Below are 44,244 nucleotides of genomic sequence, written 5' to 3'. Positions count from 1 at the left end.
CTGACGGCGATCCGGCTATCCCTGCCCTGCTCCGCAGGAGTCCGATTCCTCCCCGGCCTGAAGGCCGGGGCATCCTCGGAGGAACCCGGTGAACCACCCCCCCCGACGCGATTGCAGCTCGCAGAGGTGTCACAGGACTTCCTCATTACGGCCTACGCGGCCACGAATGCGTGAGATAAGTCTTTTCGCCCTGCTTAACGAAGGTGAAACGGCGGCCGCCGCATTCCGTAAAGAGGGTTCGCGACGATCGGGCACCTACACCGCCCAGCGCAACATCCGGAGCCAGATCGCGTGACTGCTACAGAATCCGCCCACACGCCCCTCGGCGGTCCCGGCACGGGCGCCACCCCCGAGCCCAAGCGCCTGCGCACCGGGTCACTGGGCATGTGGGGCGTCGTCTTCACCGTGCTGGCCACGGCCGCTCCCATCACCGCCATGACAGGCAACGTGCCCATCGCGATAGGCTCCGGAGCCGGCACGGGGACCCCGGCCACCTTCATCTTCTGCACAGCCGTTCTGGTGATCTTCACCATCGGCTACTCCGCGATGGCCCGGCACATCACCGCCACCGGCGCCTTCTACGGTTTCATCACCCGTGGCCTGGGCCGGGTCGCCGGGCTAGCGAGCGGCCTCATTGCGACTTTTGCCTACGTGGTCTTCGAGGGTTCACTGATCGGGATCTTCGCGTCCTTCTTCAAGACGGACGTGGAGACCTTCGGCGGGCCGAAACTGAGCTGGATCGTCTACGCGCTCGTCGGCATCCTCGCCATCGCGGTACTCGGCTACTTCGACATCGAGCTCTCCGGGAAGGTGCTGGGAGTCTTCCTGGTCGCCGAGGTGCTGATCCTGCTGCTGATGGGCGGCTCGGTGCTCTTCCACGGCGGCGGCCCCGACGGGCTGATGACCGGCTCCCTCGACCCGGCAGGCGGTTTCACCGCGGTGGCCGGCGGCAGCGTGGCGATCGGCCTGTTCTTCGGTTTCTGGTCGTGGGTGGGCTTCGAGACCACGGCGGTCTACGGTGAGGAGTCCCGCAACCCGACCCGGATCATCCCGCGCGCCACCCTGCTCGTCGTCATCGCGCTCGGCGCGCTGTACACCTTCGTCTCATGGATGACCATCGCGGGCAACGGCGCGCACAACGCCGTCACCATCGCCCAGGGCGGTACCGGCAACCCCTTTGACCTCTTCTTCGGCATCACCCAGAAGTTCGTGGGTGTCTGGGCCAAGGACCTCTACCAGGTCCTGACCGTCACCGGCTCCTTCGCCTGTGCGCTGGCCTTCCACAACTCGGCCTCCCGCTACCTCTACGCGATCGGCCGCGAGGGCCTGCACAAGGCCGTCACCCCGCTCGGCGCCACCCACGACAAGCACAAGTCCCCGTGGGTCGCCTCGATCGTGCAGTCCGTGATCACCCTGCTCATCACCTTGTACTTCTTCCTTTTCCAGGCCCCCAGCAAAGCCGCGCCGGACGTGGCGTACTACTACGAGTTCGGCCTGCTGGCCATCATGGGCACGATGGGGATCCTCATCGTCCAGGCGATCTGCTCCGTCTCGGTGATCTGGTACTTCCACGGCGGCAAGCGCCATCCGGAGACCCGTAGCTGGTGGCGGACTCTGCTCTGTCCGGCGGTGGGCGCAGCGGGCATGGCCTACGTCGTCTACCTGCTGTTCAGCAACCTCTCCTTCGCGGCAGGCGCCGCCTCCAACAGCCCCGTCTACACCCTCACCCCCTACGTGGTGATCGGTGTGGGCGTGCTGGGCGCGGTGACAGCGCTCGTGCTCCGGTCCACTGACCGGGCGCGCTACGAGCAGATCGGCAGCACGGTTCTGGCCGAGTCCCACGAGCGCTGAAAGCCCCTCATGCGTACCGCAGAGAGAGTTCGGAGAGGTTGACAGTATGGTCTACCGCAGCACTCTGCGTGGCGAGCGGTTCACGTTCGCCACGCTGCCCGAGCTGCTGGCCAAGGCGAACGAGGTGAAGTCGGGTGACCAGCTCGCCGGACTCGCCGCACGCAGCGAACGGGAGCGAGTCGCGGCCAAGCTCGCCCTGGCCGACGTGCGGCTGGCCGAGATCGCCGAGGCCGCCGTCGTGGAGGACGCGGTGACGGAGGCGGTCTCCGTGCCGGCCGACCCGGCGCGCTTCGCGGAGATCGCCTCGCTCACCGTGGGTGAACTGCGCGAGTCGGTCCTGGAGCCCGACTTCCGGCAGCGCTGGTCGGGCGGGCTGCACGCGGCGATCACCCCGGAGATCGCCGCCGCCTGCGCCAAGCTGATGAGCAATCTGGACCTGGTGGTGGCGGCCGCCCCGCTGCGCCGTACCACCCGCTGCCGTAACACCATGGGCGGTGCGGGCGTCTTCGGCTCTCGCATCCAGCCCAACCACCCCACCGACAGCGTGCGCGGCATCATGCTGTCCGCGCTGGACGGCCTGGCGTTCGGCTGTGGCGACGCGATGATCGGCGTCAACCCGGCCACCGAGTCCGTGCCGGTGATCGGCGAGGTGCTGCGCGGCGTGCACGAGCTGATCGCCCGGCTGGGCATACCCACCCAGTCCTGCGTGCTGGCGCACGTCACCACCCAGCTGGCCGCGCTGGAGGCGGGCGCACCCGTGGATCTGCTCTTCCAGTCGGTCGCCGGGACGGAGGCGGCCAACGCGAGTTTCGGCATCGACCTCGGCCTGCTCGCCCGCGGCCGGGAGGCTGTGCTCGCCCACCATGCCGAACGGGCGGGCGAGTTCGCCGGCGATCAGGTGATGTACTTCGAGACCGGCCAGGGCAGTGCGCTCTCCGCCGAGGCCCACCACGGCGTCGACCAGCTCACCCTGGAGGCGCGGGCGCAGGCAGTGGCCCGGCTCTACGACCCGTTCCTGGTCAACTCGGTGGTCGGCTTCATCGGGCCGGAGTACCTGGCCGACTCGGTGCAGATCACCCGCGCGGGCCTGGAGGACCATTTCGTCGGCAAGCTGATGGGTGTGCCGACCGGCGTGGACGTCTGCTACACCAACCACGCGGATGCCGACCAGAACTCCAACGACAACCTGCTGGTGCTGCTCGCCTCCGCCGGGTGCGCCTTCGTGATGGCCATCCCGGCCGGGGACGACGTGATGCTCAACTACCAGACCACCAGCTACCACGACGTGGTGAGTGTCCGCCGGACGCTGGGGCTGCGCACCGCTCCGGAGTTCGAGTTCTGGCTGGCCGAGATGGGCATCCGCTCCGACGGCCGCCCGGGCGGCGGAGCGCACGCCCTGCCGACCAGCCCGGCCGAGCTCGCCTCCGCGCTGGAGAGCAGTGGAGCCCTGCGCGAACTCCTCCCCGGAGGTGTGGCGTGACGGAGCACATGGAGCTCTGCGCCCCTTTTGCCGACCCGACGCCCGCGGAGCGAACCGCTGCCTGGCTGCGCGCGGCGACCCCCGCTCGTATCTTCACGGGCCGGGCGGGCAGTTCCTACCGCACCGCCACCCTGCTGGCCCTGCGCGGCGACCACGCGGCCGCGCGGGACGCGGTCTCGACGCCGCTGGACCTCGACGCCCCAGGGATGGCCGCGCTGGCCGACCGCTTCCCCTGGACAGTGGTGGCCACCATGGCCGACTCCCGGCACCGCTACCTGCGCCGCCCGGACCTGGGCCGGCGCCTCACCCCGCAAGCGCGGCAGACGATCCGCGCCGAGCACGGACCGGGCCCGGACGTGCAGCTCGTGATCGGCGACGGGCTGTCCTCCACCGCCGTACACGCCCAGGTGCCGGCTCTGCTGCCACTGGTGCACGAGGGCTGCGCGGTGCGCGGCTGGTCCGTGGGCCGTCCGATCGTGGTGCGGCAGTGCCGGGTCGGAGTGCTCAACGAGATCGGCGAGCTGCTGGACCCGGCGGTGGTCGTGCTGCTGATCGGTGAACGCCCGGGCCTGGCGACGGCGGAAAGCCTTTCCGCGTACCTGGCGTACCGGCCGCGTCCCGGGCACACCGACGCGGACCGCAACCTCCTCTCCAACATCCACCGCGCGGGGATTCCGGTGCGGGAGGCCGCGAGCCGGATCGTCGGGCTGGTGGAGGCGCTGATGGCCGACGGGCGGAGCGGAGTGGCCGTCAAGGAGCCTGCCGCACTGGAGAGCTGACTCACGCGCCATGCACCGAGCGACCTCGCTGCAACCACTGACCGGTCGTCCGGGGGGCCGGGAGCGGCTCCCGGCCCCCGCCGCGTTCAGGCGACCCGCGTGAACTCCACGGTCACCTCCGGTGGCCCGCCCGCCACCCCCCGGTACACGCCCTTATGCGGGGGCACGTCGTCGTAGTCGCGGCCGCGGCCGACCACCACGTGGGACTCGTCGGCGCGGGTGCGGTTGGTCGGGTCGTAGCCGCACCAGTCGCCCGCCCAGTACTCGATCCAGGCGTGGCTCTGCCCGGCGACCGGGCGGTGCAGCTCGGCCTCCTGCTCCGGGTGCAGGTAGCCGGACACGTAGCGGGACGGCAGCCCCAGGCCCCGCAGCAGGGCGATGGTGACGTGGGCGATGTCCTGGCAGACGCCCGTGCCCTGCTCCCAGGCCTCGGCGGCGGAGGTGTTGACGCCGGTGGTGCCGGGCAGGTACGACACCCGGTCGGCGACCAGCGAGGAGACGGCGACGGCCGTCTCGTGCGGGTCGAGGCCCGCCGTGGCCTCCCGCGCGTGGGCGATCAGCTCCGCCGGGACCGTCGTACGCACCGTCGGAATCGCGAACTCCAGCAGGCGGGAGCGCGCGGTGCGTTCGGCCACCTCCGCCCAGCCGGGCGGCCCGGGAAGCGGACCGGGCGGGGCCGTCTCTACCAGGCTGGAGGCGGTGATGGTGAGGTCGGAGTGCGGGTCCATCAGGTCGAAGCCGGTCACCTGAGTGCCCCAGTAGTCCCAGTACGACCAGGTCGCGGCCGCCGGGCCGACGGTCACCCGGCCGTCCAGGGTGGTCTGGCCGGGCAGCGTCAGCGGGGTCATGCGGACCTCGTTGTGCGAGGAGACGGCGGCCTGCGCGTAGGAGACGCGGGTTTCGTGCCGGATGCGGAGGCGGCGGATTCCCTTGCTGGTCACCATCACGCTCCTTCCTGGGCCCACTCGACGGCCCCCTGGTACGGGAAGAACTGCTCCGCCACCGCGTCGGCGGACGTCATGCAGGCCTGCTGCAAGTCACCCAGCAGTACCGGTAGTTGCTCCTCAAGAGCGTGCGAGTCCAGGTACTCCAGGCGGGTACGCAGGCGGCCGATCGGGCGGCGTGCCGGGTCCTGGCGGGGGCGGCCCAGCGCGGTCAGGCACTCCTCGGCCGTCGTCAGCGCATGCAGCGCCGAGCGCGGGAAGTCCCGGTCCAGAAGCAGGAATTCGGCCACGCGCGGGGTGTCGCCGAAACCGCCGTACACGCGTGCGTACGCCTCGTCGGCGCCGCTCGCGCTCAGCAGCGTCGGCCAATCCGGCGCGTGCGCCGCGTCCAGCACGCGCACGCTCAGCAGCCGTACGGTCATGTCGACCCGCTCCAGACTCCGGCCCAGGATGACGAACCGCCAGCTGTCGTCCCGGCTCATGGTGGAGTCGGCGAGCCCGAAGAAGAGGGCCGCGCGGCGCCGGACAAGCTCCAGGTAGGCGTACGGGCCCGTACGGCGGGCCGCGAGCCGCTGGTCGGCGAGGGCGTGCCAGGTGGAGTTGAGGCACTCCCACATCTCCGAGGAGATGGCCTCACGGGCGCTGCGGGCATTGAGCCGGGCGGCGCCCAGCGCACCCTCGATGGAACCGGTCGAGCGGGCGTCGAACGCGAGCTGGTCCAGCACCTGCTGCATGTCCACCGGTTCCGCCCCCGCGTCCACGCCGAGGATCGCGTACAGCGACCGGCAGGCCGCGTCCTCGTCGCGCCAGGGGTCCTCCAGCATGCGGTGCAGATAGGCGTCGAGTATCCGGCCGGTAGCGTCCGCCCGCTCGACGTACCGCCCGGTCCAGGTCAGCGCCTCCGCTATCCGGGAGAGGATCACGTCGTTCACTGCTGCGCCCCTTCCTGTACGACCGTGGTGGTGCCGTCGGGACCCAGCTGGCGGGGAGCGACGTCGGGCAGATCGCCGGAGCCGGCAGGGGCCGGCCGCTCGGCGGGGCCCTCGGCGAGTACCCAGGTGTCCTTGGAGCCGCCGCCCTGGCTGGAGTTGACGATCAGGTTGCCCTCCTGGAGGGCGACGCGGGTGAGGCCTCCGGGCAGTACCCAGACATCGTTGCCGTCGTGCACGGCGAACGGGCGCAGGTCGATGTGGCGCGGGGCCATGCGCTCGCCCGCGAGGGTTGGGGAGGTGGAGAGGGCGACGGGCCGCTGCGCGATGAAGCCGCGCGGGTTGGCGATGACGGCTTTGCGGGTGCGTTCGAGGGTGTCGGGGTCGGCCTTCGGTCCGATGACGATGCCCTGACCGCCCGCTCCGTCCACCGGCTTGACGACGAGCTGCTCGATCAGGTCGAGGACTGCCTCCAACTGCTCTGGTTCGTCGGGCCGGTAGGACTCCACATTGGGCAGGACCGGTTCCTCGGACAGGTAGTACCGAATCAGATCCGGGACGTAGGTGTAGAGCAGCTTGTCGTCCGCGATCCCGTTTCCGACGGCGTTCGCGAGCGTGACATTGCCCGCCATCGCCGCGCTCATGATCCCCGGGCAGCCGATCACCGAGTCGGGCCGGAAGTGCAGCGGATCGAGGAAGTCGTCGTCCAGACGCCGGTACACGACGTGGACGGGCACCTCGCCGCGCGTGGTCCGCATCCACACGCGGTTGTTCCGGCACAGCAGGTCGTGCCCCTCCACCAGCTGCACACCCATCAGCCGGGCGAGCAGGGCGTGTTCGAAGTAGGCCGCGTTGTTGGGCCCGGGGGTCAGTACGACGACCCGGGGGTCGGCGGTCCCGTCGGGCGCGGCGGCGCGCAGGGCGGCCAGCAGGCGGTGTCCGTAACCGTCGACGGGCAGCACGTGCTGCTCGGCGAAGAGGGAGGGGAAGATGCGGGTCATCGCGCGCCGGTTCTCGATCACGTACGAGACCCCGCTGGGCACTCGCACGTTGTCCTCCAGCACCCGGAAGTCCCCGGCCTCGTCACGCACGAGGTCGATGCCGGCGACGTGGATGCGCACACCACCGGGAGGCTCGATCCCGTGCGTGACCCGGTGGAAATGGGGGGAGTTGAGGAGCAGCCGCCAGGGCACGACGCCGTCCTCGAAGGCACGGCAGGGACCGTAGGCATCGGCGAGATAGGCCTCCAGGGCCCTGACTCTCTGGCCGACGCCGCGTTGTATGAGATCCCATTCGAGGGCGTCGAGGATGCGCGGCACGAGGTCCAGCGGCCACGGCCGCTCCTCGCCCGCGAAGGCGTAGGTCACACCACGGTCGGTGAACGACCGGGCCATCTGGTCGGCTCTGAAACGCAGTTCACTCGGTGCGATCGGCTGCAGCGCGGCCAGTACCGGCTCATAGGCGGTCCTGACCTCACCCGGCCGCACAAACATCTCATCCCACGCGTCGGCCAACGCGTATGCGTCGAATATATCCGCCATGAGGGGACGTTAAGTGCGGCTCGTAACGCGACGATCTCTACGTGATTTCCGGCAGCGCACTCGCGGCCGAGCAGCCTGTGGGGTGCCAAAAGTCTCGGGTGCACCCTGAGTGCGGATTGTCGGATGTTAGGCCTGACTCCCCTCGGCGCTTCACCGACTGGTCGGCAGCCAGGGTATGGGCCAAGCTGCACCGCGTGGTGCTGGACCGTCTTGGCGCGAGTGGCGAGCTGGACTGGTCACGGTGTGCGATCGACTCGGTCAGTGTCCGGGCGGTCAAAGGGGGCCCTTGACCGACCGAATCCGACCGACGTGGGAAGCTCGGGTCGAAAATCCACGTCATCTGCGACCGGAACGGGCTGCCGATCTCGCCAGCACGGGTCGCCTCGCGGGGCTCAAGGAACAGCCGGCAAGGTTCGGTCCACCGACTGGACGGCTTCGGCAGCCATGACGCCCCGGCCGGAACTCCCGGGATCATGGTTTCGCGACGTCGCCGGGAAGTCCCGTCCGAGGCGCGGCCTACCACGCGACGAGGGGGGACATCGAGTCTGCCGCGGAGCTCGTCGACGGTCGTGCCGTACGTCTCCCGCACCATGGTTCCGAAGGGGCCGAGGTCGAAGACGGCGAGGTCCGTGTAGACGCGGCTGCAGCCGACTCCGGTGAGCTGGTCGGTGCACAGCGGCACCAGCTTGGGCTCGCCCTTCTTCGTGAAGGTATTGGAAAGGCTCCCGTCGTTCTTCGCCAAGCTGGAGATGGAGTCGGGGCACGGCCGGGCCGTCTTCGCGGATGTGGAGGAGTCGGAGGCCGACCTGGACCGGTTCCGATCGTAGGTGGCGAAGATCGAGGCCCGGGACTACTTCGGCGCTCCGCTGCCGAGCCTCACGGAACCCTTATCACAGCAAGTCTCCAGGCTCAGCAGCACCGCTGAGTCCGTGACGCCTTCCGGGTCCTCGCGTTCAGGTGACAGAGCTCCGCCGCTAGCTTTGGGACGTGGCACACGAGGAGGCAAGGCGGGTGGACGTGGTCCACCGTCCAGGGGATCCGCCAGCATCGCCGCTGCATGTACAGGTGGGTGACGAGGTCGCCATCACCTTGCACGGAACCGCCGCCTACGGTTGGACTCCGGTCGAGGTGGTCACGGGTCCCTTGACGGTGATCGAGTCGGAAGTGACCGACGGCACCGTACGGGCCACAGTCAGGGCGACCGGTGCTGGTAAGGCGGAGCTGCGATCGACGTCGTCGTTCCGCGGGGATCCGTTCGGGCCGCGGACGCGGCTTTGGCGGCTGCTGGTGGACGTCGAGCCGTCGTAGGCGAACGACCGTTGCGGGACAACGGTGAGAGTCAGTCGCCAGTCCCGCGAGGGTGGGCCGTGTCGGTCGGGAGTGTAGGTGTCGGCCGAGTTGAGTGTGGCGCTTCCCGCGCAGGCGGCGCGCGCAGTGGCGGAGCAGGTGCCGCCAGGCATGGTGTGGTCGTCGAGCACCGTGACGGTGTTCGGGTTCGAGCTCCGGACCGTCGCCCAGTTGTAGTCGGCCGACGACTTGAGGGTCATTCGGATCGTTGTGCCGACGTGGAGGCAGGCGGTGCGCAGGGGGTCGTCGGCTGGCGGGTAGAGCACTGTGACGGTACCGCTGAGGCACGGTCGGGCGGAACTGGAGGCGGGCGACCCGGCGGGGGTCGGGCTCCCGAGGAACGTCCGGGTCGAGGCGGGGGCCGAGGGGCTCTTCTTGGCGGGCGCGGTGACCCCGGTGCCCGATGTGCAGGCGGCGGCTGAAACGATGAGGGCGAGCACCACGAGTGAACGGGCGCCAGTGCGGCGGTGCCTCACGATGCCCCCAGGTGGAGTCGAGACAGTCCGAAGGTGGGACGCGGCTGTCGCTCGATCCGTTCCGTGGTCCGGTGGCTCTCGCTCTCCGGTTACGGGCGATACAGGGAAATCCCTTGCGCCGATACAGAGGAAACCCTGTGTTTTTACTGTGAGTTGACTGCCCCGCGTAAATTCTCGGTTGCTTCGCGCCACACCGGCTGCATCTCTCTTGTTGCATGACATGTCCGGTGCAACCATCCCGGATTGCGAACACGCGCTCCATCGGCGTGAACGTCCTTCTTCTCCCCACATGCCGGGCGATCTCCGGCTGGCCGAAAGGATGTTCCGTGCCCCGATCCAGACGCATGCGCGGCCGCATAGCCGCCCTCACCGCGATCCTGACCGCAGTTCCCGCCCTCTGGCTCGCCGCTCCCGCGGCCCAGGCCGACCCCACACCCCACACCGCGGCGGCCCACCACTCGGCCGACACCGGCCCCGCCGTCCGCCACGACACCTCCCCCACCCTGCGCTCCATGGCCGCACACGCCCACCACGGCCACCACGGCAAGAAGGAGCAGGACGACGATCCCGGCGAGGAACGGCTGCCCCACCCGCCCGCCTCCCCCATCCCCGACCCGGTCGTCCAGTCCAGCCCCGGTGGACCCTCCGCACCCTCGACGGGTACGAACTTCGAGGGCATCGGTGCCGGCAACTACTCGATCACCGGTGTCCCGCCGGACCCGAACGCCGCCGTCGGCTCCAGCCAGATCGTCGAGACCGTGAACACCGCCTACGCGGTGTACTCCAAGTCCGGGACAACGGTCCTGGCGCCGACCGACACCAGCACCCTCTGGTCCGGTTTCGGCGGCTCCTGCCAGTCCACCAACGACGGTGACGCGGTGGTCCGCTGGGACACCCTGGCCGGCCGCTGGGTGGTGACGCAGTTCGCCAACGTGTCCTCGGCCTCCGGCCCGTACTACGAGTGCGTGGCCGTGTCCACCAGCGCGGACGCGACGGGCAGCTACTACCGCTACTCGTTCCAGTACTCGAACTTCCCGGACTACCCGAAGCTTTCGGTGTGGCCGGACGCGTACTACGTCACGTACAACATGTTCACCGCCTCCGGCAGCTTCCTGAACGCCGAGGCGTGCGCGCTGAACCGGTCGGCCATGCTCACCGGCGCGAGTGCCACCCAGCAGTGCTTCACCACCTCGTCCTCCTACGGCGGCCTTCTCGGCGCCGACCTGGACGGCTCGACCGCGCCGCCGTCCGGGGAGCCGGAGCTGATGGTGGGCCTGGGTACCACGAGTACGACGCTGGCGTACTGGAAGTTCCACGTGGACTGGGCGACGACGTCCAACTCGACGTTCTCCGGCCCGTCCACGCTGACCGTCGCGTCGTACACCACCGCCTGCGGCAGCTCCGGCACCTGCGTCCCGCAGAGCGGGACCAGTCAGCAGCTCGACTCGCTGTCCGACCGGTTGATGTTCCGCCTGGCCTACCGCAACTTCGGCGACCACGAGTCCGTGGTCGTCAACCACGCGGTCACAGCGGGCAGTTCGGTGGGCGTGCGGTGGTACGAGCTGCGCATGTCCGGCGGCAACCCGACCGTGTACCAGCAGGGGACCTACGCACCCGACTCCACCTACCGGTGGATGGGCTCCATCACCGAGGACAAGGTCGGCAACATCGCCCTCGGCTACTCGCAGTCCTCCTCCTCGGTGCATCCGTCGATCCGCTACACCGGACGCCTGGCCGGGGACACGCTCGGCACGATGACGCAGGGCGAGGTCACCGCGATCACCGGCGGCGGCTCGCAGACCAGCTACAGCCGCTGGGGCGACTACACCTCGATGTCCGTGGACCCGACGGACGACTGCACATTCTGGTACACGAACGAGTACATCCCGGCCAACGGCAACTTCAACTGGCACACCAGGCTGGCCTCGTTCACCCTGCCCAACTGCGGCTCCACCGCGAGCAACGACTTCTCGATCGGCGTCAGCCCGGCCGCTTCCACTGTCGCAGCAGGCTCGTCGGCGACCACCACGGTCTCCACCACCGTCACCTCCGGCTCGGCACAGTCGGTGAGCCTGTCCGCGTCCGGGCTGCCCAGCGGGGCGAGCGCGAGCTTCAACCCGGCCTCGGTGACCGCGGGCGCCTCGTCCACGCTGACGGTGGCCACCTCCTCGTCGACCCCGGCGGGGACGTACAACATCACCGTCACCGGAACGGGCGCTTCCGCCACCCACACCGCGACCTACACGCTCACCGTGACCTCCGGCAGCGGCGGCGGGATCACCAACGGCGGCTTCGAGACAGGCAGCCTGTCCGGCTGGACCTCGACCGGGACCACCTCGGTGGTCAGCTCCGGCGCGCACAGCGGCACCTATGCCGCCCGGGCCGGCAGCACGTCGCCGACCAACGGTAACTCCTCGATCTCCCAGACGTTCACGGCCCCGTCCGGGACCAGCACGCTCGGCTTCTACTACAACGTGACCTGCCCGGACACGCTCACCTACGACTGGGCCACCGCCACGCTCAAGGACAACACCACCGGCACCACGACCACCGTGCTGGCCAAGACCTGCGTGTCATCCTCCGGCTGGATCCAGAAGACCGCCTCGGTCACGGCCGGGCACAGCTACACGCTCACGCTCATCAGCCATGACGACAACTACACGGGTGACGCCACGTACACCCGCTACGACGACGTGACCCTGTCCTGACCGGCGTCGGGCCAGAGATTCGGTTTCTGAAGCGTCGTGCCCGGGGCGGACCAGCGGACCTGCGCCGGTGGTCCGCCCCACCTCGAACGTCCTCGTCTGAGGGCATACACCCCCCATCGACGACAAGGGGTCTCCTCATGTCGCGCACTGCTGTCCGTAGATCCGTGGCGACCGCCACCACCGCCCTGCTGTCGTTAGGCGGTCTCCTTCTCGCGTCTCACCCGGCACTGGCCGATGTCTCCAACGGCGGCCTCGAATCCGGCAGTCTGACCGGCTGGACCTCCACCGGAACCACCTCCGTGGTCGGCTCCGGTGCCCACACGGGTGCGTACGCCGCCCGGGTCGGCGGCACCTCACCCACTAACGGCGACTCCTCGATCGCCCAGACCTTCGCGGCGCCCACCGGCGCCACCCAGCTTTCGTTCTGGTACAGCGTGACCTGTCCCGACACGCTCACCTACGACTGGGCCACGGCCACCCTGACCGACACCACGACCGGCACCACGACGACCGCACTGGCCAAGACCTGCACCAACGGCCGGGGCTGGAAGCAGGTCACGTCCTCTGTGACCGCCGGGCACAACTACACGCTCAAACTCGTCAGCCACGACGACGACTACACCGGCGACGCAACCTACACGCTCTACGACGACGTGGCCTTCACCACCGCCGCCCCGCCGCCGGGCCTGACCCAGGTCAGCACCGACCCGTTCACCAACACCTCCAGCCAGCACGCCACCGAACTGGAACCCGACACCTTCGCATACGGCAACACGATCGTCGCCTCCTCCCAGGTCGGCCGGTTCACCGACGGCGGCTCCTCCGACATCGGCTGGAACACCTCCACCGACGGCGGCACCACCTGGCAGCACGGCATGCTCCCCGGCATCACCTCCTACCAGGGCGGCACCTGGGCCCGCGTCTCCGACCCGGCCGTCGCCTACGACGCCAAGCACGGCACCTGGATGGTCGCCGGACTGGTCATCGACTCCAACGTCAACGGCGCCGGCGTCACCGTCAGCCGCTCCACGAACGGCACCAGCTGGCAGAACCCCGTCATGGCGGTCGGCAACGACAGCCAGGGCTACGACAAGGAATGGATCGTCTGCGACAACTCCGCCACCAGCCCCTACTACGGCACCTGCTACGTCGAGGTCGACGTCACCTCGTCCGGCAACGCGGTAGTGATGAGCCGCTCCACCGACGGCGGTGCCGCCTGGTCGACGCCGGTGGCACCGTCCGGAGGCCCGAGCGGCCTGGGCGGCCAGCCTCTCGTCCAGCCCAACGGCACTGTCGTGGTCCCCTACTCCGCCAACGGCAGCTCCGTCCGGGCATTCAACTCCACCAACGGCGGCTCCAGCTGGTCCTCCAGCACGCTGATCGCCAACGTCTCCAGCCACGGCGTGGCCGGCAACCTGCGCGACGGTGAGGGCCTGCCGTCCGCCGAGATCGACGGCTCCGGCAAGATCTACGTCGCCTGGCAGGACTGCCGCTTCCGCTCCGGCTGCCCGGCCAACGACATCGTCTACGCCACCTCCACCAACGGCACCAGCTGGTCCGCCGTGACCCGCGTCCCGATCGACACAACCACCAGCGGCGTCGACCACTTCATACCCGGCATCGGCATCGACCCAGCCACCTCCGGTGCGACGGCGAAGATCGGCCTCTACTACTACTTCTACCCCAACGCCAACTGCACTGCGCCCACATGTCAGTTGGAGGTCGGCTACATCTCCTCCGCCAACGGCGGCAGCACCTGGAGCAGCCCGACCACGGTCGCCGGCCCCATGTCCCTGTCCCAGATCGCCGACTCCACGCAGGGCAGAATGGTCGGCGACTACATCTCCACCTCCGTCATCAGCGGCAAGGCGGTCTCCACCTTCGCCGTCGGCAAGCCCCCGTCCAACGGGCAAGCCTTCGACGAGGCCCTCTACACCGCCGGCCCGCTCACCGTCACCGGCGGCAGCGCACGCTCCACCACCCACGGCGCGGCGACCGTAGCCGCACCGCATCGGTCCGCTGGGTCGGTGCCGTTGCCCGTCCGGCGCTGATCTCTCCCCTGTCCGCTCCGAGGTGCGTTCCGGTGTCCGCCGGAGCGCACCTCGGCCACGTGCTGGGGTGAGAACTTGGCTGTGATGCGCTGTTGCCACCCCACAGGCACCGTGACTACCGCCGTCGTGCGGGCCTGGTGATGCTCCAGTTTCCTTTCAAGGGAAGGGAATTCGGACCTATTTCGGTTCTTTTCCCATGGCTCTTGGTGGGCCCGTCACGGGTCGCTAGGTTCGCTGGCGTGCGACGGCAGTGCTCTGCCCAGCACGTGTGGGGGGAGTGGCGATCGATGCCGTCGTGCGTCCGATTCGTCCACCATCAAGGGGAGATTCCGCATGTCCGGTTCCATTCGCATACCCCTGGCCGGGGCCAGACGGCGAAGACTGTCCTTCTGGGCGGTCGTGCTCCTGATCCTGTCGTTCGGACTGGCGGGCATCGCGTCCACGCCGGCGTCCGCCGCCCCGCACGGTCAGGGCAACGCCGCCCAGGCGGCGACCAGCAGCGGTGCTCGGGTGACGGCTGCCGTCTCCGACAAGCCGCGTCAGTACACGGCCGAGGAGCTCGCCCAGCTCAACGCCCGGCTGTATGACGAGGACACCATGAGCAAGGGCAAGGCGGGGCCCAAGCCCCGGCACGCCCCGCTCGGTGCCGCACTCGCCAAGCCGTCCTCGGTACGGTCCTTCGCCACCACAGTCCGTGACAGCGCCATCCCGACGTCCGGGATATCGGGCGGCGCCTCGTACCTGTCGTCGACGCAAGAACCGAGCACCGACGCCAACGGCTCGAACATCTTCCAGACCGGCAACTGGTACGCCACCCGCTCCACCGACAACGGGGCGACCTGGTCCTACCTCGACCCGTACTCGCTGTTCGGGTCAGGGTTCTGCTGCGACCAGGTCACCCAGTACGATCCGGCGACCGGCCGGCAGTTCTGGCTGCTGCAGTTCAGCGACCACCTCGTGATCGCCAACGCCTCGGCCTCCGGCTCGGGCGCGTACACCGGCTGGTGCTACTGGAACATCACCCCCAGCTGGATGGGTCTGGCGAACACCACGGCGCTGGACTTCAACGACATGTCCATCAGCAACAGCAACGTCAACATCTCCACCAACTTCTTCCCGAGCGGCGGAGGAAGCGGTGCCGGGCTGCTACGACTACCGAAGAGTCCGATGAGCACCTGCAGCGGGTTCAGCTACAGCTACCTGACCCGCACGGACAACCTCACCTTCAAGCTGGTGCCCGGCTCCACCGACACCCTCTACTGGGGCAGCAACTGGGGCCAGACCAACGGCAGCTCCTTCCGCGTGTTCGCGTGGCCGGAGAACTCCGGGAACTACTCCTGGTGGGACCGCACCGTCCCGTCGTACGGCTTCTACACCCGCAACAGCGGACAGAACTGCGCCAGCACCGACGGCGTGGTGACCAACTGGTGTCAGTACGCCGACTCCCGCGTCCTCGGCGCCTACCGGACCGCCGGACTCATCGGCTTCTCCTTCAACTCCAAGCAGGACGGCAGCCACCCGTTCCCCTACACCCGGTTCGTCTGGTTCAACGAGTCCGACAAGAACCTCAACGGCTCCGGTGACCTGTGGGGCAGCTGGGGCGCAATCCAGTTCGCCTCGCTCGCACCCAACTCGCTCGGCCGGGTGGGCCTGGAATTCGCCTGGGGCGGCGGCTCCGCCGGCGCCCACTACTACCCCGGCAGCGGCATCAACTCCCAGCCCGCCAACGCCATCGACACCAGCCCGAACTACTACCTGTGGGGTGCCGGCAATACCTGCACCTACGCGGGCCTGCCCCGCTGGGGCGACTACCTCACCGTCCGCACCTACCAGGCCGACCCGACCCGCTGGGTCGCCGCCGGCTATGCGATGAAGGGCGGAAACTGCGGCGCCACCGGGGCCTACCCAGAGCCGCACAACGTTCTGTTCTCCTAGCATCACCCGCAGCAAGCGATCCGGGGGCCGGACGAAGAACCGTCTCCGCCCGGCCTTCCGGGCCTACCCGCAGAGGAACCGACCAGCACCGTGGGCAGTCCAACCCTTATGAAGAGCCACCTTCGGACCGCGCTCGCCGCCCTGACGCTCGCCGCCGCGGTCTTGGCCGCCGGGTGCAGGATCTCTCACGGTGCCGGTTCGCCAGGCGCGTCCCACTCCGGGATCAAGGGCCGCACCATGGTCGACGGCGGCTGCCCGGTGGTCCGCGAGGAGAGCCCCTGTCCAGACCGGCCTCTGAGCGCCCGGCTGACCATCACCAGCGGCGACCCAGAACGGACGGTCGCCGAGACCACCAGCGACACCGACGGCCATTTCCGTGTCGCGCTGCCGCCAGGCACCTACACCGTCCGCCCCGCCAACCTCACCGGGGCCGTCGCCCCGATCGCCCAACCGGTGTCCGTCACCGTCACGAGCGGGCGGTTCACCACGATCGTCATCCCCTTCGACTCGGGCATCCGCTGAAGCCCTCCGCTGCTCGTCGGGTGCTGCGGGAACCGGACGGCGGACGAGGACGTCGCAGTGACATCCGGTGGTGCGAAGGAGTGGTCATGATGATGGAGGACTGTAGACGCGGTCGAGGATCCTGGCCCTCGCTCGCGGCCGCCGTGGTTGCGCTGTCCTGTCTGCTGACCGCCTGCGGAGGCAGCGGCGGCGACTCGGAGGCCGGCTCGGCACCGCCGCGCCCTTCCGCGAGTCCACCCGCCGCTACTCCCTCGGAGGGCGACCCCAGCGCGCCTGGATCCCCCAGCCCGCCGTCCGTAACAAGGTCGGCGACACCACCGTCGTCGCCGTCGACACGAGCCCCGTCTGCTCATGGGACGGCCTCCGCGTCACCAGGGTGCGTCGCGGGATCCGCCACTGTCGCCCACGGCCCCGGCGACACCTCCGTCCATGCCCTGTGTGTGCGGTCCGACGCGACGGTGACCGTCGTTCTGAAACCACGTGCCCAGGGCCCCTGGCCGCGGCCGCGTAGCAGCAACCCGATGCTGGCGCTGGTGACCTCGTCCGCCACCGAAAGCAGGGGCGTCACCCGGGTCACGGTGCGTGCCGCGCGCATCGGGGCGGTGACCGTGACCTGGGGGCCCGAGAGCGCGCCGCTCTTCACGCTGCGGCTGAGTGTGGCGGCGTATCCGGTGCAGTGAACCCGAACGCCAGACGGCCGGTGAGCCCCCGGGACTGGGGTTCGCACCGGCCGTCCGTACGGCGGGCCGTACCGGTCGGATCAGTCCCTACGGCCCTTGAGGCGCCGTACGTCGAAGGACCAGATGCCGCGTCCGTGGGTGGCGGCGTACAGCTTGCCGTCAGGGCCGAGGCGCAGCTGCACCACGGCCGTGGTGGGCAGGTTGTGCCCCAGGACCAGCCACTTGGTGGCGCCGGCGGGGCGGTAGAAGGTGGCCAGGTCGGTGCCGAGGGCGAGGCCGCCGTTCGGCAGGAGCTTGACCGTGTCGGCGGGGACGTCGGGCAGGTTGGCGGAGATGTCCGTCCAGCTCGCGCCGCCGTCCTTGGACTCGAAGACGTGGCCCACGCCCGCGCCCGGGCCCTCGGTGAAGCGACGGGAGAAGCCGTTGATCGCCACGTACACGTGCTGGGCGTTGGCCGGGTCGATCTCGAAGCCGGAAACGTACCGGTTGGGGATGGTGCCGTCGACCGGGAGGTTGAGCTGGTGCCAGCCGGTGCCGTCGGCGTCGCCGACCGCGATACCCCGGGTGAAGCCCTGGTTGTTGCAGGGGCCGCACCAGCCGACGTACACGGTGCCACCCGAAGACGCGACGGCAGTGGCCACGTGGCCCTCGCCGAGGTCGTAGGCGTTCGTCCACTCCTTGCCGGAGCGGATCGCGAAGCCCTTGGTGTTCACCCACACGTGCCGGCCACCCGCGATCCAGGTGTTGGTGTCCTTGCCGTCGGCGGTGATCGGCGCGATGAAGCGGGCGCCCGCACCGCCCAGGTCCTTGTCCGGCGGGGCGACCTCGTACTCGGTGGCCTTGGTCGGGTCCGTCGACCAGGAACCGTCGTTCACGCCACAGTTCTGGGTGACCCACATGTCGAGGTAGACGTACTCGGCGGCGATGTTGCAGCCGTTGGCGGGGTCGGCGATGGTGTCACCGCCGTCGCCGCCGAAATTGGAGCCCATGACCTTGTCGTGGCCGCGCAGGATCGACTGGCCGTTGTCCTGCAGACCGCCGGTGACGGAGACGCCACCCCGGTCGAGGTCCTTGCCGACCCCCACGGAGTAGTACTGGAGGGTATCGAGAGTGCCGTCGCTCAGAGACTGCCAGTCCTTGGCGTGGCCGCCGGAGTCGACGGCGCCGTTCAGCGGACGGCGGTAGATGCCGCCGTCGTTGCCGACGTACGCCCACGTCTTGCCCTTGTAGTTGCCGATCGCGACCGCGTGCTGGTCGGAGTGGGTCGTGGGCGAGCAGTCACCGGTCTGCTTGTCCGGGTCAATGCTCCAGCAGGGGAACGGGAAGTTCCAGTAGGGGCCCGGCACGGTCCAGCTCTGGCCGCCGTTCTTGGTCTCGAAGACCTCTTCCAGACCGAGGTAGACGTGGTCGGCGTTGACCGGGTCGACCTGGAGGAACTGGTTGTACCAGGACTGGATGCCGGGCATGTAGCCAGCGCTCTGCAGAGCGGAGCCGGACGCCTTCAACTTGGTGTAGTCCGCGATCTGCGTCCATGACCCGAACGGCGAGCCGTTCTTCGACACATACACGCCCTTCAGCCCGCTGTCCGGATTGGCCGCCATCTGCGCCGGCGACTGGTCGATGGCGTACAGACGCGAGCCGTCGGCCGCCGCGGCGAACGTCATGTTGCCGACGTCGGCACTGCTGGTCGGCAGGTCACCGAGCCCGCTGACCGGCTTCCAGCTGCCGTCGTCCTGCCTGGCGTACAGCCCGTTGTAGGTGTCACCGCCGCGCCAGCCCACCGCGAGCAGGACCTTGTCCGGGTCCTTGGGGTCGACGGCGATGTCGTTGGCGATGTTCTTGTACGGCGCGCTCGGGTCGTCCGCCTTCGAACCCCCCGGCAGATAGTCCGGGTTGGGGGCGAACTCGTGCTTCCAGGGGCCGGACAGGGTGGTCCTGGAGTGCGACCAGACGCCGGTGCTGGTGGCCGCCCACACCTTGGTACCGGCGAAGCGCAGCGCGTGGATGACGGTGGACTCCAGTTCGGCACCGCCCACGCGATCGCCGGGCTGGAACTTCCCGTGGCGCGGGTCCTTCAGGACGTACACGCCCGTGCCCACGAAGGACGTCGCCCCGGTGTTGGACTCACCGGTCGCGTACCAGAGCCGGTTCTGGCCGTCGAGGTTGAGGGTGCCGGTCGACAGGGACGGCAGCTTGTCGGCGATGGGCTTCCAGTGTCCGCCGCCGGTCGTCGAGCGGAAGACACCGCCGTTGGCGCCGCCCGCGTACACATAGCCCTGGTCATCGGCGGCGATGCCGGTGATCCGGCCGGTCACATAGCCCGCGCCGCCGCTCGAGTTGGAGTTCACATCGCGGTAGCGGGGGTCGTCGGAGTTGTACGCCCTCTTGGTGACGTGGTCCCAACTGCCGCTCGAGTGCTTCATCGACTGCAGCTGCTGCCAGGCCGCCCCGTAGGCGCCAGGCGCGACCACGCCGGGCGCGGTGCGGGCCTCGGTGAACTGGGCTGTCGCTTCGGCGGAGTTCTCCGCCTCGTCGGCGCCGTCGTCATCGCCGCCCTCCGCGGCGAACGCGGACATGCCGTGGCCCGCGTGCACCGCCTTCATGTGCTCGCGGCCGATGGCGACCTGGTGGCGCGCCTGCCAGGGCCGCGGTCTGGTGTTGTTCGGCGCCGCGAACGACTGGGTGCTTACCAGTCCGAACGCGGCCGCTACGACGGTGCAGGTTATGAACCGTCGCTGGTGCTTCGGGGGCAACATGCCCGCTCCTCCCTGCGACGGGCGTATGGGGGTGCCCGGCGCAGGACGGATCTTGGCGTGACCACAACAGTCACAGAAAGGACCCACAGGAAAAAATGGCGCGGTGTTTACCTTCTGACTCACATGGCCCCGAAATTCCCCCTGACCGCAGCTATTTGGGGCCGTAGATGGTGACGTGAGCAACCTCGGTCCCGTGCTGAGTCGACCAGGCCGACGCCCCACCCGCACGGACGACGGTGAAGGTGAGGTCACGCTTGCCCGGCAGCATCTTGTCGAGCGGAATGGTCACCGTGCCGGTGGGTCCCTTGATCGGGAGATCCAGGCTGTACGAGCCCGAGCCGCCGAGTGTCAGGCGCAGCCGGTATCCGGCTGAGGCGGTGAAGTGCGCGCCGGTGATGTTGTAGCCGATCGTGGCAGGCAGGCTGATCGTCGCTCCGGCGTGCAGTGTGGTGATGCTGAGTTCAGGGGTTGTCGTGGTCCGCGACGGTCCAGCCGTGCCCGGTGTCGCTGTGTCCAGAGGCGTCGTATGCGTTGCCGACGGCTCCGCTTCTGTTGCCGACTGCGTGGGGGTCATAGTCGTACGGGAAGGGGTCGGCCCCGCAGAATTGCCGCCGCCAGAGGAGCAGCCGACGAGCAGAAGTGCGGCGGCGGCAGCGAACGTAACGGCCGTGGGCTGAAGTTGGCGGCGGGCAGGCATCGGTTCCTCTCGTCCGGCCTCACATGGGGTGCCGGACCACGTGGTGTTGTCGGTTCGACGTGGGGGTGGTGCCCGGCGTTCCGCTGCTGGGCACCACCCCCACGCACGCGTGGGCTCAGAGGCAGTTCTGCGCGTCGCTGGTGGCGGAGCCGACGACGACGTCGACCAGTCCGCCGGCGGCGAGGTGGACGGCGTTCACGGTCAGGCCGAAGTCCGCTCCGGGAACTGGTGTCTGTTCATACGCCGACGACCTGCGCCGCACCATCCGCCTCGCCGGCCTGCTCGGGGTGAAGCACGTCGTCACCATGTCCGGCACGCCGGGCTCCGACCCCGACGCCAAGTACCCCTCCTGGGTCGTCAACCGCTGGGACGGCGTCTACATGGATGTGCTGGACTACCAGTGGGGCGTGGCCGTCGCGTTCTGGAAGGAGATCGACGCCCTCGCCTGCGAGAACGACGTCCGCGTCGCCATCGAGATGCACCCGCACCACCTCGTCTTCTCCCCCGTCACGCTGAAGCGGCTGGTCGACGAGGGCGGCCTGACCAACGCCGGTGCCGAGATGCACCCCTCGCAGTGTGTCCTCGGGGCCATGGTCGGGCGGTGCGTGGCCACTGCGCGAAGGGCAGTGAGCAGCAGCTATACGTGGCATCTGTAGCTGGGGGTGGCTTCAGTCGGCTGTTTTGCCGGGATCCTGGACCGGCTGCCATAAGTACTGGGACTGCTGATGGCCGGGTCAGGCCTCGTGGCGGGCTGACGATGTCCTGGCTCGGAGGATCGGGTCGTTTCGCAGGCGTAGGAAGGTGACGAGTAGAGCGAGCGCCTGCACCACGGCGCACGCCCCGATGAGGCCGTCCAGGTACGGCGGCGGGGTGAGGGCGAGCAGCACACCCGCGACGGGGAAGGGCAGCAGCAGGAGCAGAATGGTCAGGGAAAGGGTCGTGCCGAAGGCCGCGGGTGGGATGACCTGCGAGCGGAGGGTGCGCAGGACGACGGTAAGTCCTCCGTCAGCGGCCATGAAGAGGGCCACGAGGGTCACGTAGCCGATGTAGGAAGGGGCCTGGGGCACGGCGAGGCAGGCGGCAGCCGCGACGGTTGCGCTGATGACCCCGACCCCCCACAGGCCGAGCCGGTCGAGGCCCGCCCGGCAGCAGGCGACCGCGGCCAAGGTGAGGGCAGCGGCGATGGACCAAAGCGCGCCGGCGGCGGCCGGGGACTGGCCGAAGCGGTCCTCCACCAAGATGGGGCTGGCCGATTGCAGCAGTCCGAGCATGAGGTTGGAGCAGGCCAGTCCGGCCACCAGCCGTCGCAGGGACGGCAGCAAGCGCAACGTCTGCCATCCTTCCCGCAGGCCGCCGCCCGGCGCCGGTCCACCATGGCGTGCGGCACGCAGAGGGGTGGGCGGGGTCTGCAGGGCGAGTGCGGCGGACAAGAAAGACAGCACGCTCAGGCACGCCAGCATGAGGGCCGGGCCGGTGAGCAGCAGAACACCGCCCAGAGCCGGGCCGATGACGGTGGCCGTCTGGTCGATGCCGATCAGCACCGACTGCACCTTGTGGGCCTGCCTGTCGGTGCGGCGGCTGACGATGGCGCCGACCGCCTCGTTGGCGATGAAGCTGAACTGTGTCAGCGCCCCGGTCACGGCGGCCAGTGCCATGACGGTGACGGTCTCGACCGTACCCGGCGACAGTGCGATCAGCGCGGCAGCGGCGCCCGCCACCAGCAGGGCGCGGGCGAGCGAGGCGAGGAAGGACACGATCGCCGCGCCGCTGCGGTCCACCAGGGCGCCGGCGAAGCCGAAGGCGGCCACCCGAGGTATCCACTCCAGCGCGAAGGCCAGGCCGGTCAGGGACGCGGAACCGGTGGTGGCCAGTACGACGAGCGGCATGGCATAGGTCGACATGGAGTAGGCGAGGGCATCGCAGACGCGTGGTGCGTAGATCTGCCGGAACAGGCTGCCTGTGGGCATGGCAGCGTGCCGGCCGGCTGGTTGGACCTCGTGCAAGGAGACGGTCACGACGTGGGGGGCCTTCACTGGGCGGGCATGGACGGACGGCTGGGACGTGGGCCGCTGCTCACGCCGAGGAGAACGTCACAGTCACCCAAACCATGGGCACGGCATAACAGTGCACGTGAACTCCGTTCGAAACGCTGCGAGGTGAACAGGGGGCGGGCCCCACCGCGGGGGGCGTAAACGGGCCCCGCCCCTGACTTGGCGCTACCCGCGTAACTCCCTTGGACTGCAAGCGGCGTGATCCACCAGGGGTCACTCTGTTCAGCGCACTCCAGGTCCTGCGCGTCACGGGTGGCGGCGCACCTTTACAAGATCACCTCTGAACCGGGATCGCCTACTTCACATGTGGTCGCGGCAGGGCACTCAGGCCAGCCAAGGGGCGGTCAGATCTACCAGGAGTTCCCGCTCGTTGGGATCTGCATGGATGGTTCCGGTTCATGCCGGCGTTTTCGCCCAAGTGAGGAGCCGGGCCCACCAGCCATCCCGCGATCGGCCCGGTGAACTGTCTGGGCGCCGAGGAATACGCGTGCGTCGCGCCGGCTCACCCGGTCTGACCGGCACCGTCCCCGATCGAGTCATCTCTTCCGCTGCGCGTGCACGGCTGCGCTCCTCCGACTCGCACATGCACCGCTGAGGCGTTGGCACGCCAGCGAGCACTTGCTCTACATGTTTCCCGCAGCCCTCATAGGTCAGCTTTCCGCACGACGGACAGACAGCACGTTGGCACATGATTCCCCTCACAGCGTCTTCATCTGCGACCTGCAAAATCGACAGTGTCGCCACAATCAAATTCACAATTCCGCCACAATGGCGCTCATATTTGCACCGGCTTCACAAGCAACTGACTCGCGGTCGGCGCGAGGGCTGATCCTGAGATCCAACAACGCCCCAAGTGACCTCCTGCCATGGTGGCGAAAATCCCGACATGCGCGACAAAAGTGCGTAAGTGCCGTGCGACGCACCTCACTTGGTGATGTCAAGTCGTCACGCTTGGAATCCTCCTTTTGGGTTTGCTTGGGACGCCGAACCAATGGTTCCATCACGCCCGGTCGGAGAATGGAGGAACGGTTCCGTAGTGTGACAGGCCGTCATCGCGTCGCTTTGAGATCGTCGACCGGGCGCGGCGAGGGCAAGATTTCGAGAACGGCAACCGCCCTCACCGAATGGGTGGTGTGGGCCGCTCGGAAGGGAGCAACGTGGGTTGCTCGCACGCCGTAGGATGCCCCCTTTTCCCTTTGCTCAGAGGGAGCTTGCAAGGTTGGCGCAGCTACTACTGTGACACGGAGGATCGGTGGCTCGGCTGCGCGCGCTACCAGATGTCGCTCACCGGTGAGCGTGTGCCGATCAGTCTGCTGCCCAACGGGGCCCGCGCACGGCACCTCGAAGACGTGGCCACCGGCGCGGACCGATCCGCCGCCGACCCGGAGCAGACACCCCAGCAGGCCCCGCCTCCACGGCACGATCCGTGGTCAGCGCAGAGCGCCTCTTGGCCGCAGCCAGCGACGGCCCAGCCACCTCAGCCGCATGTACCCGCGACCGCGGCACCAGAGACCGTGGCTCAGTTCGGGGCGGTATCTCCGCCGATACAGGTCTCACATCACCAACCGTCATCCCCCCTACAGACGCCCCAACCTCATCACCGCCCCTCTCGTCACGCGCGGCAGGCGCCCGGCTCGAAGCGCGGCTGGTGGGCTCGATTCACCGAATGGATGGGAGGCCCCGCATGAGTGGCTACTGGCCCTGGTGGGCCGGCGCTGCCGGGCTCGCTCTGATCACCATCAACTACGCCCTCGCCACGGACCGGTCTTTCGGGGTGTCGTCCGCGTGGGATCGCGTGTTGCACTGGCGCAGGGAGCGCCTCCTGGAGCGGATGGACGAGGAGTTCACCGACGAGCGCGCTCTGGCTGACGCTCTCGCCGCAGCTACGGCGGAGCACTTCGGCACCAGCCCCGCCACGCCCACCGTGCCGCCGCTCACGCACGAGACGTCACAACTGCTCGAGACGGGCCTCGAACCGACGGTGCGTGAGGACACGTCCGCCACGAGCCCGGGCCCGGCCCCGCTGGTCACCCAGGCCGCCCTGTTGGTGTCGATTTTCTTCGGCGGATTGATTGCTGCGGTCACCTCCGGGCGGTTCCACCTCCGCCTCGACATGGGACCGGGATTCAGGAACGTGGTCACCGCGAATCCGATCACCATGATCGTCCTGCTGTTCGCCGGAGGCGTGCTGGTCGGCTTCGGCACCCGGCTGGCCGGTGGGTGCAGCTCCGGCCACGGACTCAACGGCTGCGGCCGTCTGCGCCCGGTCAGCCTCGTCGCTACCGCCGTGTTCTTCGGCACCGCCGTCGCGGTGTCGTTCCTGCTGTGGAAGGTGATCTGATGCGTACTCGGGGCGCGATACTGGTGGCCAACATCATCACCGGCCTCACCCTCGGCTATACCGTCTCCAACATCGGATTCGGCGACTACGCCGAGTTGAACCGCATGTTCACCTTCCAAGACCTGCGCATGCTCCTCTCGTTCGCCGGCGCCGTCGTGATCATCGTGTGCGCATTCGCTCTGCTGCGGGTCCGCCGCACCCCGGGGCGCATCCACGCCGGCGTGATCCCCGGTGCAGTGCTGTTCGGTACGGGCTGGGCGATCTCCGGAGGGTGCCCGGCCATCCCGATCGTCCAGGTCGCCGGCGGATACCTGCCCGCCCTGGTCACCATCGTCGGGGTCACCGTCGGTATGCGGCTGTGCCGCTGGGCCAACGCCCGCTACTTCCACCTGGACCGCGGCTCCTGCGGGCTGTAACCACTGTGCCTCAGCTGACCATGCCTGTATCCGGCCGTTCGGGGTAGCGCGAGTTCCGGAAGTTCGCGGGCCGGTCAGCCCGTGAGTCACGGCCCCGGCCGCCGGAAGGAGAGGAGGCAGAGCGCATGAGTTCCTGCGACCAATTTCAAGTCCTGCTGCGCCGCATCGGCCGGTGGTGGGCCGTCGACATTCCCCGCCTCGACCTACACACTCAATGCCGCACTCTTGAGGGTGCGGAGGAGCTGGCGCGCGGCCTGGTCGCCGAAGCCGTCGGGGCCCCTCCTGACCTGATCGTCCTGAACATGGTGGTGCCCGAACTCGAGCCTGTGCTTACTCCGGTGGCCGAAGCACGGCACCGCCGGGCGGCCGCGGTCGCCGCCGAGGACCAGGCGATCGCCGCCGCTGTTCACGAGCTCGTGGACAAGCTGCACGTCAGTCAAGGTGACGCCGCGCGTCTGCTCGGCATGCCCACAAGCGAAGTGGCCCACTTCACGCCACAACGCGGCACAGCGACCCCCGGCACACGGCAAAACGCAGGGCAGCAGCGCACCCCCGGGCCCGCGCCCAGTCCGCCGCGACCGGGCGCCGCCGTACCCGTGTCCGGCTCGCGTCCCGGCCTGCCACGGCGGCAACGGCAGACGGCCTCGCCCGCCTGGGCGATTCCGGACGACGGCGCTGCAGGCCGAGGCTGACAGGGCTTCCCCACCAGCAGGCATGCGGACGCCGAGGACGCCGTGCACGAGGCGATGCTGCGGGCCGCGGAACGCCCGGACCTCGACGACGAGCGGCTCGGCGCCTGGCTGACGACGGTGACCATGCGGCTGTGCGTCGACCGGGACCGGCAGGTCCACCGCGAGGCCGAGGTGGGCAGCCGCCCTACCCTCCTCGCGCCGGGCCCGGTACCGGTCGAGGAGGTGGTGTGCGACCGGGCCGAGGCGAAGTGGCTCGCCGTGCGCAGCGGGGAGCTGCCCGCGCGGCAGGCGGAGGCGCTGCGGCTGAAGTCCGAGGACCTGGACGTGAGCCAGGTCGCGGTGCGGATGGGACTCAGCTACCGGACCGTCGAGTCGCTGCTCGCCCGGGCCCGGCGGACCCTGCGCGCCTCGCTGGCCGGGACGCTTGGGCTGGTGCTGCTCCTGATCAGACGCGGGCGGCTGCGCGGGGGCGGCAATGCCCATGCGGTCGCGGTCACCTCGACGGCGGCGACCCTGGCGGTGGCGGGATTCGTGCTGCCGTACGCGCTCGGCGCGGGCGGATACTGGAACAATCCGGCGCCGCGACCGGCTGCGTCCAGCGACGCGCAGGCCCTGCGCAGCCAGGCCACGGGCCGCGGGCGTGCCCCTGGGACGCCCAGTCCCTCGCACCCGGCGCCCGGGGCCTGGGGCCGGGCGCTCTCACCCACCTTGGGAACGTCCCTGCCGGACGTGTCGGCGTCGCCGCTCCCGGAGCTGCCGGCGCCGCAGGTCCCACAGGTACCCGAGGTGCCGAAGGTGGCGCGCCTGCCGATCGCCGCGCCGGGCCTGCCGACGAAGTCGGCCGCCTCGTCGGTCCCGTCGCCCAGAACGGCAAGCCGGTCTGGAAGGTCGACGTCACCGATTCCAAGGGCACCGAGCACGAGGTCACCGTCAACGGCACCGACGGCAAGGTCACCGCGACCAAGGCCGACCGGGACAACGACTCCGACGACCGCAGCGGTGACGCCGCCCTCGCCAAGTAGGCCAGGACCGACCTGGTCAAGGCCGTGGACGCCGCCCTCGCCAAGGTCAAGGGCACCGCGACCTCCGCCGGCCTGGAGAACGACCACGACAAGACCACCGCCTGGCACGTGGACGTGACGGACACCAAGGGCAAGGACCACGAGGTCACCGTCGACGCGGCCAACGGCAAGGTCACGGCCGCCAAGACCGACGACGACAACGACCACGGCAACGACTCCGGCGACCACGACGAGGACTGACGGCACAGCACCGGCGTACGACGGACCGGGCGGGGACCGCTCGGGCGGACACCCCCGCCCCGCCCGGTCACACCGCGCTGTGGGGAGGCCGTACAGCGTGCTGCGGGCTACGCTGCCGGGCGGGGGCTGTCGTGGATCACGGAGTCAGTCATGCCGAAGCCCAAGCTGTCGAGGAACCGGTCGTCTCTGGGACACAAGCTGCGCTACGCCGTACGGCACCCTGGGCGGATCCCTCCCTATCTGCGCCGGGCCGCGCGGGACACCTGGCTGGGCCTGCGGCACCGCGACCACGTCGCGTACTACCGCGCCGTCATGGCCTCCGACACCGCGCGCAGCCCCGAGCGTGCAGTCGGCAGCGGTTCGGAGGCCGGCTGGCTGGCACTCGGGCAGATGCAGTTCGACTACCTGCTCGACCACGGGCTGAAGCCGCAGGACCGCATGCTGGAAATTGGCTGCGGGAACCTTCGCGCGGGCTGGCGGTTCATCGACTACCTCGCACCCGGCCACTACTACGGGATCGACATATCGTCGGACATCCTCCTCCAGGCACAGCGCACCCTCGTCCGCCGGAGCCTGCAGGGCCGCCTCCCCCACTTGGCCCTCGTCGAAAACCTGACGCTCGACTTCCTGCCCCAGGGCTGGTTCACCGTGGTGCACGCCCACAGCGTCTTCTCGCACTCGCCGCTCGAGGTGATCGACGAGTGCCTCGCCAACGTCGGGCGGATACTGGCCCCCGGCGGCTTCTTCGACTTCACCTACGACCGCACGGAGGGCACCGAGCACCAGGTGCTCCGCGAAGACTTCTACTACCGCACCGAAACCCTCCTCTCGCTGGCCGGACGGCATGGCCTGAGCGCCCGCTTCATGGACGACTGGGAACGGCGCCCGCACGGCCAGTCGAAGATCCGGGTCACGCACGAGGTAGCGGTGTAGCGGCGTCACCCTGCGGCGGTCCTGGGCGGTCCTGGTGAACCTGCTGGTGAGAGGCCAGTATGAGCAGTGGCCGACGGCCCCTGGGCCCTGCCGTCGGCGGCGGTTTGCCAGGCACACTGGCTGCACCGACCGCCTCGGAGGAAGCCTCGCCCATGGACAGCACACGACAGCGGCTCGCGATCCTGCACCCCCGTCGCAGCCTGGGCACCGTGTTCGCCCTCTCCTTCGCCTGCGTCACCGCTGCCACCACCTCCTCGGCGACTTCGTCAGCTACAACGTGGCGGCGCGCACGGTGCGGGTCGACCAGGACGACGTCTTCCGCGGCGTCGTGGGCGACCTCCACCAGCAGGTCGCCCAGCACCGTCTGTCGCCGTCGGACTACTTCAGCGTGAGCCCCGACACCGACAGCCCCCGCGACGACCTCTCCCGTCGCATCCGCGCGGCTCGACGCGTTCCGCATATCGGGGCCGGTCCGCAGACGCATCGGTGGCGGCCGCTATCGACTTCTGTGCTGGGGGTACGGGATGGGCACACGCCCTCGGTGACGTGTGTCCGGGTCGCTCTGCTTCCGTACCGTGGCCTGCTCCACGTCAGCGCGTCGTCGTGCGGCCTGCTCCGGGTGAGCCCCTTGGTGAAGATGAGGACGTCTTCGTGCTGGATCACCGCGAGCGGGATGACCTGGCGGCGGGCGTTGCGTACGTTCTTCATCTGGAAGAACGACGGCCGGGTGATCAGACGGCTGTCGCGGATGCCCGCCAGGAGGGCGACGCAGCGTTCGGTGGGAGTGAGGCCGGCTGCTTGCCCGCGGCGAGGACTGCCGAAGGCAAGTCGATGAGTTCCCCGCGTTCGCGCCACGGGCGGGTGGTGACCACGACCATGCCGCCAGGCCTCAGCATCAAACGACACTGGACGAGGATCTCGGTGAAGGCGTCCAGGAGCGGGTCGGTGGAGACGTGGGCAGGGTTGGAAGGGTCGTGGCTGTAGCGGTAGTCCTTCTTGACCACGCCGCGTTCGCCGGTCTCACGGGTGGAACGGACCTGCCCGTGCACGGAGTTTTCATACGGCGGTGACGTGACCACGAGGTCTACCTCGCCGTGCAGGGCGGCGGGGATGAGCTGGGTGAGTTTTCGGGCGTCGCCGCAGTGCACGGCGCCGGTGCTGGTGCCGTCTTGTCGGGTGGCGGAGGTGGCGTTGAGGCGTGCGAGGTCGGCCCATTTCGGTTCGTATTCCACACCGAGGGCGCTGCGGACGAGGTGGATGGCTTCGACGAGGGTGGTTTCGATGCCGCACATCGGGTCGAGGACGAGGTCGCCGGGGCGGGTGTAGGTGGAGATGGCCTGGGCGGCGATCCTGGGCAGCATCTTGGCGGGGTGGGCGGCCGAGCCGGGCGCGTAGCGGCCCTTGCGCTGCGCGGGAGCGGAGGTGGGAGCGGCGTTCCACACCGAGAGGGGGATGGGCGCGGCGGTGTCTCCTCTTTCCCGCGTCTAGGCGTGGCGGATCGCGGACAGGGCGATCAGGTCGCATTGCGCGACGCCCCGGGAGATGTCCGCGGGAAGGACGGGTACGAGGTGGTCGCCGACCGGGTGGGCGTAGGCGACGACGATGTGCTGGAGGTAGCGGAAGCCGGCGGTGCGGGCGGAAGCGATCAGTCTCCCCAGTGGGTCGATGAGGTATGCGTTTTCCCGGCGCTGGCGAGTGGCCAGCAGCAGAAGTCCGTAGTCGGGGAGGAGTCGGTGGGCACAGTGGAAGAAGGCGGGCCAGCCGTCCTCCTGTGCACCGGGCATCCGGCTTGGTCGGACGTCAGGTGTTCGGTGGGAGCAGGGAGGGTGTCGGGGTGGAGTTCGGCGAGCAGAAGGGAGGGCTTCTTCGCTCCGTCCCGGTCGTCGGCCGGGTTGGTGAAGGGGGAGGTGGGGATGCGGGCGTCCATGCCCGGTGCCGTGTCCCGGATCGCGATCTTGAGGAGTGGGGCGGGTCGGTCGGCGGGGCGTCCGACGAAGTCGGTGCGGATCTTGTCGAGGGCCCAGGCGGGCAGTACCGCGCCCGGGATGGGAGCGGCGTTGGGCTCGTCCGGGCCGGGGAGCCACACAGGCGTCGGCAGTATGTGGGCGGTACGACGGCGCGAACGGTGGGGTTCGGCATGGGCTGAGCGGCGCCCGGGAGTAGGGGTCCGGCCGCGCTCGTGCTGACGTGGGTAATAGGGACTCGCTGACTGATCTCCGCTATCGCGTTATAGGTGTTCGATCTCCTCGGCAGTCGCTCTGCCTGTGCGGCTTGTCGTCCGCCAGTCGGTGGTGGCCAGGCCGTAGGGCGTCAGGTGAACCGTGATGTGGTCGGCAAGTGCGCACGGACAGCCGCGAAGAGCTTGCGGGCCAGGGAGAGGTCAAGCATGGACGTCTCGTCGATGACCACCAGGTCAGCAGTCTCCAGAACGCCGATGTGGTCGACGAGAGAGTCGTTCTCAGGCGGCTTGGTCAGACGGTGCGCTGTCATCGCCGCCTGCACACAGGTCTCCTCCAGGCGTTTAGCGGCCTTCCCGTTCGGCACGGCCAGAGCGATGACCGCACACCGGCGTCGTCGGCCACCTCGACCAAGGTGCGCAGGGTATGAGTCTTGCCGCAACCCGGGCCACCAGTCAGCGCGGACAGGGGCCGGGTCAGCGCGGTATGGAGCGCCCGGTATTGCTCGTCGGTCAACCCGGCCGTCTCCGCCGTCGTCAACGCGGTCTCGAGCAAACGGCGTACACACCAGGCAAGTATCTTCGAGTACTACGCCGTAGTGCTCAACGCCGACGTCGCTCTGCGGCAGTCGGCGCCCCAAGACCCGAGCAACTCGCCTGCACGTCGCTCGCGCCTGACTTCAGCGCTCTGCATGAGCGAGCAGGGTGAGGAGAGCGCGGCGTGGCATCGTGCCGGTGGCGTGTGACGTCGTCCCGCTGCGCCCCGCCCACCAATCCCCCCTCCGTGCCGGCCTGCCCGGCGAGCGCGGAGGCCCCGGCCGACGCGCAATGAGTGCTCCAGGCCGCCCGATCCCCCGCCTCGCCGATCTCCGGCCCCAGCCCGCCCCAACCCTTCTCATCCTGTTTCGGGGTCGGCTGCGAGAGGCGCATAGGGGGATGTCGGGCTCCCGACCACCGCCGACAAGGCATGGTGACCCGCGCCTACGCCGTCCAGCGTGCGGCAGGGCACGGTCAGTTGTCGGAGGAGATACCGGCGGGGATGCCGGCACGGTCGGGGGCGGTGTTGTCGCCCCGTGACCGTGGTCGGGCCTTCGTGGTCTGTGGTTCGGTCGGGGTCGCTTGCTGCTGTAGCCGGTATACGCGGCGCCAAGCGGGACGGCGCCGCCCGTACGAGAGAGGCGGGCCGACGATGACCGACGTGGACGCGGGCGGTGGCGACCGGCTGGCGCTGGCCGTGCTGACGCAGTACCGGATGGCCACCACCGAACAGATGCACCGGGTGATCGCCCCCGAGGTGCGCATCGAGCAGACCCGGCGGCGGCTGGCCAAAATGCGTCATGAGGGACTCATCGACCGCATCACCCTGCCCCAGTCCGGACGGCTACGCGCATGGTTTCCCACCTCCTACGGCGTGCAGATCGCCTCGGAGTGGCCGGAGTTGCGCGGGCGGCGGCCACCGAAGACGGTGTCCGATCCCACTGCCGCGCGCCTGCGGGTCGGACACACTCTGACGGTGACCGAGACCGCGCTCCTCTTCCTCGAAGACGCGCGCCGCCGCGGTGAGTTGTGCCGGCCGCTGGACTGGCTGCCCGAGGTCTACCACCCCATCGGGGGTGGTGAGGCCGTCATCCCCGACGCGCTGATGTACTACCGGCGCGGACCCGTGGACGGCGAGGGATCGATGCTGCGGGCGTTCGTCGAGGTCGACCGGGCCACCATGGGCCCGGAACGCCTGGCCGCAAAGCTCACCGCCTACGCCCGCCTCTACCACTACGTGCCCGCCGCCCCGGGTCGCCACCGGCCGACCATCGGGCAGGAACCGGTGCAGGAGGAATGGCGAAGGCGCTACCCGCTCTTCCCCCGCCTCTTGTTCGTCCTTGACGGCACCGGCCCCGCCGGCATCACCACCCGCATCCGAGCCCTGCACGCGGCCGCCGTCGACCCCGCAGTGGCCGGCTTCCTGCACGCTGTCCCCGTGGTGGCTGCATCCCTTGCCGACCTGCGCAACAACGGCCCGTCCGAGCCAATGTGGCGCCCCATACGGGATCCCGACCGCACAGTGGTCTGGAGCCACGCCCAAAACGTATAGACCGGCCTGCGCAGCCGCTGCGCAGCGCCCACCGCCTCCGCGCGACGGCTGCGCAGAGTCTCCGACCACAGGCCCCCACCACAACCCCGACCGCAGCCCTGCGCAGGGAACTGCACACCGAGCGCGCAGCAGATGCGCAGCACTGGCGGGGGCTGCGCAGTCTGCGCACGCAGACGAATCGGAGCCTGCGCAGCCGCGCTCCTACCTGCCGCGGTCGGGCTCATGGTCGCCCCAACCAAACGGCCCACCACACCTCTACACACCCGACGTCTCGACGGGCACGTGGTGATTGCGCATCCCTGGGCGGGCGATGCGCACCCGGCTGCACAACCGACCAGCGGCCCTGCCCAGTCGGCGCTGCCGACGGTGCCTGTACCACCCCATTGCTGGGACAGAAGGCAGAGCCCCAGGTTCCATCGGGCGGTGCGGCCTGCGCACGGCCCGCAACCACACCCTCAGGAGTCTCAGGTCATTGGGCTGAAAGCAGGTCCCGAGTTTCCGCGGCGCATCCCCACGACAGCGTGACGCCGGCGCCACCGTGCCCGTAGTTGTGCACGACCACGGTGCCGTCCTCCCACAGAACCTTCTCCACACGGACCGTGGCACGGGTCGGTCGAGCGCCGACCCGGTGCTCCAGCACGCGAGCCTGGGCCAGACGGGGTTCGACCTCGGCACAGCGGACGAGGATATCGGCCGCCGCCTTGTCGTCGGGGGCCAGGTTGCCCTCACCGTCGATCGCTGTGCCGCCCAACACGACGGTGTCGCCGTGAGGATAGAAGCACAGCAGATCCGGCGAAAGGCCGGTGTCCTCGGAGAAGAACTCGGTCAGCCCCGGGTTGGTGACGACGACGTGCTGGCCGCGGATGGGCCGGAGTTCAGGATCCGGCACCAGGTCGCGTGCACCGAGGCCAGAACAGTTGACGATCACCGAAGCCGGACCGGCATCCGCGAGCGAGGCCAGCCGACGCCGCTCGACCGCTCCCCCGGCATCGCGTAGCCGGCGCAGGAGGTAATCCAGATAGGTGGGCATGTCGATCAGCGGCACAGTAAATCGGTAGCCCGCCGTGAACCCCGCCGGGAGTTCGGCGGGCTCGCACGGCCGGAAACCCGGCAAAGTCGTGGCCCAGTCCGGCGCGGCCTCGGCCGTGCGGGACGCTTCGATGCCGCTGGTGAGCCGGACGCCCGTCGCCGGCTCCTCCGCCAGCTCCCGAAAGACCTCCAGCGACCGTTGTCCCCACAAGTCGACCTTTTCCTTCGGCTCGACCAGATACGGCCCCCACATCGCCCCGGCCGCCAGCGATGTCGCACCGGGCATCTGCTCGGCCATCACGCGCACCGAAGCCCCGGCCTCGGCGAGAACGACGCCCGTGGTGAGCCCAGCCACTCCAGCCCCGACAACAACAACGCGCTCCCCTGCGGCCACGAACCTCACCCTATTCCCGGGTGAGTCGAGAGCGCGGGATGGGTTACGCCAAGCCCTGATCGACTGTGTCCGAGCTTGACAACGAGCCGCCGGTGTCCGCGAATCCCACCATGCAGTCGGTTCGGTTGGCATGTCCCGCTCCACTGTCCGAAGCGGCCCAGGAACTCGTCCTCTCGACGCGATCGCGCTGCTACGGTCTCGCGTATGACACTCTCGGTCTCCACGGCTCGGGCTGTTGATCTACGAATGCAGCCGGTCGACGAGGTACTCGACCGCGTTGCTCGGTCTCTTCAGGTGCGTTTCCTCCAGGAAACGGTGGTGCGCAAGCGCCGGTCGGTAGGAGCCCGAACAAGCCGCGATACCTGGGTCCGCATGGAGCGTCGCATGCTCAGCAAGATCACCGACCAGGGATGGAACGGTACCGAGTCCGCCGCTCGTCTGAAGGGCGTCGTCCAGCCCGCATGGCACGGATGCATGGTCTGGCGGGACACAGACGAGCCAGTGATGTGGCGGGCCGATGAGACGGACCTCCTGCCCAGAACTCCGGTCGGGAATGCCATCTTGAGTGAAGTACCAGAACTTCCCGACGAGTGGTGGAAAGGGTTGAACGCCTCGCTGGACGCGCTGGCGGCTCACACGACCAAGCGGGTCGCCACCCCCGACACCGAGACCATCACCCAGGCGTCGGTCACCGAGGCCATCCGAGCCGTCTTTCCCGGCGATTTCGATACAACCGTCCAGCGCTGGGTGCCGGCCCACGCCGACCTGAACTGGGCCAACCTGACGGCCCCAGTGTTCAGTCTCTTCGACTGGGAGGACTGGGGGAACGCCCCGCAGGGACTGGACTCGGCCTCGCTGTGGGGGAGCTCGCTTGCCGTCCCGTCTCTGGCCGATCGTGTACGGCAGGAGCGTCGGCGGGACTTCGAGAGCCGGGACGGCAAGCTGATGACGCTGTTCGTCTGCTCGAAGATCCTCGGACCGTACGCGCACCCTGAGGATCCTCGGTTGGAGCCCGCGCGGCGCATGGCCGAGCAGGTCATCGAGGAGCTTCAGGCGGATTGATTACGTGAGCGGTCGCGGAGGAGCTTCCGGTACTCCTGGACGGTCCGCTCCTCCACCTGGCCTGCCAGGGCTCCGACGAGTTCCCCCAGGTGGGTTGGCTCGTCGGTGCCCACGGCGATGGAGTCGACCCGCGGGAGGTGGTAGGCGGCCCGGAACGCTGCCTGGACGCGGGAGAGCCGGCCGCTGTCCTGGAGGAAAAGGCGGGTCCAGCCTGTCCCACACCGAGGCATTGGTGCTGCCCCCAAAGGGGCTCATCCCCCAGACCTCGCCACAACCCAGATTCCACGCTTTGATGAGCGTCTCCGCCGCGTCCAGCGTTCTGGCGCCGACCAGCAAGCCGGCGCGCACCATGAGTACCGATGGCCTCGGCACGGTCAGGTCGACCACGCTCAGCATCGGTGACGGATCCCACGACGCGACCCCCCAGGCGCCGCACAGCCCCTTCGCTTTGGCGTCATCCAGGGCGGTGCACGCCGCTGCAAGCAGATCCTTGTTGTGCTGGACGGCTTTCCGCAGCGAGTGTTCTGGGTTGTGCAGGAACACCAGGTCCGGCTCCCGTCCGAGGTCCTTAGCCGCCTCTTCCACAACCGAGTTCAGCCGCGTGGGATCCAGGGAGTGCTCCGCCCCGTCGGCCCCCGGGAAGTAGCCGACCTTCGTGGAGACCGTGAACTTCGGCAGCAGGTCACCAGCTGTCCGAGCCAGGATCTGGTGCGAGCGGAAGCCGAGGTAGTTGGTACTGGTGTCGAGCGCGGTGACGCCCAGGTCCAGCGCCCCGGTCAGGAGGCGACGTTCGTGACGAGATCGGTGTAGCCCGAGGACAACTCGGGGGTCAGGACCGCGCACAGCTCCTCCTTCACCAGGATCTCGGCGACCTCTACCACTTCGGCCCCGACGACGGCCGCGGCCTGTTCCAGCACGACCGGCCTGCCGCTCAACAGCAGACGCAGCGCCGGCAGGGCCTTGGCCCCGAGGGTCAGCCTCTTCCCCGAGGCCAGGACATCGACGGTCTGCCCGCTCTCTCGCATCCGGGGAGGGAAGTGGGTGGTGCACACGACGGCGTCGAGCGGCCCGAGGATGTCGAGGAACGGCACATGCCGAGGCAGGGTCGTCTCCTGCTCGTACGCGGCCAGGTAGTCGGCCGGGGAACGCTCGCCGAGCAGTGCCGTGGCGGCCTCGGTCAGAGCCGCGCTGTCGAGAACGTGCCAGCGGTCCAGATCGTGCCTGAAGATCTCGCGCTCGCGGCACCAGTCGGCAAGCCAGGCGAGCCAGCTGGCGCCGGTGCGTTTGGTGATGCCGAACGTGACGTGGAGGCTCTTCCCCGAGCCACTGCCGGTCCTGGTCGCCTGGTGCCAGTGGCCTCGGGGGATGTGCATGACGTCGCCGGTCCTCATCACCCCGGACCAGATGATCTCGTCGCTCGGGGTTTTGTTGGGGTCGGAGTCCCGGTGCATGGGGACCTTGCGGGAAGCCGCGCGCACCTCCCACTCCTTCTCGCCCGCGAGCTGCACGATCACGACATCGTGGTCGTCCCAGTGCAGGGGGAAGCCGGCGGCGTCGTTCGTCGTCAGGTACACATTGACCTGCACACGCTCATGGGACCACCACTGCAGCGCCCGGCACGCGACCTCCATCGTCGGGTCGAAGACGTTGGCCTGGTCGAGGATGAGCGTCGCACCTTCTCCCAGGAGGTTCCCGAGGCTGCGCATGTTGACCATGGGGATGCTCTGGCCTCGGGGGCTGACGCTGTCGGTGTAGTAGACGGCCGGGTGCACCTCCACACCGTTCTGGAAGCATCGGAACTGCGGGCGGTTCAGGCTCCTGCGCATGGCGATGTCGAGCAGCCGGTTGGGGGTCAGGAGGCGGGAGAGGAGTGCGGGATCGTCCAGACCGCCCCGCGCGAAGCCCTTCCCCAGTTCCTCGGCTCCGCTCCACCCGAGTGCTGTCTCGATCGCGTTGATCAGCCGATGTTCCATCGCTGTGCCTCCAAGGGTGTGGTCACTCGATGCGGACACGGCGGGGCCGGCACGGCCAGTTGCGCCGGCCCCAGCCGCTTGGTACGTGCCTACTCGCTGTCGTGCAGGTTGCCGTCGCCGCCCGGCCACGGCGCGTCGCCGGAGCTTCCGGCGTTGTCGGACCGGAGGCTGTCGTACCGGTCGTGGACGGCGGTCAGCTCTTCGACCGCCATCAGCAGGCCGCTACGGGCCGGAGGCGGTGCTATGCGCTCTTCCACCTCGTGCTCCTTCCTCTTCAGGTCTCCCGCCGGGGCTCCGGCGGGAGGTCATGGCCGCCTCACGGCCGGGAGAGATGGATTTCCGTAAAGCAGCGGTCTTTGGGCGGCATGCTGAGCTGCAGCTCCGCGCCTACGGCCAGGCGGCCCGGCCGCTCATCGGCAGGACGGCTGCGTCCTGGCGCATGTTGGCCTCCAGAACGCGCTGATCCAGTTCGTACAGGCACGCGCGGCACGCGAAGAGAGCCGCGTGTATGCCGCTCGACCGGACGGGCCCGATCCACGTCACCTCGACGTCGTCACGGCCACACCACAGCCAGCACTCGCCATGCGCCTGCCACTCATGCCGGTCCCACAGCGCATAGGCCGTCGGCTGGCCGGTGACGGGGTCGATGTCGCGGCGGGTGGGGCGGAAGACCACATCGCGGTCCGGAGACAGAGCCGCCCGTACTGCGTGCCTCCCCATCAGGCGACCGCCATCGTCAGCGACTTGGGCTCGCCCCCATCCCGGTGCTTGGCCCAGATTGCGAATAAGCCACGCGGTCCAGCGGCAGCCGTGCTCGTCTCCACCGCCATGGGCAGCGCCATCTCGGCCCATACCCGCTTACCGGCGCCGGCGGGCTCCCAGGCACAGCGCGCCGAGAGCAGTCGGACCAACGCCAAGCCGCGCCCGTTCTCGTCGTCTGCCTTGGCACACCTGGTCCGCGGAGCCGACGGGTCGCCATCCAGGACATCGATCACCAAGCGACCGGGCCGGTTGGACAGGGTGACGATGATCGGCCCCGCCCCGTGCACCACGGCGTTGGTGATGAGCTCGGAGGCGACGAGTCGGATGGCGTCGGCAGTCTCCTCGTCCAGCGGCACACCCCATGCGCGTACCCTGTCGACGATCTCGCGCCGAGCCGGGGGCACCTCGGATTCGATACCCGCGAGGACGAACCGATGGACGAGCGTGGGCATGGCGGACGCCTCCGAAGAGCTGGAGAGCGGCTCCATCCCCGACGGGGGGGCACAGGAATGGAGCCGCCGATCTGAGGAACCGCTCCGCAAGCGTTCAACTGAACTCGCTCGCTGGCGGCTGATACTCAGTCAACGGCGCTACCCCAGCCCACCGGAACGTTTCCAGGGGGTTTCTCTCGGGGACGCCCTCCCCGTACCCGGACACGAGAAAGTAGCCTTCCAACTACGCCTTGAGCGGAAGAACAGGAGTGATGACGTGCCTACCGAGCCGTTAGCAGTCCACCCGCTGACCTTCCTCCTCCAGACGCGTGGATGGGGCAAGGCCGAATTCGCCCGGCTCATGCAGGAACACGGGAGGAAGCTCGGTATCCCGCTCGCGACCAACCGGACGACTGTATGGAAGTGGGCACAGGGCCAGGAGCCGGACGCGGACGCCCAGCGCGTCCTCACCGACCTGCTGGGCGTCCCGCACGAGCAGGCACGTGCGGAGGGATGGCCCCGCTGGCTCCCCGTCTGGGAGGTGACCGGACTCACCGCTCCATGGACAGAGGCCGGTACCGTCGAGGCATTGTCCGATCTGGTGGGGAGTGGACGGATGGACCGCAGAGGCTTCCTCACCATCACAGGAGCCGCCCTGACCGGTCTCGCGGCGAACTGGGTGGACGCGCCCTCCGCCACGGCCGCGGCGCTCAACGGTGACCGGGTCACGGACACCATGGTCTCGACGATCGAGCAGCGCATCAGCACCCTCCGCACGCTCGACGGCCAGCTCGGCGGCGCTCGACTCCTGGAACAGGCACGAGGCGACCTGGCTCTGGTCACCGGCCTCCTCGACTGTGGCCGCTACACCGACAAAGTCAGGCTCCGGCTGTACGCGCTGGCGGCCCGTGTGTCGCACCTGACCGGATGGATGGCCTACGACGCCGGCCTACGATCCGCAGGCCAGCGCTATTACGTCGGTGCCCTGCGCAGCGCCCGCACCGCCGGCGACGACGCCTTCGGCGCTTTCATCCTCGCGGAGATGGGCGTGCACGTCTCCGAGGCCGGACGCACTGCCGAGCGCGTCGACCTCATCTCGACCGCCATCGACAACGCCCCACGCTCCCTGTCGTCCTGCACGCAGTCGTTCCTCTACTTGCACAAGGCAGAGGCGCTTTCACGCGACGGCGACCACCGCGAGGCAGGCACGGCCCTCAACCGTGCCACCTCCCTGTGGGAGCGCCAGGTGACGGACGACAACCCTGACTGGCTCGACTGGTTCGGCGAGGCACAACTGCGGTCGACCGAGGGAAAGGTCCTATTGCGCTCGGGGCAGGTGGAACGTGCGACCAGCTCCCTGGTGACCTCTGTGACGAGAGCCGCCCCCCGGGACAAGGCAGTACGGTCAAGCCGTCTTGCTGAGGCGCGGCTCGCTGGCGGTGACCTGGAGGGTGCGTTGGATGCCGCGAACTATGGTGCCGAACTCCTGGAGGACAGCGTCAGCTCCATTCGGGCCCTGAATCGCCTCAAGGAGTTCTCCACGCGGCTGGAGCCGCACAAGTCCGTTCCCTCCGTCCGTGAGTTCCGCGAGCGCCTGCATGAACTGTCCGTCGCCGTTTGATGTCGACCGCCTGACCACCGGGGACGAGCCCGTATCGGTGGAGATGGCTGCAAGACTGCCAGGATGGCCGACATGACGATCTACGGTGAGGTGGCACCCGGGTTCGAGCCGGTGCGGGCGGCGTTCACGGAGAACTTCACCCGGCACGGGGACCTCGGCGCGGCGGTGTGCGTGTACCGGAACCGCCGACCGGTGGTGGACCTGTGGGGTGGCGTGGCCGACGCCGAAACCGGTCGTCCCTGGACGCGGGACACGCTGCAACTGGTCTACTCGGCGACCAAGGGAGCGACCGCGACCGCGGCGCACATGCTGGTCGAGCGCGGTGCGCTCGACCTGGACGCGCCCGTCGCGAAGTACTGGCCGGAGTTCGCCGCGAACGGCAAGGCGGACATCCCGGTGCGCTGGCTCCTGTCACACCAGGCCGGCCTGGTCGCGCTGGATCAACCGGTGCCGTTGAAGGATGCGCTGGCCTGGCACCCGATGGCGGCAGCACTGGCCGCTCAACGCCCCCTCTGGACTCCGGGCACAGCGCACGGATATCACGGGCGGACCTGGGGCTGGCTGGTCGGCGAAGTGATCCGGAGAGCATCCGGCCGCTCACCGGGCCGCTTCTTCGCCGACGAGATCGCGGCCCCACTGGGCTTGGACTTCTTCATCGGCTTGCCCGCCGCCGAACGCGACCGAGTCAGCCACATGGTGTACCGGCGGCCGGACGTCGACCTCACCGCCCTGCCCACCGAGTCGGTCCCCGAAGAACTTCGCGAACAGGTCGCCGCCTGGCGGGACCCGAACTCATTCAGCAACCGGGCCTACGCGGTCACCGACCCAGCCGAGATCGACTTCGACTCACCGGAGGTGCAGGCGGCAGAGTTCCCGGCGTCTAACGGGATTGGTACAGCACGCGCGCTTGCGCGCATGTACGCAGCACTGATCGACGAGGTGGACGGCGTGCGCCTGCTCGCCCCCGCCACCCTGGCGTCGGCGACCGAGGAGCAGGCCAGCGGCAAGGATCAGGTCATGCTCATCCCGAGCCGCTTCAGCGCCGGATACATGCTGCCCACCGAGGCCAACCCGATGATCGGGCCAAGCTCTTTCGGTCACACCGGCCGAGGCGGGTCGCTCGCCTTCGCCGATCCGGAGCACGGTGTTGCCTTCGGGTACGCGATGAACAACATCATCGGGGGTACACACGATGTCCGTGCGGCATCTCTGGTCGACGCGGTGCGAAGGTCGCTGCTGTAACGGCAAGATCGGGATGGCTTCGCCGGAAAGCATGAGCGCCGAAGTGCAGTCGCGGCGGCTACGCCATCAACCGCCGATGCCCAGTCGAGGTAGAAGCCACTGGAGCGGAGGTGATGCCGACGACCTCTACCTGAACACCCCACGTTTCGAGCGTCCTCGCCGGCTCGACGCCGACGGCGGGGACGTCGAGCTGCGCGGTTCGACGATGGCGCTGGAAGTCGATCTGCAGCGCCGGATCGAGGCCGGCATGGAGGCCATGCTCGACATCCGTTTCCTCGCGTCCGAGTACCCGACCGGGCCGTGGCACCGGGGCCGGATCGACTCGCTCGGCCTGGACGAGAACGGCACGCCTGCGTGGCGCGACCGGTACCGCCGGGCGGACGTCGAGCGGCTTCGGCCCGGAGTGAGAGGCTGCCGGCTCTCCAGGGGCACGTCACAGCCCAGCCGGCCCGCTGTCGGACGAGCCGCCACTCCTGGGAGCCGTCCCCGTTCGCCTTCTGCAGGGTCAAGGGCGTCCCCTGGGATCCGCCGGTCGGGTACAGGTCGGTGTTCTTCACCGCCTGGAGCTTGTAGGAGCCGTCGTTGGTCTTGATGAGGTTCCAGCTGCCGGTGTTGCTGTTGTCGACCCACTGGCCGATCTTTGCCGGCCGTGACGTTCCCGGTCCAGATGGCTGCCGCTCGGCCGCCCGACTTGTTGAGCAGGGTGACACCGTCGGCGGGCTCGGTGACCACGTGCCAGTACTGGGTGTCCTTGTTCGCCACCGCTCCGGCGACCTCCATGACGACGTCGGGGATGTCTGCGTTGCCGATGTTCGCGGTGTTCGTGTGGTTCCCGGTGCCGATCACCCGACCGGTCCCCCGGTTCACCAGTTGGTAGTAGGCACCGGCCCAGTGGCCGAGGTCTACCTCGGCGTAGGCGATCGTGGGGTGCCCTGGTTGTTGAGGACGGCGATGCGGCCGGTGCCCTCGACGTACTGCAGATTGCGGTGGTAGGCGGCCGACGGGAAGAGCCCTGCCCTGCAAACGCGCTATCCAGCTCCGGCGTGGGGGTACCTCGTCAGCGTTCGGTCAGCAGCCGTCGCACGACGTACCCCGCGGAGTCCACCCCAGACCAACCGTCTTCGACCAATGTATGCAGCGATATGGGAGTTGTACGTGGTCAGCCACCCATTCATGTGATCCGCTTCTTCAGCCGTGGTATCGGCGCCGGCATGGACCGCCTGTGCACCGTCCTGGCACCGCCCTGACCTGCCGCTGGACGAGCTCTGCACTTCCGTGCTGGACACGCTCTCGGCCACGCCGTCGTCTGACGATGTCACCCTGCCGCTCGCCCAGACCCATGGCTTCGGCCCGAGCCGGATAGCCTCCTGGGCGGTCCCGGTCGAACTCAGCGCTGTCAGCGACGCCCGGTCCCTTGTCACGGCAATCTGGCTCTGTGGGGGCTGGAAAGCCAGGCTGCGGCGACCGAGCTGATCGTCAGCGAACTGGTCACCAACGCCATCCGTTACGCCGGGGGGCCAGTCCTGCTCCGTTTGATCCGCGACCACGTTCTGACGTGCGAAGTACACGACGCCGGCAACTGCTTCCCGCGCCTACGCCACCCTCGTCTCACCGACGGCAACGGCCGTGGCCCTCGTCCTCGTCGACCAATTGAGCCGCAGGTGGGGCACCCGCTACACCTCGGACGGCATACTCATTTGGGCCGAACTGCACATGACACCCAGCCCATGAGACCGAGCCTCGGGTCAAGAGGCAGCCGCCGCCGATGGATCGAGTTACCGTGATGGCGTGGAGATGCTCCATTTGCGGTATTTCATCGCGGTTGCCGAGGAGCTGAACTTTTCTGCGGCGGCCCGGCGCCTACATATGGCCACTTCGCCGTTGTGCCAGCGAATCAGGGACCTCGAGAAGGAGCTCGACCACCGGCTGTTCGAGCGTGATACACACAGCGTCACGCTCACGCCGGCGGGCGAGGCGCTGCTGCCGCTCGCGCGAGACGCGCTGGAACAGATCAATGCCATTCCGTGGCGACTGCGCGAGGCGACCCGACCGGGGCGCCCTTCCATGCTCGTGGGCATTCCGACCGGGCTGCATCCGAGGCTGAGGGAGCTTTTCAACACGCTCGCCGAACGCGTTCAGGACCGGTGCGTTCTGCTGCGCTGGCCCGGCACCTCCAAGGCTCTGGTCGCCGCCGTATGCGAGAACAAGCTTGCGTTCGCGCTGGCCCGACTGCCGATCAGCGACCCCTCGCTGGACGTGCTCCCCGTCATGTCGGAGCGGCTGGGAGCGGTGGTGCCGGCCGATAAGTTCGTCGGGCGGGACTCAGTGGAACTGCAGGACCTGGCTGACCTCTGCTTCGTCGTCGCAGCCAATGAGATCAGATCCGCCTATTTCGACCAGCTCGACCGAGAAATGTTCGAGCGTGGGATCAGGAAACGAATCAAGCTGACCGGTACCGGCTATGGCGGCATCGCTGAAACAGTTTCCAGCGGGATAGCTTTCTACTTTGCCATACTCGACCCGGAAAGCCCCATACACGGCTACGCGCTTGAGAACACGAAGGTTCTGCCATTCACTGATTTCGAGGCCCAGTTGGAGACGGCCCTAATCTGGCGCCGCGAGCGTGCCTCGGGCGGCGACCTGGACGAACTCGTCGAAGCAGCCCGCGAGGTTTTCGCCGATCCGATCCACGTCTGATAGCGGGGCCGGCGGCCCGTACGGGGGGTGGATTTTCGCGCTCGGATTCACACTGCCACATCCTGGCGGCGGTGTGACCGCTGCGGTCACACCAGCATTAGCGATACGATAATTCCAATTCCCGAAATGCGCCATTAGCGTTCATTGTCGTAGCCGACCAAGGCGATGAAAGGACGCAAAATGGCGGACGCACACATCATCGGGTCACTCGACGGCGTGCGAGTCATCGACCGCATTCACACCGCCCACGACCTGATCACCCCCATGCGCCCCCGTGCGCAGGCCCCAGGGCCCCGGCGTTTGCCTCGGATGTCTGGTTGATCATGTGATGCCGTAGAGGGCGAGGACGCGGTGGCGTTCGGTGTGGGCTCGGCGTC

The 44,244-nt window shown here is 68.9% G+C and carries 37 protein-coding genes and 5 pseudogenes; 24 read left to right on the top strand and 18 right to left on the bottom strand.

Translation table 11 applies throughout. The features are described from left to right. Window positions 1-291: 291 nt before the first annotated feature. The 3 genes from ACIBJF_RS39250 to eutC are packed head-to-tail and all read left to right on the top strand — an operon-like array spanning window position 292 to window position 4,110. The gene (locus ACIBJF_RS39250) at window positions 292-1,851 is read left to right on the top strand and encodes an APC family permease (RefSeq protein ID WP_399181265.1); all 1,560 of its coding nucleotides are present in this window, start codon (window positions 292-294) and stop codon (window positions 1,849-1,851) included. 46 nt (window positions 1,852-1,897) lie between these two features. Beyond that, window positions 1,898-3,331 carry an ethanolamine ammonia-lyase subunit EutB gene (gene eutB, locus ACIBJF_RS39245; protein WP_399181263.1) on the top strand — a complete coding sequence of 478 codons (1,434 nt, stop codon included), beginning with the start codon at window positions 1,898-1,900 and terminating at the stop codon, window positions 3,329-3,331. Further along, window positions 3,328-4,110, top strand: coding sequence for an ethanolamine ammonia-lyase subunit EutC (gene eutC / locus ACIBJF_RS39240; protein WP_399181261.1), 783 nt, complete (start codon window positions 3,328-3,330; stop codon window positions 4,108-4,110). The genes eutB and eutC overlap by 4 nt, the downstream gene beginning before the upstream one ends. An 86-nt stretch (window positions 4,111-4,196) precedes the next feature. Here eutC and ACIBJF_RS39235 read toward each other — a convergent pair whose 3' ends face one another. From ACIBJF_RS39235 to ACIBJF_RS39225, 3 genes are read right to left on the bottom strand one after another with little or no spacing between them, the layout of a single operon-like run. Beyond that, the gene (locus ACIBJF_RS39235) at window positions 4,197-5,054 is read right to left on the bottom strand and encodes a transglutaminase domain-containing protein (protein ID WP_399181259.1); all 858 of its coding nucleotides are present in this window, start codon (window positions 5,052-5,054) and stop codon (window positions 4,197-4,199) included. Continuing rightward, window positions 5,054-5,986 carry an alpha-E domain-containing protein gene (locus tag ACIBJF_RS39230; protein ID WP_399181257.1) on the bottom strand — a complete coding sequence of 311 codons (933 nt, stop codon included), beginning with the start codon at window positions 5,984-5,986 and terminating at the stop codon, window positions 5,054-5,056. Before ACIBJF_RS39230 ends, ACIBJF_RS39235 begins: the two co-directional genes overlap by 1 nt. Beyond that, the gene (locus ACIBJF_RS39225; protein WP_399181256.1) at window positions 5,983-7,524 is read right to left on the bottom strand and encodes a circularly permuted type 2 ATP-grasp protein; all 1,542 of its coding nucleotides are present in this window, start codon (window positions 7,522-7,524) and stop codon (window positions 5,983-5,985) included. Before ACIBJF_RS39225 ends, ACIBJF_RS39230 begins: the two co-directional genes overlap by 4 nt. An 80-nt stretch (window positions 7,525-7,604) precedes the next feature. Between ACIBJF_RS39225 and ACIBJF_RS39220 the strand changes: the two are divergent. The 9 genes and pseudogenes from ACIBJF_RS39220 to ACIBJF_RS39180 all read left to right on the top strand — a co-directional run. Next, window positions 7,605-7,961, top strand: a pseudogene (locus ACIBJF_RS39220) (IS5/IS1182 family transposase); the annotation flags it as partial. Window positions 7,962-8,228: 267 nt separating this feature from the next. Then, a complete protein-coding gene (locus tag ACIBJF_RS39215) occupies window positions 8,229-8,351 on the top strand; it encodes a hypothetical protein (protein WP_399181254.1) in 123 nt (40 codons plus the stop codon). Window positions 8,352-8,511: 160 nt separating this feature from the next. Further along, window positions 8,512-8,832 carry a hypothetical protein gene (locus ACIBJF_RS39210; protein ID WP_399181252.1) on the top strand — a complete coding sequence of 107 codons (321 nt, stop codon included), beginning with the start codon at window positions 8,512-8,514 and terminating at the stop codon, window positions 8,830-8,832. Between the two features lie 78 nt (window positions 8,833-8,910). Next, window positions 8,911-9,048, top strand: coding sequence for a hypothetical protein (locus ACIBJF_RS39205; RefSeq protein WP_399181250.1), 138 nt, complete (start codon window positions 8,911-8,913; stop codon window positions 9,046-9,048). 625 nt (window positions 9,049-9,673) lie between these two features. Then, entirely contained in the window at window positions 9,674-12,055 is a 2,382-nt protein-coding gene (locus ACIBJF_RS39200) for a hypothetical protein (RefSeq protein ID WP_399181248.1), read from the top strand. A gap of 137 nt (window positions 12,056-12,192) precedes the next feature. Then, entirely contained in the window at window positions 12,193-14,106 is a 1,914-nt protein-coding gene (locus tag ACIBJF_RS39195) for a sialidase family protein (RefSeq protein ID WP_399181247.1), read from the top strand. Window positions 14,107-14,439: 333 nt separating this feature from the next. Further along, window positions 14,440-16,041 carry a hypothetical protein gene (locus tag ACIBJF_RS39190; RefSeq protein WP_399181245.1) on the top strand — a complete coding sequence of 534 codons (1,602 nt, stop codon included), beginning with the start codon at window positions 14,440-14,442 and terminating at the stop codon, window positions 16,039-16,041. A 108-nt stretch (window positions 16,042-16,149) separates the two neighbouring features. Continuing rightward, window positions 16,150-16,563 carry a hypothetical protein gene (locus ACIBJF_RS39185; protein ID WP_399181243.1) on the top strand — a complete coding sequence of 138 codons (414 nt, stop codon included), beginning with the start codon at window positions 16,150-16,152 and terminating at the stop codon, window positions 16,561-16,563. Window positions 16,564-17,096: 533 nt separating this feature from the next. Then, window positions 17,097-17,243 carry a hypothetical protein gene (locus ACIBJF_RS39180; RefSeq protein ID WP_399181241.1) on the top strand — a complete coding sequence of 49 codons (147 nt, stop codon included), beginning with the start codon at window positions 17,097-17,099 and terminating at the stop codon, window positions 17,241-17,243. Between the two features lie 80 nt (window positions 17,244-17,323). Here the strand turns inward: ACIBJF_RS39180 and ACIBJF_RS39175 are convergent, their stop codons facing one another. The 3 genes from ACIBJF_RS39175 to ACIBJF_RS39165 form a co-directional block, all read right to left on the bottom strand. After that, window positions 17,324-19,999, bottom strand: coding sequence for a glycosyl hydrolase (locus ACIBJF_RS39175; protein ID WP_399181239.1), 2,676 nt, complete (start codon window positions 19,997-19,999; stop codon window positions 17,324-17,326). Window positions 20,000-20,150: 151 nt separating this feature from the next. Then, window positions 20,151-20,573 carry a hypothetical protein gene (locus ACIBJF_RS39170; protein WP_399181237.1) on the bottom strand — a complete coding sequence of 141 codons (423 nt, stop codon included), beginning with the start codon at window positions 20,571-20,573 and terminating at the stop codon, window positions 20,151-20,153. A gap of 238 nt (window positions 20,574-20,811) precedes the next feature. Beyond that, window positions 20,812-21,012 (bottom strand): hypothetical protein, encoded by a 201-nt coding sequence (locus ACIBJF_RS39165; protein WP_399181235.1) that lies wholly within the window; start codon window positions 21,010-21,012, stop codon window positions 20,812-20,814. On the opposite strand from ACIBJF_RS39165, the gene ACIBJF_RS39160 reads away from it, so the two are divergent. After that, the gene (locus ACIBJF_RS39160) at window positions 21,002-21,352 is read left to right on the top strand and encodes a hypothetical protein (RefSeq protein WP_399181233.1); all 351 of its coding nucleotides are present in this window, start codon (window positions 21,002-21,004) and stop codon (window positions 21,350-21,352) included. The genes ACIBJF_RS39165 and ACIBJF_RS39160 overlap by 11 nt on opposite strands. A gap of 78 nt (window positions 21,353-21,430) precedes the next feature. On the opposite strand, the gene ACIBJF_RS39155 is transcribed toward ACIBJF_RS39160, so the two are convergent. Beyond that, the gene (locus tag ACIBJF_RS39155) at window positions 21,431-22,711 is read right to left on the bottom strand and encodes an MFS transporter (protein ID WP_399181231.1); all 1,281 of its coding nucleotides are present in this window, start codon (window positions 22,709-22,711) and stop codon (window positions 21,431-21,433) included. Window positions 22,712-24,431: 1,720 nt separating this feature from the next. Between ACIBJF_RS39155 and ACIBJF_RS39150 the strand changes: the two genes are divergently transcribed. From ACIBJF_RS39150 to ACIBJF_RS39135, 4 genes and pseudogenes are all read left to right on the top strand, one after another. Then, the gene (locus ACIBJF_RS39150) at window positions 24,432-25,088 is read left to right on the top strand and encodes a YeeE/YedE thiosulfate transporter family protein (protein WP_399181229.1); all 657 of its coding nucleotides are present in this window, start codon (window positions 24,432-24,434) and stop codon (window positions 25,086-25,088) included. Then, window positions 25,088-25,504, top strand: a complete 417-nt coding sequence (locus ACIBJF_RS39145) for a YeeE/YedE thiosulfate transporter family protein (protein WP_399181227.1) — start codon at window positions 25,088-25,090, stop codon at window positions 25,502-25,504. Before ACIBJF_RS39150 ends, ACIBJF_RS39145 begins: the two co-directional genes overlap by 1 nt. A gap of 125 nt (window positions 25,505-25,629) precedes the next feature. Then, window positions 25,630-26,196, top strand: a complete 567-nt coding sequence (locus ACIBJF_RS39140) for a hypothetical protein (RefSeq protein WP_399181225.1) — start codon at window positions 25,630-25,632, stop codon at window positions 26,194-26,196. Between the two features lie 54 nt (window positions 26,197-26,250). After that, window positions 26,251-26,544: pseudogene (locus tag ACIBJF_RS39135) on the top strand (RNA polymerase subunit sigma); the annotation flags it as partial. An 8-nt stretch (window positions 26,545-26,552) separates the two neighbouring features. Here ACIBJF_RS39135 and ACIBJF_RS39130 read toward each other — a convergent pair. Next, entirely contained in the window at window positions 26,553-27,116 is a 564-nt protein-coding gene (locus ACIBJF_RS39130; RefSeq protein ID WP_399181268.1) for a hypothetical protein, read from the bottom strand. Between the two features lie 126 nt (window positions 27,117-27,242). On the opposite strand from ACIBJF_RS39130, the gene ACIBJF_RS39125 reads away from it, so the two are divergent. Then, window positions 27,243-27,458 (top strand): PepSY domain-containing protein, encoded by a 216-nt coding sequence (locus ACIBJF_RS39125; protein WP_399181223.1) that lies wholly within the window; start codon window positions 27,243-27,245, stop codon window positions 27,456-27,458. Between the two features lie 150 nt (window positions 27,459-27,608). Beyond that, window positions 27,609-28,391 carry a class I SAM-dependent methyltransferase gene (locus ACIBJF_RS39120; protein ID WP_399181221.1) on the top strand — a complete coding sequence of 261 codons (783 nt, stop codon included), beginning with the start codon at window positions 27,609-27,611 and terminating at the stop codon, window positions 28,389-28,391. Between the two features lie 731 nt (window positions 28,392-29,122). Here the strand turns inward: ACIBJF_RS39120 and ACIBJF_RS39115 are convergent. The 3 genes and pseudogenes from ACIBJF_RS39115 to ACIBJF_RS39105 all read right to left on the bottom strand — a co-directional run bounded on the left by ACIBJF_RS39115 (window position 29,123) and on the right by ACIBJF_RS39105 (window position 31,084). After that, a complete protein-coding gene (locus ACIBJF_RS39115) occupies window positions 29,123-29,833 on the bottom strand; it encodes a TRM11 family SAM-dependent methyltransferase (RefSeq protein WP_399181219.1) in 711 nt (236 codons plus the stop codon). A gap of 42 nt (window positions 29,834-29,875) precedes the next feature. Further along, window positions 29,876-30,175 (bottom strand): hypothetical protein, encoded by a 300-nt coding sequence (locus ACIBJF_RS39110; RefSeq protein ID WP_399181217.1) that lies wholly within the window; start codon window positions 30,173-30,175, stop codon window positions 29,876-29,878. A gap of 526 nt (window positions 30,176-30,701) precedes the next feature. After that, window positions 30,702-31,084 (bottom strand): annotated as a pseudogene (locus ACIBJF_RS39105) (AAA family ATPase). Between the two features lie 672 nt (window positions 31,085-31,756). Here ACIBJF_RS39105 and ACIBJF_RS39100 point away from each other — a divergent pair. Continuing rightward, a complete protein-coding gene (locus ACIBJF_RS39100) occupies window positions 31,757-32,656 on the top strand; it encodes a replication-relaxation family protein (protein ID WP_399181215.1) in 900 nt (299 codons plus the stop codon). Window positions 32,657-33,125: 469 nt separating this feature from the next. Here ACIBJF_RS39100 and ACIBJF_RS39095 read toward each other — a convergent pair whose 3' ends face one another. Next, window positions 33,126-34,079: an FAD-dependent oxidoreductase gene (locus tag ACIBJF_RS39095; RefSeq protein WP_399181213.1), complete on the bottom strand. Its 954-nt coding sequence runs from the start codon at window positions 34,077-34,079 to the stop codon at window positions 33,126-33,128. A 204-nt stretch (window positions 34,080-34,283) separates the two neighbouring features. Here ACIBJF_RS39095 and ACIBJF_RS39090 point away from each other — a divergent pair, with 204 nt between their 5' ends. Further along, window positions 34,284-35,141 (top strand): hypothetical protein, encoded by an 858-nt coding sequence (locus ACIBJF_RS39090; RefSeq protein ID WP_399181211.1) that lies wholly within the window; start codon window positions 34,284-34,286, stop codon window positions 35,139-35,141. Here ACIBJF_RS39090 and ACIBJF_RS39085 read toward each other — a convergent pair. The 5 genes and pseudogenes from ACIBJF_RS39085 to ACIBJF_RS39065 all read right to left on the bottom strand — a co-directional run bounded on the left by ACIBJF_RS39085 (window position 35,129) and on the right by ACIBJF_RS39065 (window position 38,328). Then, window positions 35,129-35,984, bottom strand: a pseudogene (locus tag ACIBJF_RS39085) (aldo/keto reductase). The gene ACIBJF_RS39090 and the pseudogene ACIBJF_RS39085 sit on opposite strands and share 13 nt — an antisense overlap. Further along, window positions 35,918-37,114, bottom strand: coding sequence for a JmjC domain-containing protein (locus tag ACIBJF_RS39080; protein WP_399181209.1), 1,197 nt, complete (start codon window positions 37,112-37,114; stop codon window positions 35,918-35,920). The pseudogene ACIBJF_RS39085 and the gene ACIBJF_RS39080 overlap by 67 nt, the downstream one beginning before the upstream one ends. A gap of 89 nt (window positions 37,115-37,203) precedes the next feature. Beyond that, window positions 37,204-37,371: a hypothetical protein gene (locus tag ACIBJF_RS39075; protein ID WP_399181207.1), complete on the bottom strand. Its 168-nt coding sequence runs from the start codon at window positions 37,369-37,371 to the stop codon at window positions 37,204-37,206. A gap of 130 nt (window positions 37,372-37,501) precedes the next feature. Then, window positions 37,502-37,834, bottom strand: a complete 333-nt coding sequence (locus ACIBJF_RS39070; protein WP_399181205.1) for a hypothetical protein — start codon at window positions 37,832-37,834, stop codon at window positions 37,502-37,504. After that, window positions 37,834-38,328, bottom strand: coding sequence for an ATP-binding protein (locus ACIBJF_RS39065; RefSeq protein ID WP_399181203.1), 495 nt, complete (start codon window positions 38,326-38,328; stop codon window positions 37,834-37,836). The genes ACIBJF_RS39070 and ACIBJF_RS39065 overlap by 1 nt, the downstream gene beginning before the upstream one ends. A 256-nt stretch (window positions 38,329-38,584) precedes the next feature. Between ACIBJF_RS39065 and ACIBJF_RS39060 the strand changes: the two genes are divergently transcribed. Both ACIBJF_RS39060 and ACIBJF_RS39055 read left to right on the top strand, forming a co-directional pair. Continuing rightward, on the top strand, window positions 38,585-39,928 hold the full coding sequence (locus ACIBJF_RS39060) for a tetratricopeptide repeat protein (RefSeq protein WP_399181201.1): 1,344 nt from the start codon (window positions 38,585-38,587) through the stop codon (window positions 39,926-39,928). Between the two features lie 63 nt (window positions 39,929-39,991). Continuing rightward, window positions 39,992-41,170, top strand: a complete 1,179-nt coding sequence (locus tag ACIBJF_RS39055) for a serine hydrolase domain-containing protein (RefSeq protein ID WP_399181199.1) — start codon at window positions 39,992-39,994, stop codon at window positions 41,168-41,170. A 455-nt stretch (window positions 41,171-41,625) separates the two neighbouring features. On the opposite strand, the pseudogene ACIBJF_RS39050 reads toward ACIBJF_RS39055, so the two are convergent. Next, window positions 41,626-42,168 (bottom strand): annotated as a pseudogene (locus ACIBJF_RS39050) (RICIN domain-containing protein); the annotation flags it as partial. A gap of 796 nt (window positions 42,169-42,964) precedes the next feature. Between ACIBJF_RS39050 and ACIBJF_RS39045 the strand changes: the two are divergent. Then, window positions 42,965-43,867 (top strand): LysR family transcriptional regulator, encoded by a 903-nt coding sequence (locus ACIBJF_RS39045; RefSeq protein ID WP_399181267.1) that lies wholly within the window; start codon window positions 42,965-42,967, stop codon window positions 43,865-43,867. The last annotated feature ends 377 nt before the right edge of the window (window positions 43,868-44,244 follow it).

Origin of the sequence: Streptomyces sp. NPDC050743, from assembly GCF_044456925.1 — a bacterium.
GTDB lineage: Bacteria > Actinomycetota > Actinomycetes > Streptomycetales > Streptomycetaceae > Streptomyces.
Note: the sequence above shows the minus strand (reverse complement) of the source record. Positions and strands in the feature narration are given on the sequence as shown.

Excerpts from the sequence above, each read along its gene's own strand:
- ACIBJF_RS39110 (WP_399181217.1), bottom strand. The coding sequence starts at position 30,175 with ATGCCCGGTGCACAGGAGGACGGCTGGCCCGCCTTCTTCCACTGTGCC.
- ACIBJF_RS39150 (WP_399181229.1), top strand. The coding sequence starts at position 24,432 with ATGAGTGGCTACTGGCCCTGGTGGGCCGGCGCTGCCGGGCTCGCTCTG.
- ACIBJF_RS39170 (WP_399181237.1), bottom strand. The coding sequence starts at position 20,573 with ATGACCCCCACGCAGTCGGCAACAGAAGCGGAGCCGTCGGCAACGCAT.
- ACIBJF_RS39090 (WP_399181211.1), top strand. The coding sequence starts at position 34,284 with ATGACACTCTCGGTCTCCACGGCTCGGGCTGTTGATCTACGAATGCAG.
- ACIBJF_RS39070 (WP_399181205.1), bottom strand. The coding sequence starts at position 37,834 with ATGGGGAGGCACGCAGTACGGGCGGCTCTGTCTCCGGACCGCGATGTG.
- ACIBJF_RS39175 (WP_399181239.1), bottom strand. The coding sequence starts at position 19,999 with ATGTTGCCCCCGAAGCACCAGCGACGGTTCATAACCTGCACCGTCGTA.
- ACIBJF_RS39185 (WP_399181243.1), top strand. The coding sequence starts at position 16,150 with ATGAAGAGCCACCTTCGGACCGCGCTCGCCGCCCTGACGCTCGCCGCC.
- ACIBJF_RS39140 (WP_399181225.1), top strand. The coding sequence starts at position 25,630 with ATGAGTTCCTGCGACCAATTTCAAGTCCTGCTGCGCCGCATCGGCCGG.
- ACIBJF_RS39055 (WP_399181199.1), top strand. The coding sequence starts at position 39,992 with ATGGCCGACATGACGATCTACGGTGAGGTGGCACCCGGGTTCGAGCCG.
- ACIBJF_RS39065 (WP_399181203.1), bottom strand. The coding sequence starts at position 38,328 with ATGCCCACGCTCGTCCATCGGTTCGTCCTCGCGGGTATCGAATCCGAG.
- ACIBJF_RS39190 (WP_399181245.1), top strand. The coding sequence starts at position 14,440 with ATGTCCGGTTCCATTCGCATACCCCTGGCCGGGGCCAGACGGCGAAGA.
- ACIBJF_RS39045 (WP_399181267.1), top strand. The coding sequence starts at position 42,965 with ATGCTCCATTTGCGGTATTTCATCGCGGTTGCCGAGGAGCTGAACTTT.
- ACIBJF_RS39100 (WP_399181215.1), top strand. The coding sequence starts at position 31,757 with ATGACCGACGTGGACGCGGGCGGTGGCGACCGGCTGGCGCTGGCCGTG.
- ACIBJF_RS39160 (WP_399181233.1), top strand. The coding sequence starts at position 21,002 with ATGTCCGGCACGCCGGGCTCCGACCCCGACGCCAAGTACCCCTCCTGG.
- ACIBJF_RS39080 (WP_399181209.1), bottom strand. The coding sequence starts at position 37,114 with ATGGAACATCGGCTGATCAACGCGATCGAGACAGCACTCGGGTGGAGC.
- eutB (WP_399181263.1), top strand. The coding sequence starts at position 1,898 with ATGGTCTACCGCAGCACTCTGCGTGGCGAGCGGTTCACGTTCGCCACG.
- ACIBJF_RS39235 (WP_399181259.1), bottom strand. The coding sequence starts at position 5,054 with ATGGTGACCAGCAAGGGAATCCGCCGCCTCCGCATCCGGCACGAAACC.
- ACIBJF_RS39145 (WP_399181227.1), top strand. The coding sequence starts at position 25,088 with ATGCGTACTCGGGGCGCGATACTGGTGGCCAACATCATCACCGGCCTC.
- ACIBJF_RS39195 (WP_399181247.1), top strand. The coding sequence starts at position 12,193 with ATGTCGCGCACTGCTGTCCGTAGATCCGTGGCGACCGCCACCACCGCC.
- ACIBJF_RS39120 (WP_399181221.1), top strand. The coding sequence starts at position 27,609 with ATGCCGAAGCCCAAGCTGTCGAGGAACCGGTCGTCTCTGGGACACAAG.
- ACIBJF_RS39225 (WP_399181256.1), bottom strand. The coding sequence starts at position 7,524 with ATGGCGGATATATTCGACGCATACGCGTTGGCCGACGCGTGGGATGAG.